Origin of the sequence: Marinomonas sp. MED121, from assembly GCF_000153025.1 — a bacterium.
Taxonomy (GTDB): Bacteria; Pseudomonadota; Gammaproteobacteria; order Pseudomonadales; family Marinomonadaceae; genus Marinomonas.
In genome coordinates this window covers 678,636-736,306 of sequence record NZ_CH672430.1, presented here as the reverse complement: position 1 = coordinate 736,306, position 57,671 = coordinate 678,636, and the positions used below count along the sequence as shown (strand labels likewise).

The following is a 57,671-nucleotide window of genomic DNA, read 5'->3' as shown; positions in this document are numbered from 1 at the left end:
TTCAGATGCCTTAGATGCAAGGGAGTTAGCTTGTTTAGCATTATCAGCATTTAATCTCACCGTACCCGTCAGCTCCTCCATACTAGATGCGGTTTCTTCTAAGCTTGCAGCTTGCTGTTCAGTTCGATTAGAAAGATCCGCATTACCTTGAGCAATTTCAGCCGAGGCTGTATTAATCGTATCTGCAGCCGTTCTGATTTCACCAATAATTCGAGCTAAACTTTCGGTTGTTTGGTTTGAGTAATTCTTAAGTTGATCAAAAGTCCCTTTATAGTCAGCATCAATTTTTTGAGTTAAATCACCTTCTGAAAGAGCCAATAACACTCTAGAAACATCATTTAGCCCAACATCCGCGGTTTCTAAGAGCTTATTCAACCCTTCTGCCATTGATAACATGAAATCAGACTTGTTATCAGTGCTCGCTCGTTCAGAGAAATTCCCGTCTACAGCAGCAGAAACCAACATAGCAATCTCTTCTTCAGCTTCAACTTCTAGTGTACGGTCAAGCCACTCAACAACAGAGCCTAGACGTGTACCTTCTTCAGAAACAATGGGGTTAGCTATTAAACGATAATGCCTTCTACCTACTTTTATTTGTGAGGTATAACTAGTTTGTAGTTTTTCCAATAAGTTTTGTTGATGTGCAGGGTTAGCATGGAAAATATCTATGTTACTACCTAACACTGTGGCGACATTAAAATGAGGTAATACTGCTCGCAAGTCAGATTCAGACTCTTGGAGCATACTAATAACACTGTCATTCATATAACATATGTTTCTATCCGCATCCGCGATCATGATATTAGTCGTGGTACAGTTTAGAGATGCCATTGTTCTGGCGGTTTCTTCTTGGGTGATCAGTGCTTGAGTAATATCATCCCACTCAATGCAAGCACCAATTCTAGCTCCTTCTTGATCTAATACCGGGTTTGCATTTAGGTTAAAGGTTCTAGCACCTATATTACTTTGCACTTCCAAATTGCTTGTCATAGCATTGAAAACTGAAACAAACTCTCCCGTATTCTCAGGGCTTGCTAACTTAGCTAGAGACAAACCAGTAAGAGTATTAACATCAAACTCTGGTTCCCACTTTCTAATATCTTCCTGAGAATCTTTAAATAAATCTATAGTTGTCTGATTAACATAGAACAGCTTATTTTCCGAATCAGTCATCATGAAAGCAGTAGCACTATTATCAATTGCTTGCTTAATAGCAAAGTTACTTTTAGCTTCTTTTTCAGCGACTTTTAACTGCTCAGCCATACTAGCTAATGAGCCGTACAACATACCGAATTCATCTTTTCTTGTTAAATCTAAGTGATGATCAAATATGCTTTTTGCAATATTTTTTGAAGTGTTTACAGCGTCATCAACACCTTGAATAACAGACCTTACGATTGCAACGCCTAATACAAAGCTCAGTAAAATAAGCACACCGATAAACAATGATGCCTCATAAAGGATCCATTTTGCTTCTACCACCTTTTCACCAAGCCTTTTTTCTAAAACACTATTCGCATGATCAGAAAAAAGCTGAAAATCAGCAACTATACGACTAGCCTCATCAAAGTATTGAGCAGAGGAATAAGTGAATATCTGCTTCTGAAAAATTTCATGCTCAATCAACTCTGAAAATTCAATAAACTCTCTATTAAGCACTAAAATCTCATCTTTAAGAGCATGAACTTCTTCATCTTCTGATGACTCAATTGATACATCAATATTATGTTTTAAAGCACTAAATGTTTCTGTAACACTATCAATAGCAACATGAATCATACCTATTTGTTCAAAATCAACGCTTCCAGCAGACAGAGCTCCAGCACCTAAACCTCGAAGCCTTGCTATCCCTTCCAATACTTTTGGAAGATCATCATTGGATGCAATAACTAAATGGTATGTTTCTGGTGTAGGGTCATATCTAAGATAAAAGTACTCCGAAATACTTGGTATTATTTTTGAACTGATTTCAGAAATTAACTTAGTATGAACAGAAAAAGACTCTTTTTTTGAAATGGCACCATCTCTCACTTCAGACTTTAAATTTGCAAACCTTTCTGCTAAAGATAAAATCCTGTCATTGACAGGGTCTCCAGGCATAACATCTCTAAAATAAGGTGCAAGTGATGACATGTGATTAATGACATTTTCAGCTCTCGAGTCTATATCTCGTTTACTAGCTGTAGGATCAGTTAAATAAATTGTACTTGCACCTCTATGCTCTTGAATGTAACTTTCCAGCACCATTACTTTTCTTATTGGTTCAATACCTGCTTGTTCTCTTTCTAGAAAATCAATCAACCCAAGTTCAGTATTAATTAAAAAGCCAGTAGGCAACATAATTGCAACTAGGGCTAACAAACCCAAAGACAGCATTTTTACCGATAACTTAAAATTATTAAGCCAGCTCATTCGTATTCTCCCTAACATCTTGATCACGATTACTTTCGTATAAGCCAAGTTCATCACTTGAGATTAATGCTTCAATATTTACTAAAATAACCATTTGGTCTTCTAATCTTGCTAATCCATGTAAATATTCACTATCAAAAGCAACACCAAACTCAGGTGCAGGTTTAATATCATTCATTGATAAATTAATGACATCTGACACACCATCAACAACAATACCAACTACTCGGTTAGCAATATTGAGCATAATTACTATGGTAAAATCGTCATAAGTTACTTCACCCACTTCAAACTTAATTCTTAGATCTATAATAGGTACAATATCACCACGAAGATTTAGCACCCCTTTTATAAATGGTGGAGCGTTTGCAATTTTGGTCACGGCCTCATAGCCACGAATTTCTTTAACTGTCATTATGTCTAGAGCGTAATGCTCATCACCTAGAATAAATGTAAGAAACTCTTGCCCATCAATAATAATATTATCTTTTTCATCTGAAGCTTGGCTCATATTGCTTCCGCCTGTTGCACATACTCTTGAGAAGTGACCGAGTTAGAAAGCGACTCAACATCAAGGATCATCGCGACGCTACCATCTCCCATAATTGTTGCTCCAGCAACTCCAGGAACTCGCCTGTAATGCCTTTCTAAACTTTTAATAACAACTTGTTGTTGACCAACAAGATCATCAACAAGTAGGCCAAAACGTTTTTTTGCACTTTCCACCAACACAACAATACCTTTTGAAGGATCTTCAATTGCATTTTGAACTGACAAGCACTGCCCTAAAGGAATAATGGGCCAATACTCTCCACGAACCCAAAGCAGAGGTTCATTTTTAATTAAGCGAATTTGATTTTGATCTGGCTGAATTGATTCAATGATATTAATTAAAGGTACGACGAAAATTTCCCCTGCAACATCGACTGTCATTCCATCAACAATTGCCAAGGTTAAAGGTAAATGAATATGAAAAGATGTACCGACTCCAGCATGAGACTCAATTTCAATTCGACCTCCTAAAGATTCGATATTTCGCCTTACAACGTCCATACCGACACCACGACCAGATACATCTGTCACCTCAGCAGCAGTAGAAAAGCCTGGAGCAAAAATTAGATTCCAAACATCTGTGTCTTGGATATTTTTTTGAAGGGGAATATTGTTTTCTTCTGCCTTATTTAAAATTCGTTCGCGATTAAGCCCAGCACCATCATCAATGATACTGATTAGAATAGACCCACCTTTTTGTTGAGCTTGCAGCGTTATATTTCCTTTTTCAGTTTTACCTGATACTTTTCTATCTGCAGGTAATTCAATACCGTGATCAATACTGTTACGAACTAAATGTGTAAGGGGGTCTGCTAGTTTCTCAATCAAACTTTTATCGATCTCAGTGCTAGCACCCTCAAGTGTAAGCTCAACATTTTTATTTAATTTGCTTGATAAATCCCTAACTAACCGAGGGAACCGATTAAATACAAATGAAATTGGCAGCATTCTGATAGACATAACTGCTTCTTGTATTTCTCTTGTATTTCGTTCTAGCTCAACTAAAGCAATTAACATTTTTTCGCTAACTTGCTCATCAACTTCTTCTTCAATCATAGTTAACATAGATTGAGTGATAACTAGCTCTCCAACAAGATTAACCAAAGTATCAACCTTAGAAGTTTCTACTCTGATGGTTGAAGATTCCGTATTTGCTTCAGGGGGTTTTGCGGCTCTTTTAGATTTAGGCTTTGCAGATTTAATTTCTACTAATTTTTTACTCTCAGTCTCTTGTTTTGATTTTTCTAGTTCACCATTTTGTTTAGGGTTAGCCACTTCTTCTTGTTTCTCTTTAGCAAGAAGCTGCTCATTATTAGTCGTTTCAGCCTCACCTTCTGACGTATCAAAAAAGCCAAACGCTTCTTCATCTTGCTTACTATCAGGTTTTTCATTATCTTCAAAAAAACCAAATCCAGCGTCTTGATCAACGCTTTCTTTTGACCCCTTTTCATCATTGAAAAAGCCGTAAGCTTCAACTTCTTCTTTAATAATAGGTGATTCAAAAAAGCCAAAATCCCCCTCATCAACAGGCTCTTCTTGATTATCATCAGACGTTGATTTGACAGCATCCTCTAAACGCCTTGTACTCGACCCAACCAACTCCCAATCAATTTCTAAATCATTACGATAAGAATCAAGAATAGACTTTAAAACATCAATCATTTCTAACAGGAGATCAACAATAGAAACCGTCAATGTAATGGTTTCTTTGCGTGCTCGATCAAGCAAATTTTCCATAACATGAGTTAAACCAGTTAATGCTTTGAAACCAAAAATATCACTACCACCTTTGATAGAATGAGCGGCTCTAAAGACACTATTCAATGCCTCTGGATCTGGATTATCTAAGTCCAAATCCATTAAAAAGTGCTCCATTTCATCCAGATGTTCTTGGCTTTCTTCAAAGAAAACATCATTAAACTGACTCATATCAATAGTCATAAAACATCCCTGTTTATTTTAAAACTTTAGCAACAACCTGTAATAACTGCTTGGGATCAAAAGGCTTTACCATCCAACCTGTGGCTCCAACCGCCTTACCTTGCGCCTTCATTGCATCACCAGCCTCTGTTGTTAACATAATTAGTGGAGTGCGTTTATAAGCATCCAAAGCACGTAATGATTTAATCAAAGTCAAACCATCCATTCTTGGCATATTTTGATCAGTGAGAACAAAATCAAAGCGTTTTGTTTTACATAAGTCTAATGCTTCTTTCCCATCCTTAGCAGAAGTGACACTGTAGCTTGCAGATTTTAGTGTCGCTTCTATCATTTGCCTGACTGAGGCAGAATCATCAACAATTAATAAATTATTGCTCATACATATCTCACTCCATCGAAATAAAAATACATCTAATTTATAACTAGCTCATATAATTAAGATTAGATTCAGATTTAATATATTTCCACGATAAATTCATAATTTATTTAAATTTTATTAAAATCGACCACACAGATAGAAATATCATCATGAACGGATTCATTACCTCTAAATTCATTATTCTCTTCCATAACATCCTCCACCAAAGATTTAACTTCAGAATGTCTAATTTTATTAAAAACTCTATCTTCTCCAAACTCTTCTCCAGAGCAATTGCATTGCTCTGTCAGTCCATCACTATACATAAAAAGCAGCCCTTTCTTAGGAAGCTCTATAATTTCTAATTCCGAGTTAAAATCTTTTTCATCTAATATACCCAATGCCATATTTTCAGATGCTATCTCAGCGACTTTTTCCATTTTTTCAGAATAAATTAGAACTGTTGGCATTGCACCGTTCCAAACTTTAAGTTCTCTTCTATATAAATCAATTTCTATCAAAATTGCTGAAATAAACCTGTCAGGCGGAATATAATCCCCAAGCTTTGAGTTAAGCTCTTCTAATACCATTTCAGCTGATTGTCCCTTACTTATCATAGACTTAAAGATAGATGCTAAGGGAAAAACACTGATTGCAGCTGCTAACCCATGACCAGTTGCATCAGCTAATAAAATATAATGAGAACCAGAAGGGCCTTGAGAATGAAGCTGAATATCCCCACTAAAACTGTCTGCAGATAAAGTATAAGAGTTTAAAAAGTCTGGTCGATTTTCTTCGCCTATCATATGTTTGTAAACATAATAAGCAATGCTCTCTTCAACTTTATGCTGATGCATAAGTTCACCCAAAAGTTTTGACTCTTCTTTTGATTTTTCTCTTAAAGTATTATCATCCAGTATTTTTTTAACCTTATTCCAAAATAAGCTTAAATTTAAAGGTTTTAAAAAATAGTCTGACACACCTATTCTGAAATACTTTTCAATAAAAATATCATCATCTTTATCGCTTATAATAATAACGGGGTAAAATGAGGAATTCTCTAACACAAACTTGAATAATGAATCATCACTCAACATATCATCATTAACAATAATCAAAGCATATTCTTTTGTTTTCAATTTCAGTTGTGACTCAGAGAAAGTATTAAAAATATCAATTTCGAAATTTTTATTAGAAAAAATTTCAGATAACATAGAATCGACAACATAATCATTACTAACGAGTAATAACTTAACGATTAAATTGTTCATTTTTTATTACTCATTCAAAGGCGTATAATTTTTGAAAGTTAGCCATTTTAAGAATTTCAGCTGTCTTTCCTGAAACATTTTTAACAGATACTCTCTTATTACATGCCTGAGCTTTTCTATAGAGTAGCACCATCATACCTAAAGCCGAGCTATCTAAATAATTAACTCGGCTAAAATCCAATACAATTTCCGCAACATCGGTATTTAAAATTGAATCATCATATCGCCTAGTAAATTCTTTATGAAAACTAAAATCAAATTTATCAGGTAGTGAAATTATATTTACATTATCCATAAAAGACTCACTTATTAATCATTAAAATAAATCAATTTCACCACTTTCAATATCTGTGGATGAAACAGGGTTTCTCGCAGTATCTTGTCTTGCTTTTATTTTTTCTGAATAAAGCTGTAAATCATTTTTTACAGACTCAAAATCATTAAAGTTTAAACCATCTAGTTCTTTAGATAAGAAAGCTAATGTCTCATTCGTGAATATAATATTTTGACTATTAATATCATCAAACTGAAGTGCCCTAATTGCATTATGGATAGATTCCTCCAAACGAGAAGATATTCCATCTAATCGTTCAGTAACCTCTTCATCTGATTCAGCTTTTTCAATAATTTTTTTAAGCGCATCCTGCATGTAACGCTTTGAATCCATAATGTAGGTAACATCTTGGGAAGCAAGTACCCTCACCCCTTCAGACAAATCTTCAATACGTGTACAAATACTATTTATTTTTGATTGAATGGATTCACTAAACCCCGAAGAACGGTTTGATAATGCTCTAACTTCATCAGCAACAACTGCAAAACCTCTTCCAGCTTCCCCCGCCCTCGCCGCTTCAATAGCTGCATTCAAAGCTAATAAGTTTGTCTGAGACGAAATTTGATCAATATCTTTTAGAGCAGAAACAACAAGGGGCAATTCCTCCGCTATGGTGTTTACTTTTTGGAGTAATTCCATCGAAGAGGCTGACATTTCAACGGTTGTATTAATAAATTTGGAAAGGGTTTTACCAGTATTATCGGCAAATAGCTTCATTGCACTACTATACTGTTCATCTTCATTTTCTTCACTTTTACCGACTTTTATTAATGTTTCTATACATTCATTCTCTTCTTCCATTAAGCGATTAAAGTCTGCAAAAGATTCAGTCAGTAACTCAACGGCTCCTTTTTGAGTTTCAAAAATGTTATCTAAATTGGTTTGACACTCTTGTAGTACTGGATGAATCTCCTGCACCAATCCAAGCATAGAATCTTCAGTACCGGTCATTGGTGCAACGTCATAATCAATCGTTTTTTCTAACTCTGTAGGTTCAGGGGAACTTGTGTGATCTGGCTTTATGAATAGCTTCATTGTAATTGATGAGATGAACACACTAGCAACAACGGCTATATATGCATATCCAAATGAGGCTAGAATACCTCCGACTACCAGTGCTAAAATCACACCAAATAGTACCTTTGCCCTATCCATGGAACCTCCTTTGAATTTCAAAACTTCAGTCTCAAAATCATGTTAAGAAATTGATTTTATTAAGTTTTAAAATAAGTCCATATTATTAATACAACAATAAATTAAACACTTTTTGAATATCTATATTGAGGCAGTATAGAATGCATTTTTAATATATCCATTCAACTAATTATTTATAAAGATAGACATCTAAACCAAGTAATTAAGCTTATGAATAATAGCCAATGAACAATTCACCCCAGCTGTAAATTAAGCGTAGCAGCTAAGACTCAAAGTAAAAGTGTGAAGGTTTAAAAAGTGTTACTTTTTGTCATATAAAGAGTTTATATAGTATTGATCTGAAAGGTACTTATTAAATAGGCAGTCTCAAATTATCCTTCAAGTATCTAAAAGATATAAATTAATAAACGCTTTGAGAATAATGACGAGAGCAGAAATGCTTGATAGTAATATTAATACCGTTTTACTGGGTACAAGCGAAGAAAGGCCAGAGTATCGAGAGCATAAAAAGCCAACCAAGACCCCAGGGAGCATTTTAATACTCAATACATAAGCATTTAAGCTGATTGAACCAGACGTCATTAGCAACAAAATTGAAATAGGGGTCCCTAGCAGAAAAAAACCAATCAGCGCCCGTCTTGCTTGTTCAGGTGGTTGATTTTGATACATAAGCGCTATAGCGGGTCCACCAATGGATGTGATAGTGCCAGCAAAGCCCGAAATAAAACCAGCGCAAAATAAATTAACCCTATTTACTGGAATGGATATTTTTGCAAGCGAAACCAATGAAGCACATAAAAGGCTCAAACCAAGCATCAAGCTCAATAGCCAACTTGGAAGATAAACGAGTACGAGCACAGCAGCCCAAGAGCCAGGAAATCGAGCAATGATTGCGGGTAAAATTAGAGCCAATGATAAACCTTGTTTCTCACTAATATACAAAAGTAGAGATAGCAGGAAGCCTAAAATCAATATAGGCCCAGGCAAAAAGTCAGGATCAATAATAAAAAGAATAGGAGCACTAATTAAAGCAAAACCTATCCCGACACGTGCTTGAACGAGAACACCCAAGGTCACAACAAGCAGAGAAAAAAAGTCGATCGAAGTATAAGCAAAAGAAGCAAGAGAGAGCATCTAGCCCTCTCTCTTAATAAAACTCATGCAATAAGAACTAAGCACCAGCACCTTGTCTTGACTCATCAGAGTTCTCAACTAAAACCGCGGCTCCAATTTGATTTATTTCTTGCCAAAGCAATTTATCTATTTCAATGCCGTTATCAATGGATTTTTCTTTTTCTTTAGCAATCTCTTTCGCACTCATATGGAATCGAGTTTTATGGTCATTAGAGTTTTGCAAAGAAGAGGTTAAATCAACTCGAGAGCTACAAATAATGGTTAAGGCTTGCTTGTCTTGCTCGTTGCTCTCAAGGTTAGTCACCGCTTGACTAAAAGAAGGATAACGCGCGCCCGCATTTATCGCTGCCGTATATTCAGTCACTACATTAGAGCCATTACGCCAGTAAGCCACCACACTGATCCCACGACGACCACAATCAGTCAGTGCTTTTAGTATGAACTTACGATTATGACAATTATGTACACTGATAGTCGCAATACCACACTCAAGCGCCTTTGCATGGGCTAGATCAACCGCAGAAGCAATACAGTTCAGCGCACTACGGCCATGGCTATCAATGGTAGCAGAGGTGCTGTCTTCATAAATTACGGTACTCATATCCTTACATTTATCTTCTTTAATATAAGGCAAGGTTCTTTGCAGTTCTTGCAGACCATTTAAACCATGTTTTTCTAACCATAGGATCATGTTGGCAGCATCTTCGTAATTACCAACAAAATAGTTAGCTGCTTCAAAGCAACGTCGTAAAGCCGCTTTCAACTCATTCATAGAAACATGCATTAGACAGTCTCCTCTGCTTTTGGCGCCAATGGCATAAACCAATCATCATTAAAACTAGTACCAATATCTTCTAATAAGGGCGCGCCTTGAAACATGGTATTTCGCACCCAAAGTTTGGACCTAGGATCAAATTTGCTCACCCCAAAGAAGGCAAGTTTAGCTCTTAGCAAATGCATAGGAAGTACATTTTTATCAAGCAAATTAGCCTGAATATCACCGTAAACACAGCGGTTCATGCTTTGAATGCGTCTAACAATACCTCTCAATTTTGGCTTAGTAACCATGAAACGCGCGGTTGAATGTTCTGGGAATTCATTAATATATTCACTCAATTGGTCATAGCATTTACGTACGGCATAACCCACACCTAATGCCATTTGTTTATCTTTCCCTTTTTCGGTCGCAGCTTGACCTAACCTTGGTTCCATCTTCTCTTCTGAGCGATACCAAAAAATATCTCTTGAACCACTTTCACTGAAATCAATTTTTAACGCCCAAGCGTAACGTGTTTCTATCACTTGTTTCAGGGTTTGTACTGGCATAACAGGGTCTAAATCTAAAAATTCTTCAGAACCATGATAACCTTCTAAGTCATCCACTAGCTCTGGATGAAGCTCAAGTAGAAGAGACACAAATAACTCTTGCCCTTGCAGAGAACAAGCACTTTCGCTCCAGAGGATTAAGCTATTCCAGCTATCAAGTCCTGCCTCTAAACGCAGTTTGAGCAGCTCAAGATCAGCCAAAACCGCCACATTGTTTTTACTTTGCCATTCATCTTCTGTTTCGGTTTCAGACATATGGCTTTGTACACGTCTGATTAAACGCTCAAGTTTCTCTTTTGCATTGTCATCATAAAGCCCTAGCAGTCTCACTCTTGCTAAGGCAAGTTCACGCATTTCAACCCATTGATTAATCAATAGAGGATGGTTCATGAGATAAGGCGCCATACCTAATCCCGTTGAGTTGCCGATACCAAAATATCGCTTAATTTCAGGTTTCATCGGGTTATAAGTTGCTGGCGAACGTCTTTCAGCAATATGTCCCGCTTGGAAAAGGCTAAAGTTTCTCAACATAAAACAGACAAACATTTCTGCCGAGAAAGGTCGCGCAAAATCAGGCCAACGAGTCGAGACCTTTTCCCAATCCGCCATGCCTAATTTACCACTGCCGTACACAGCAGTCGTACGGTAGAGATACCCCACTTTGGCTATCTTATTAATGTCTGGCTGTCCGCCATTTGCTAATTGATCAACAACGTATTCAAAGTTACGCGCGCTTCGATTAGCACGTGATAAGACAAAAACACGGGAATCAACTCGACCCGCTTCTTGTTTAGGGACATTTTGGCGTAAACCTTCAACGTAAACCTCATCCACTTGACCAGCAACCAGTGCCATTGTGAGATCCCATTTTGAAGCGATTACCCTATCATTTCGTTCATCTGGAGAAAGATAATCAGAAAAGATGACAAAGCTAAACAGGTCATGAGGTGTTTGAATTTCATAAATCGCCGTTCCATAGCCTTCATCATTTAAAGACATGGTCGTCATATTTATCTGCCAACGCTCGCGCATCACATGGCGAACCAATATACGCATAAAACTTAATCGGCTTTGATGCATAGCTCCCAATCGTTCCAAATCCATAACCTGGTCGATAGGCCTAAGTGGCAAGGCATTATTTCCTCTTAACGAGGAGTCAATCGCGGCGGGCGTGGTCATGACAAACACTCTCTTATTTTAGTCATTGAAAATTGTCTTCCTAGTGAATAGACATTCATGTTCACTTGATGGTCTCATCATTGATCATGCGCCCTCTCCCATCAAATCAAAAAGCTATATCATTAGATAAGCTTTTCTAATCAAAACACCTCCAGCCATTACTTTTACTAGCTTTCCTCCATTTATAAAAAAGTGAGCTCTTTTCAATTCTTTGACCAATATCAAACAAGTCTAGCCAATTAGTGCTTTGCCTTACTCAAAATAAAATCAACAAGGGCACTCGCAGCAGGTGATAAAGACTTATTATTAAGCTGTACTAAACCAATTTTACGCACCACAAAAGGTGTATCTAGCGGAATAAAGCACAAAGTCGAGCTCTCTTTCGGGAAAGCATATCGAGGTAAAGTGGTAATCCCAACACCCGCTTCAAGCATGGCAATTAAAGAAATCATATTAGAAATATAGAACTGGGAGCGGCCAAGTAAAGGGCTTGCTTCACTATCTTCTAGTAAGCGTGAAGTACCATTACTAATAAATCTATGCTCTAAAAGCGTTCTCCAATGAATCCCTTTAAGCTCAGCTAAAGGGTGATCTTTAGGGCATACGACACCTATTTGATCTTCCCAAATTCCATGAAAGGTTTTATCTGGGTGCTCTTCCTCATGAAATAAACTGGCAATACCAAAATCTACCTGCTGGTTTTCCACCATTTTAAGAACAGCATCAGAGTTATCGTCAAAAAAACTCACATTCAATTCAGTCGCATCTGCCACAAATTCAAGTAATAACTCAGGTAACACTTGGCTTGCTATAGAAGGAACAGAAGCTAATCGGATATGCCCCGCTTTATGGTCAGCCATTAGCATCATATCTTGTGCAATTCGATCATGATGAGCAATAAGTTCTTTTGCCTTAGGTAAAAACAATTCACCAAATGGTGTCAACTCAGCTTTGGCAGACTTGGTTTTACGCTTTTCAAAAACCGATTCCCCTAATTTACTTTCCAAATCTTTTATCGATAAAGAAATCGCAGGCTGGGTTCTATGGGCCCGCTCAGCCGCAACATGAAAGCCTTTAAGCTCAGCAACCCAAACAAAATGGCGTAACTGAGTAATTTTAAGTTCTGGCATCATAATAAAAAAACCTTATCACTTAATATTAATTATTAATTTTTATTATTAAAGCATGGGGACTAATATGATGCCAATACCACATAGGAGTAGATCATGTCCGATTCAGTTTTTCGTAATTACATCGCCGGCGAATGGGTTGATGGAAACAAAAGTAATATAGATAACATTAGCCCAGCTGATACCAAAGATAACATTGGTACTTATGCTCAAGCAGATAAAGCGCAAACACTTGCAGCGATTGAAGCGGCTAAGCAAGGTCAAGCTGAATGGGAAAAAAGCGGTTTAGAACAAAGATACTCTGTCTTGATGGCTATTGGTGATGAGCTAATTGCACGTAAAGACGAGCTAGGTGAATTGCTAGCCCGTGAAGAAGGTAAAACATTAGCAGAAGGCACTGGTGAGACTTACCGTTCAGGTCAGTTCTTTCACTATTATGCTGCTGAAGTACTTCGTCAAATGGGCGAAACAGCTGACTCAGTTCGTCCAGGTGTTGAAATCGAAACTCGCCGCGAACCAGTTGGGGTGGTAGGTATCATCACACCTTGGAACTTCCCAACGGCAACAGGTGCTTGGAAAATTGCACCAGCACTTGCATATGGTAACTCAGTTGTTTGGAAACCTGCTAACCAAGTACCAGCAAGCGCTTGGGCTTTGACTGAAATCATTTCTCGCCAAGGTCTTCCTGCCGGCACAGTAAACCTAGTAATGGGTCCTGGTGCTGAAGTAGGCGATACGCTGATTCACTCAAAAGATATCAATGCACTGACTTTCACCGGTTCTTTAGAAACTGGCCGTAAAGTCGCTGTTGCAACGGCTGCAAACCTAATCAAATGCCAACTAGAAATGGGCAGTAAAAATGCACTGATCGTTCTAGACGATGCAGACATTGATAATGCGGTTGAATGCGCTGTTGGCGGTGCTTACGGTGGTACAGGTCAAAAATGTACAGCCTCTTCACGTCTAATCGTAACAGAAGGTATCCACGACGAATTCGTTGCAAAAATGATTGAACGCATGAAGAAATTGGTTGTGGGTCACCCGCTTAAAGAAGGTGTTCACATTGGTGCGGTTGCGGATGCACGTCAAATGGAACAAAACCTATCTTACCTTGAGCTTGCTAAGAAAGAAGGCGGCGAATTGGCATACGGTGGTGAAGTACTGACAGAAGAAGCAGATGGTTACTACATGCAACCAGCGCTTTTCACTAACACAACAAACCAGATGACAATCAACCGTGAAGAAGCTTTCGCGCCAATCGCTTGCATCATCAAGGTGGCTGATTACGCAGAAGCACTAGACACACTAAATGATACAAACTTTGGTCTAACAGGTGGTATTTGCACAACTTCTCTTAAATACGCTAACGACTTCAAACGCAATGCTAAAACGGGTTGCGCCATGATCAACTTGCCAACCGCAGGTACGGATTACCACGTGCCATTTGGCGGACGTAAAGATTCAAGCTTTGGTCCACGTGAGCAAGGAACTTACGCAAAAGAGTTCTACACCGTGGTTAAAACCACTTATATGCGCGCATAACAAAGGGCTGAATCATGCATCAGGATCTTATCGTCATAGATGGTTTGCAATACTCAAATTGGGACAGAAACATCTTCTTACAGCTTAAAGAAGGTGGTGTCACCATGGTACATGCGACCATTGTTTACCATGAACAAATTCGCGAAACCCTATTGCGTATTGGTGAATGGAATACTCATTTTGAGCGTAACCCTGACCTAATTATGCCGGTTCGCTGTGCTGATGATATTCGAATCGCTAAACAAACAGGCCGTGTCGGCATTATGTTTGGTGCTCAGAATTGCTCACCGATTGAAGACGACATTGCCATGATCGAGATAATGCGCGAGCTAAATCTTATGATCATGCAACTCACTTATAACAACCAAAGTCTGCTGGCTTGCGGTTGTTATGAGGCAGTCGATAGCGGTGTTACCCGCTTTGGTAAACAAGCAATCAAGGAAATGAACCGGGTTGGCATGATAGTCGACATGAGTCATAGCGGCGAACGCAGCACCCTTGATGCGATAGAAATATCAGAGCGCCCAATTGTGATTTCTCACGCTAATCCACTGAGCTTTCATGACGCAAAACGCAACAAGTCAGATCTAGTTCTTAAAAACCTTGCCGAATCAGGTGGGTTATTAGGCTTCAGTTTATATCCATTCCACCTTAAGAATGGCTCAGACTGCCGACTTGATGAATTCTGCGACATGATAGCTAACACAGCGGATTTAATGGGCATTGACAATATTGGTATAGGGACTGATTTATGCCAGCAACAGCCACTTTCTATTCTTGAATGGATGCGAAATGGTCGCTGGTCAAAAACGAAGGATTACGGAGAAGGGTCTAAATCCAATGCGGATTGGCCTGAACCACTCACTTGGTTTAGGGATAGCCGAGATTTCCCAAATCTCACTAAAGGCCTGATTGATCGAGGCTTTAACCAAACTGAGGTAGCAAAAATAATGGGCCAAAACTGGTTACGATTCTTCGACGAAGGATTAACACCCCAAGGCTCATAAAGGTAACCCAAGTTATCGAACATCACATGCTGTGTTCGATAACACCGGATAATTCCAATAAATATAAAAAATAAATATCCTTCAGGAGACTACCATGAGTAGAGTTTCTCACGACGGCTTACAGCCAAATCAAGCTAGCAAGGGCACTGGTTTATTAGCAGGGGTCGACCTACCCGTGTTTTTCATCAGTGGCGGTGGTTTAGCACTCTTCGTAATTGCAGCACTATATGACATCACTATGGTATCGGCTTGGGTAAATTCAGCCTTTGCTGTTTCCACCAAATTATTTGGTGCTTACTGGCAAGTATTGTTGTTGTTGACCTTCATTATCGGCTTATTTCTAGCCATTGGCCGTTCTGGTGCAGTGGTACTTGGCGGTATCAAAACCCCTGAGATTTCCACCTTTAAGTGGATCTCAATCATCATGTGTACCCTACTTGCCGGTGGCGGTGTATTTTGGGCAGCCGCAGAGCCTATGGCTCACTTTACCTCTGCACCACCATTATTTGGTGAAGCAGAAGGTGCGCAAGCGGCTTACAACGCATTAGCACAAAGCTTTATGCACTGGGGTTTTCTCGCATGGGCAATCTTGGGTAGCTTAACCGGTATCGTTTTCATGTACCTACACTATGAAAAAGGTTTACCGCTTAAGCCAAGAACTTTGCTTTACCCTGTGTTTGGTGACAAGGTAATGACAGGACCATTCGGCGCTATCGTTGATGCAAGTTGTGTACTTGCTGTAGTCGCCGGAACCGTTGGCCCAATCGGTTTCCTAGGCCTACAGGTTAGCTTTGGTTTAGAAAAACTATTTGGTATTCCTGATACCTACACCACTCAGCTTGTTATCCTACTTTCTTTGATTGGTATCTATACCCTTTCAGCGGTAAGTGGTGTGACTAAAGGCATTCAGATTCTAAGTCGTGCCAACGTGATTCTTGCTGTTGTTCTGATCGCTTTCATTCTCTTGTTTGGACCCACTGCTTTCATCATTGATAGTTACCTACATTCTTTTGGTATCTACCTTGATAAGTTCATCCCAATGGCAACCTTCCGTGCAAGTCCTGGTTGGTTAGACTGGTGGACAGTATTCTTCTGGGGCTGGTTCCTAGGTTACGGTCCGCTTATGGCCATGTTTGTTGCACGTATTTCACGTGGTCGTACTATTCGTCAAATGGTGCTATTGATCTCAGTGGTTGCGCCAATCATCACAACATTCTGGTTCACCATCGTTGGTGGTAGTGGTTTAGCCTTTGAAATTGCAAACCCAGGTGTTATCTCTGAACCTTTTACAGGTTTCAACCTACCAGCAGCACTATTGGCTATCACAGAACAGTTGCCGATGGGCTTCATGATCTCTGTCTTGTTCCTGATTTTGACGACTATCTTTGTAGCAACAACAGGTGACTCTATGACCTATGCCGTATCCATGGTTATGACAGGTACGGACCAACCACAGAGTTCTATCCGTGTGTTTTGGGGCATCATGATGGGTGTTGTTGCAGCGCTACTTATCTCGATTGGTTCTGGTGGTATTTCTGCCTTGCAATCTTTCATTGTGATTACAGCCGTACCGGTTTCTTTGGTACTACTACCGTCACTTTGGACTGCACCACAAATTGCGAAGAAGATGGCAGACGAACAAGGTTTATAGCCTATTAGCTAATTATGAGAGCCTAGCCTTGCCCTTTGGGTAGGGCAATAACAAGCACAGCAATGAATAGAAGGGAGCCTCGGCTCCCTTTCTAGGTGCAAACTCTGCAGTTTTCAGAGTTCACTATTTATTGAAAACACATAGGACACACCAAGACCATGGCTCAGCCAATCAAAACCCCCGTTAAAACAGACCTTTTCGCATCAAAAGCACCACTTGAATGGGCAGTCATTGCTAACGGGCAACTATCGACAGCTCAAATTCCAATAGATCAAGAAGGTAAAGTCGTTGAAGGCGGTATCGAAGCTCAAGCACGCCAAACAATGGACAACCTAAAGCACACGATAGAAGCAGCTGAATTGACGATGGACCATGTCACTCAAGTACTTATCTATGTTACCGATAGATCTCAACTTCCAGTATTTAACAAGGTTTATGCGGAGTACTTTACAGCACCTTACCCAAACCGTGCAGCCATGATAGTGGCAGGTTTAGCAAGAGAAGAGATGTTATGTGAAGTGGTGGCCTACGCGGTGACATCTCAGTCATAAAAACACTGATATTGAAACACATTCTAATTTAAACGCGTTCTTTTAATGGCAAGTCCAACTCCCTCGATTTTCAATGGATTCTACACTCCCTATCCCCATTGATAAATTAACTGGACTTGCTTTTTTTTTACCTCCCATAAACCAAATACGTCAGTAACTAAAAGTTATACGACACACCTATTGTCAAACACTCAAGAGATAGGCATGCTGCCTCATTTTTGCTGATATAACGTATAAGTTGATATTTTCAGGACAGTATTTTGCAGGTAGCAAGCGCCCACACTAAGCCCCGTTCGCTGATTTTGATTAGCCTAATCTTGACGGCCTGTAGCGCCGTAACCCATGGCTTTAGCATGTTTTTGTATTCTGCCCTTTTACCCGAAGTAAGAGACTTATTTCAGCTTAGCTATAGCACGGCGTCTTTCATCTCAGCCCTACTTTTTATTGCCTATATGCTGACCTCATTGATCAGTGGCGTACTCCTGACAAAACTAGGCGGCTATAAACTCTTCTTATTCACCATAGGGATTAGCCCTGTCTTACTCGCATTAGCCGTACTCTCTCCTTGGGCATTAGGCTTCGCCATTTGCCTTGCTTTTGTATCAGGTTGTGCTGTTGCTAACTGGAACGCCATTGTTGCCCTATCAAGCGATATCATTCCGCTTAAGTTTCGAAACCGTATTTTAGGATTAGCCTCATCTGGCGCGGCTTTTGCCATTACTTTAAACGGCATTTTAATCGCCTTATTTTTACCTGAGTTGAGCCTGCAAGTTTTTTGGTTTGTATGCGCTGCTATCACAGCCGCCATTGCGCTTTTATCCTTTATCTACCTGCCTAAACCAAAAGAAGAAGCCCAAGAGCAAAGCTATCAAAAGCCAAGTATCAACCCAAAAACCATTCTTAAATCTCACCCTGTTGCCCTACAAGCCGTGCTTTTAAGTGCCTTTATTGGCTTTATTTCAGGGCCTTTTTTAACCTTTTTATCACCTTTTATTGTGGATGTACTCAAAGGGGATTCAAGTCAGACTGGGTCGATTTGGACCATGATAGGCGTGGCAGGCATAGTCGGTGGCATTATCATAGGCGCACTTGCAGATAAGTTTGGCATTATCCAAGTGATTAAACTCACCTTACTAAGCTTTGCGGCCTGCATACTTCTCTTATTGTGGGACGCCAAACTTTGGATACTCTGGGCTTGTGCCAGCATTTTTGCTTTCTTGTACTTTCCTGTCTGGGGGTTAATCGCCAGCCACATTAGCAATTATGTCGATAGTAAACAGAGCGCCCTTATCGTCAGCTTAGGCATGGTAGGATACGGCTGCGGTAACGCTTTCGCCAGCAGCCTTTGTGGCATATTACTCGATATCAGCACTCAATATGACAACATCAGCGGCTTCACACTCGTCTACTCTTGGGTACTCGCCTCCGCCTGTCTTGCTGCACTTTGGTGCCAGAGCATGCAAAAACAAAAGCTTAAGAGTCAATAAAAGCAACTTGATCACATCACTTGGCTTAGTCCAACTCACTTAGCTCTAAGGCACTTTCCCAGCTACGGATAAAGCGGCTTTGTTTGGCATGATCTCGGCCAACAAGGAGCTGCTGGTCTAATTCAATAATGCGGGTGGGGTGTGAGCGTTTAGCACTGATATCTGTCGCTTGGCTCGCGTCTCCAATGGGGAATAGCAGGTTCTTATCCAGCATTAGATTTTGCGCTTTTTCTGAAAGCAGAAAATCAATAAAAATACCTGCATCTTCTGCGTTAGGGGCAAGTTTAGGGATGAGGGCTGAACGCATCATAAGTAGGGTGTAATCACTGGGCATTATCATAGTAAGTCTTGGATCACCCAAAGCACGTTTATGGGCATATGAGCCCACAAGGTTATAACCTAACAGCAAATCTCCTGCTGCCACATCATCAATCATGGCACTGGTACAACAATACGTTTGCACTTGATGACTGCCAAAGGCTTCAATTAAGCGCCCCCATGTCGCATCGGCTTGGCGCGCATCTTGGCTTGCTAATAAATAGCCGACACCACTTGTACGAATATCATAGGTGCCAATTTTGCCCTGAAAAGCTTGGCTATACTGACGCATAATTTTTAATAGATCTAAACGGTTATCAGGTAACTCATCGCCAGGAAATAGCGTTTGGTTTACCAGCATTACGACAGGTTCTAAAGAAAATGCAAAGATTTGGCTGCGCCATTTGGCCATATCAGGTAGCGCTTGTGTCATGCTTGATTGATATGTTTTAGCCAGCCCCTCGTTCACGAGTTTCAGTTGAAGGTCCATAGCACTACTCACGATCAAGCTCGCTTTGGGTCTGTCTTTTTCCGCAATCACCTTATGGTATAACTCAAGTGAGTTCACATCATGATAAGCTAATTTGGTACTGGGGTGATTTTCAACAAATGCCTTTAACAAGGGCTCGAAGGCATCTAGATCCACGGTGGAATAGATGTTTAAAGTACGCTGTTCTTGAAAAAAGTTAGCGCCTTCATTTAGGTTATTATCATATTGATAAACAACAGGATTCGCTTGTATCCCCCATGAATACCAACAAATAATACCTAAAATTAATCGCACTAAGTTCTTCATAGCTCGGTCTCATTATTAATAAACAAAGGGAAGTCCACACTGATAGTGGCACCACTTGGTTGAGTGTCGCTTATCTTGATATGGGCTCTATGCCTATCTGTGATTTCTTTTACCATAGCAAGGCCAACACCCGTACCTGATATTTCATAATTAGCCCGATAAAAACGTTCAAAAACACGATTTTTCTTGTCATCTGCAATACCGTCACCATAATCAATCACACTCAATATCACTGAACGACCATCTTGTCTGATGTGTATTTCTACCATTTTGGCTTTATCATCAGTAACGGCTTTAATTGCACTATAACGCACTGCATTATCTACTAGGTTATTCAGCATTTGCTGCAATGAAAACGCCTCCCCAAGAATGAAAACTTCCGTTTCTGTTGATTCAAATGACAGATGAATACCTTGCCTTAATGCTGATACCGCCTGCGCCATGCAAGACTGTTTAATCAGTTCAACCAGATCCAATGGCACGAGTCGCTGGGTTTGAAGACGATGAGAAACGACCGCTTGATTCAGTAAAATGGTCACCGTCTCACTCAAGGTTTCACTTTGTTGCACTATTTGCTCTAAAGCTTCTTGCTGTCTTTCTGGGGTGGTTTGATCTCGTGCATTTTCAGCCAATGCTTTAAGACTTGCCAAGGGTGTACGCAATTGATGGGCTGATTCGGCCGTATAATTTTCTAGTTGCTCTAAGTTTTTATGTAAACGAGCCATAAAGTGGTTAAGCGCCACTTTAAGTTGATAGGTTTCTTTTGGGGTATCTAACTTAATGGGGGTAAGGTCCCCTGGCTGGCGCTCTTCCAATAACTCTTCAATACGATGTAAGGGATTTAAGACTAAATGACTGCCTAAAATAATCAGTAAAACCGCCACAATCGCAATCAGCAAAATCACTTGAACCGCTCGGGTGGTAATCGATGAAGCCATGGCATCTCTTGAAAGGCGAGTTTGGGCTAATAGGATTGTCACAGTGCCTTGAATATTAGCCTTGGTAACGGCTCTTTCTAACCAGACAATTCGTATAGGCTCACCCGAAAAATTTTGATTATAAAAATGAGGTTTTCCCAATTCAGCTTGTGCAGGTGGTGAGCTCATCAGCCTTTTATTGCCTGTGATATAGCCTTCTGAAGAACTTTCAACGCGATAAAAAATTCTATCTTCATTGGCTTGGGCTAAAGTAGAAAACGCCGACCAAGGGATATCAATAGAAAGCCTGCCCTCTTCTACTAAGATGTTTTCATCCATTTGCCAGAGCGCACTTAACAAGAGCCTATCATAGGATAAATCAGCTAAGCGTTGGCTGTAATTAAAAACAAGATTAATTGCAATCAAGGCAATGACAGCAATAATGCCCGAGCCTGCAAGAATAAATCGCTTTCTCAGCGAAGGTGCTTTATTTAACTCTAGGGCTTCAATGTCAGCCAAATTAGCTGATCTCTGCCACATACCCAAGCCCCCTCAGTGTGCTAATAGTGAGCGAGCTATCCACCAACTTCTTCCGTAAACGGCCCACATAAAGCTCAATCGCATTGGGTCCAGGGGTTTCATCAAAGTTAAACAAGTGTTCAGTGATCTCATCTTTACTCAAGACTCGCCCAAGATGGCCCAGAAATATTTCCAGTAAGCGAAACTCACGATTAGTAATTGATTGAATCTCACCTTTTACCATAACCTGTCGAGCATCACGATTAATCGTCAGATTACCATGCTCAGTCACGTTAGCAGCATAACCATGATGACGTCTTAACAGTGCCCGACAACGTGCCTCTAACTCTCTAAAGTTAAAAGGTTTAGTTAAATAATCGTCTGCCCCCGCATCTAACAAAATCACCCTATCGTCCATTTGATCTCTTGCGGTGAGAATCAAGACTGGGGTTTCATTGGCTCTGGCCCTTAGTTGTTTGAGAATTTGTAAACCAGACATACCAGGAAGGTTAAGGTCCAAAATAATGAGATCCAAAGTTTGATATTTCAGTATCTCATTTGCTTGCTCACCATTTGTCACTAAGTCAGCACCATGGCCTAAGCTGGCAAGTCGATCACAAATGGCTTGCCCTAAGACTTGAGTATCTTCAACAACCAATACACGCATAAACTTACTCTCTTGCTAGTCTTATTTTTATAATTAGCTGATTTCTATTACTATTTTCTAACTTTCAATCGACGTTTTAATCCTTTTTAAACGCAAAAATTCGGAGCAGATAAGCTGCTCCGAATTTATTTCTACGCTATTGCTTAACTAAATCAAATCTTTATTCTGTCGCTGTTTTTGATTTAGCCATTTTAGCTCTCACAATTGGCCCTATAATTACTGGCAATAACAAACCCATAATTGCAACTGTCCAAAGTCCTATACTCAAACCACTGTTAAACAATACACCCCAATCACCATCGGATAATACTAAGGCATGACGAAGGCTTTTCTCCATTTCAGGTCCAAGCAACATGCCCAAGATGACAGGAACAAGCGGTACATCAACCTTACGTAAAATGTAGCCGATTACACCGAATCCAACCATAAAATACAGATCCAATGCACTGTGGCTGACAGAATAAATCCCCACAGATGCCACTAAAGTCACTATTGGCATAAGATATTTTGGCGGCACGCTAAGTAGCTTAACAAAGATACCTATCATAGGAATATTCAGTAAAAGCAACACTAGGTTACCGACAAATAAAGCGGCAATGACACCCCAAACAAGGTCCGCATTTTGGGTAAACAACATAGGACCAGGTGTCACGTTTAGTGAGATAAGCATGGCAAGCAATACTGCTGTCGTACCACTGCCTGGCACACCCAATGTCAACATAGGTACTAATGCACCCGATGCCGCACCGTTATTACCTGCTTCAGGCGCAGCGATACCTCTAGCATCACCCTGACCAAAAGTACCTTTATCACCTACTACTTTCTTTTCTAGGGTATAACTAATAAAGCTACCTAAAGAAGCACCCGCACCCGGTAGAACACCCGAGACAAAACCAAGTAATGCACCGCGAAAAGAAGTCGGTAATACAGCGATAATATCACCCATGGTTAATTTAAGTTTATTAACCGTCACCTTCTTAAGCCCTTCACCTGCATGCTTTTCAATGAAAAAGAGTAATTCACTGATAGCGAACAAACCTACAATCGCAATAATGAAGTCAACACCTTCAAACAACTCTAAGATGTTATAGGTATAACGCTGTACACCACTTGAGATATCAATACCGACAGACGCTATCATCAAACCTAACGCAGCAGCCATTAGGGTCTTAAACTGGTTTTTACCGGTAATACCACCCAAAGTCGCAAAGGCTAATGCAAATAAAGCAAAATACTCAGAAGGACCAAATTTTAAGGCGAAATTTGCCAGGATTGGCGCAAGAATCACAAGACCAATGGTGGCAATAAAGCTACCAATAAAAGAGGCAATTGCAGAGATAGCCAGCGCTTCAGCGGCTTTACCTTTTAGTGCCATTGGATAACCATCAATACAGGTCATCATGGCAGGCTCATCCCCAGGAATATTTAGCAAGATGGAGGAGATACGACCACCATACATGGCACCAGCATACACTGAGGTTAACAAGATCAAAGAAGAGGTTGGCGATAATCCAAGGCTAAATGCCAGCGGAATAAGAATCGCAACACCATTAGCAGGCCCAAGACCAGGCAAAGCACCAATTAATGTTCCTAAAATAGCACCAATAATGGCGAACATAATGCTTTCTGGGGTTAAAGCAACAGCAAAACCCTGCATTAAAAAACTTAAGGTTTCCATAATTAAAACTCCAATAAACCAAGAGGCAGTGCTAGCTCCAACACATTATTAAAAATCAAGAAAATTGATACGGAGCTACTCACACCAATAATTAGGCTCATCTTTATGCTTGCTCCCATGCGCCAAGCTAAATAACTCACAATGGCAACTGCAGCTGGAATAAAGCCAAGTGGCTCAATAGCCCAAGCAAATATCATGATAGCGACAACGACACTGATTAGCTCAAGCAACATAGGCAAAACAGGCCAAGCTTCATCAGGGTCAGGCTTTAGCATCATGTAAATGGCACTGGCTCCAAGAAAGAAGGAAAGGATAATAGGAAAGGTTTCAGGGCCAACACTTTCTTCACCACCAAATGGTTCAGGAAACTGAGCGGCTTCCCATCCATAAACTACGGCTAGAATTAGCATCAACATGCCAAATACACGATCGTTTAAGCGCATGATTGTGCTCCAAAAATAAATTGATCAAGGGTAACGAGTTAAATAAGGATTAGCTTATTTAAAATATAGCGGATAGTTTCAAATCTAATAAAAAAGGCTGGGTAGTGTTAACTACCCAACCAAAGACCTCGAGGAGGTTATTTAATTAGACCGATATCCTGAGAAAGAATGCGAATATCCAGTGTTTGGTTTTTCACAAACTGGGTAAATTCTGCACCGGTTTTGTGGAATGGCATCAAACCATTTTTAGCCATAATATCTTTCCACTCTTGGGTTTGATAAAGCTCATCAATAGTATTTACCCACCAGTCATAAGAATCATTACCGGCATCACCAGGTACATAGAATCCACGCCAGTTAGGAGCGACTGAGCTAACGCCTTGCTCTAGCGCGGTCGGGATATTGTTTAAAGGAGCAGGTAAGCGTTCTTCTGATAAAACAGCAACAACACGAATATCACCCGAATCTAAAAAGCCTTTCACTTCTGAAATATCACCCGTGAAAGCATCGATGTGACCACCTACTACTTGAACGAGCGCTTCACTACCACCGTTAAAAGACAAGTATTTAATCTTAGGTAACTTGGTTACGTTTGCTTCTTTTGCAGTAATCAGAACTTTTAAATGATCCCAACCACCTGACGCACTACCACCTGCAAATTTAACGGAGTTAGGATCTTTACGAAGATCATCCATCATCTGATTTAGATTTTGATATTTAGAATCAGTTGCAACCGCAATAATGCCGTAATCAGCACCTAAGGTACCGACCCATTTAACTTGATCAGAGTTCATACCAGGGAACTGACCTTGCGCTAAACGTGTCGTTGTTGCAGTACTTGCAGCGACGATCAGGCCATCATCTTTTGAGCGCTTACTGACAGTGTGAGCAAAAGCAACACCACCGCCCGCACCACTCATATTAACCGTTTGCACATTACCTTTGATGTAACTTAAGTCCACCAAGGCTTTACCCACACTACGACATGTAAAGTCCCAACCACCACCTGGGTTTGCAGGTGCAATACATTCAGCAGTACGAGCTGGCTCATAAGCTTGAGCACTTGATACAAGCGCCATTAACCCTGTTGCCATAACAGATTTTAGGGCGATAGTTTTGAATGAGTTGTTGATTTTCATATTCTAATTCCAATTGTTATTTTTGTATTATGAATTTTTTTTGGGCCTTTCCTTTTGCTCAAAGAAACTCGACTAATTAAATCTAGCACACCAAACTGTCGCCAACCTGTCAGCAAAGTCGAAAGTCAATTTTTGCCTATTTTTCACCCAAGTATCCGCCTTTTAAATACCCTTATTCTTCAGTATTAATAGCCTATCCCGCAAAAAATCGATTACTTCAAACACCAGTAATAACATGGCTTTCCTCTGTCATAACCTACTAAAAAACGCCCCATCGCACCCTTAGCTCGACAAGCACGCCAATCAGATCAAATATATTTTTTAAGTCGAGAAACGGTTAACGTGATTCTTTTAAGATGATCCGTTTAAGATGATTTATTACAAATGGTTTAACAAGAGAGCTTTAACAAGAAGGCTTTAATAAGAGAGTTTAACAAGAGCTTGAAAAGGAGAGCTATCAAGAGACTGATAATAATGAAAGCCGTTAAATAGACTGTCAGAACTCTTATTTTAAGACGGGACTCTTATTTTAAGACGGGATTCTTATTTTAAGACGGGACTCTTATTTCAAGACAGGATACTTTAAACAAAAAAAGGCGATCTAACTAACTTAGATCGCCTTTTTAAAATTTTGTGTAATAGTAAATTTTCTTTAGACAGCGTATGCCAAGCTATCCATCATGCGCATTTCATCTTGGGTTTGCTTAACAATACGTTTCGCACATTGGCCACAAGATCCACATTCAGACGCAACACCCATAGACTTACGAATATCACGCAGACTAGCGCCCGCTTCAACCGCGCTTTGAATTTCTTTTTGGGTAATCCCTTTGCAAATACAAACGTACATAAGAAACAATCTCATTACTATTCAATCTGAAATAGAGTTTAGTAGTAATGAGAACGATTTACAACAATATTTGATAAATATTCTCATTTATATTTGCAAATTATTTATACCTATCCCTTCCATACATTTTAATTATCACTTAGACGTTAAGAAATAGCAGTTACGAAAACTGCTTTGGGCGCTTCTGTAAATAAGTTTCCAATTGTGCCATGCCTGTTGGTAAATCTACCTTAACACCAAGATCTCGCATACTACTCCCAAAGGCATGCAAGGCTCTAAAGAGATTATGTTCTCGACACTGCTCTCCCATTTGACCAATCCTAACAACAGGCTGGCCAAAAGAACCCGCGATTTCAACACGATACTTATGTGAAATATGATGACAAATATCCGTCGCAGTTAGCCCCTCTGGGATACAAATACCAATGACAGAGTTAAGGCGAGAATGCTCAGGCACAAACAATTCAAGCCCCATGGACTGAATCCCTTCTTGTAGGGCTTTGGAACATTTAAGGTGGCGATTAAATCTTGCTTCTAAGGTTTCTTCACACACAAGTTTAAGCGCTTCATGCAAGGCCATAATGCCAGAGACAGGCGCGGTATAATGATAACCGTCTTTGTGCCAAAAATTGGTCGCAAGTTTTGCATCTAAACACCATTGCACAACTTGGCTCTCTCTTTCCTGAATACGTTGCCAAGCTCTCTCAGAGAAGGCTAACAAAGACACTCCAGGGATAGAGGACAAACCTTTTTGGCCACCAGTAATCACAGCATCAATTTGCCATTCGTCCATTTTCAACGGCATAGTACTTAAGGTGCATACTGCATCAACAACCACTAAACAGTGATATTCTTTGGCAATTCGGGCAATCTCTTTTAAGTGGATATTACACACTGTATTAGAGGTTTCACCTTGAACCAGAGTGATTACTTTTGGAGCATGCAACAAGATTGCTTCTCTAATTAAACTGGGATCAGCTGCAGACTTCACATCGATCTCAAGTTCAATCACTTTCGCGCCAACACGTGCTGCCATTTGCGCCATGCGATTACTGAAAAAACCATTGCTAATACTCAAGACAGTATCACCAGCTTCAATCAAGTTTGCCGCCGCCATTTCCATTGCAGCAGAACCAGGACCTGCTACCCCCATCACCCAAGGTGAGCGAGTTTGAAACACATATTGCGCCATCACTTTAACCTGCTCTATCACCTTTGCCATAGCGCCACCCAAATGATTTACCACCAAGGAATTTGCCCTGGCAACACGGGCGGGAATCGGCACAGGGCCAGCTCCCATCATTAATAGCGGTTCTTGGGGTAAGATATCATCAAGGGACATTAAACTAGGAGGGACAATCTTGAGCGAGTCGAGACTCATAATAAAACCTAAATACAAACTAAAGTGAAAAAAGAAGAGAGCCAGTTTAAAATTTTGTTTTTTTTAATTTAACGAAATTTTATTCGGCAATAATAGCGTATTCGACGTTATAATAAGAGATATCAACACCAATACAGTGCTTTATTCTTCAGTTAGTAGTTTTATAGGACTATCTCACCCTATTTTGACCAAATTGCCAGCATGACTTACTTCAATATCAGGCATTTAAAACACCTTATAAAACAGTATTTTATTATTAAGTTGAAAATTGGACTTTGTACTAGGGAGTCCCTTGGGTTTTATGGGATAATGTCACCATTAAACTCGATTAGGATTGAACAATGATAACCTGTGGTATTGAAATCAAAGGCAGCGATGCCATTTTATGTTTGCTGTCTAAAAAGGATGGCTTGTTTCAAATTGCAGACTGTCGCCAGACACGCGTCTCTTTAGTTAAATCAGAATTGAGTGAAAACCTGAAAAGCTTTCAATTCACCCTGAAAAAGCTGTTTGAAGACTATAAAGTAGAAGCAGTTACCATTCGTGAACGCCCAACAAAAGGTAAATTTGCAGGCGGCTCAGTCGGTTTTAAAATGGAGTCTGCAATTCAGTTAATAGACACGGTAACCGTTAACTTAATCACCAGTGCTGAAATGAAAGCTAGAATCAAATATTCACCTATGCCTATTCCCTTTTCAGCAACGGGATTAAAAGCGTTTCAAGAAGGTGCTTTTAGTACCGCATATGCCTCTCTTTGCCCAGAAGCACCAAAAGAAGACTAATCTAATTGAGCTTGATGAGACTGAGCGTAATTAAACAGCCATCAAGCTCAAGCTTGCTTCCCTTTTTGCAATAAGACCAACATCACGCCTCCTAGTACCATCAAGGTTGCAACAATAAAATTCAACTCAATGGCCTCACCTAAAAAAGCGACACCCATGGCGGTTGCAATCACAGGCACAAGCAACTGACTCACCGACGCCAAGGTCGCATTTAATACTTTTACGACCTGATACCAGATGGCATACCCGACACCTGATGTTAGTGCCCCCGAAGTCAGCGCAAGGTAAATACCTTTATTCTCAATAAAGAATGAGTCTGTACCAGATAACAGCAAACTCAAAAACAAGAGCACAAGCGCAAAAGGTAAAGACCAAATAAAGTTACGCGCGGTTTTAGTTAAAGCAGAGTCCTTCTCTGGATTCACCTGCTTCGCTTCTAGACTATATACTCCCCAAGCAACACCCGCGGCTGTCATTAATATAAAGCCGACTAAGCTAGGTGAAGATAAAGTGGGTAAAAGCAGATAAATAAAACCACTAAAGCTAATCAATATACCCACCCACTGCACTAAGCTAGGTCTATCACCTTTGATAATATTCAGACCAATCATACTAATTTGCACTGCTGCAAATAATATTAGCGCCCCTATGCCTGTTTCTAGAGATAAATAGGCATAAGAGAAACCCGCCGCATAAATGAATAGCCAGAAAGGCCCTGAAAGGTTTTTTAAACGTGACATTCCCGTTAGTGCTTGATGGTTTAGCTTAAACAAGGCTCGAACCGGCTTAGCTTCAAATACCCAATATAAAAATAATAAGGTGATAGCACCTGACATCAAACGTATTAAGGTAAAACTTAACGCATCAATTTGCTGTCCAGCGAGCGCCCAACGACATAAGAGAGAGTTACCAGCGAAGGCAATTAAGGCCAAACTAGAAAGAAAAAACAGACGCAAGTTAAGCTTCATTTAATCGCCTTTTCATTAAACCAACAAAATTGAAATTCTCTGACAAGTGTTTCATATCCCAGTTCAATTTAATTTAGAATTCCTTCATGTTTGGTCTATTTTGAATTAGGTCAATCACAATAAGTTTTAATTTTTCTAACAATATCATTCGTATTTTTCACGCTTTTAGGCCGAAAAAAGCCATGTCTAAGGCATTATTTAATTTATTAACAATTTAGTAACTTTATAACACAATAGAGTTAAGACATTGATTTAAAATGAGATTACCGCTTCAATCACCATACGAAATTATGACTATATCCTTAGTTGATATACCTAATCTCCCCCTTAACTTTCATTTTTATGTACTATATGTCGGCGAATTTTTCGAACAGTTTTTTTTAGCGCAGTAATACGCTTACTCGCTAAAAAGGGAGCCAAAAGCTTCCTTACATTCATTTTACAATACTGCTTGTAAACGTTAGGGGAAAAAACATGTCAGATAATCAAACTATTTATTACACTTTGACGGATGAAGCACCGGCTCTTGCGACAGCGTCACTACTACCTATTCTTCGTTCTTTTACTAAAGAAGCGGGCATTGAGATAGAGCTTACCGATATCTCTTTAGCAGGTCGTATCATTTCTAGCTTTCCTGAAAAGCTAAACGATGGACAAAAAATCGTTGATGGCCTTAAATTTCTAGGCGAACTAACACTAAAAGAAGACGCTAACATTGTTAAGCTTCCTAACATTAGTGCTTCTCTACCTCAGCTAACGACCTGTATTGCAGAACTTCAAAGCCAAGGATTTGATGTTCCTAACTACCCTGAAGTTGCTAACTCTGATGAAGACAAAGATGTACAAGCACGTTACGCAAAAATCCTAGGCAGTGCGGTAAACCCGGTACTACGCCAAGGTAACTCTGACCGCCGTGCACCTTCTGCTGTTAAAGCCTCTGCTCGTAAAAACCCTCACTCTATGGGTGTATGGAGCAAATCCTCTCAAACTCACGCTGATTACATGCGCGATGGTGATTTCTTCTCTAGTGAGCAATCTATCACTAGCCAAGCGGCACAAGATGTTCGCCTTGAGTTCGTTTCTGGTGCAGGTGAAGTAAGCGTTAAAAAAGTACTGCCTCTGCAAGCAGGTGAAGTACTAGATAGCATGAACATGAGTAGCAAAAAGCTACGTGCTTTCTTTGAAGAGTCTCTAAATGACGCCAAAGAAAACAACATCATGTGGTCATTACACGTTAAAGCAACCATGATGAAGGTGTCTCACCCTATCGTATTCGGTCATGCGGTAACGGTTTTCTACAAAGAATTATTTGATAAATACGGTGAGCTTTTTGAAGAGCTTGGCGTTAACCCTAACAATGGTTTAGGCAGTGTTACCGACAAGATCAAATCACTTCCTCACTCTCAGCAAGAAGAAATTCTAGAAACAATCCACTCTTGCTATGAGCACAGACCAGAACTGGCTATGGTTGACTCTGTTCGTGGTATTACTAACCTTCACGTACCAAGTGATGTCATCGTTGATGCGTCTATGCCAGCAATGATACGTAGCTCAGGTATGATGTGGGGTCGTGACGGCAAGTTGAAAGACACTAAAGCCGTTATGCCTGAATCAACTTATGCGCGTATTTACCAAGAAACAATCAACTTCTGTAAAACAAATGGCGCGTTTGACCCAACCACTATGGGTACAGTACCAAACGTTGGCCTAATGGCTCAAAAAGCAGAAGAATACGGTTCTCACGATAAAACGTTTGAAATTGCAGAAGACGGCGTAATGCGTGTTGTTGATGCAAACGGCACAGTGTTAATGCAACACAATGTTGAGAAAGGTGATATCTGGCGTGCATGCCAAACGAAAGATGCGCCTATCCGTGACTGGGTGAAATTAGGTGTTACTCGTGCTCGTCAATCAAATACACCTGCTGTGTTCTGGTTAGACGAAGAACGTCCACATGATAACGAACTTCGTAAGAAGGTTGAACTTTACCTAAAAGATCACGACCTTGAAGGCTTAGATATTCGTATCATGTCTTACAACGAAGCCATTCGTTTCTCTATGGAGCGCATCAAGCGTGGCCTAGACACTATCTCAGTAACAGGTAACGTTCTACGTGATTACCTTACTGATTTATTCCCAATTCTTGAGCTAGGCACTTCTGCGAAAATGCTATCTGTTGTGCCTATGCTAGCTGGCGGCGGTATGTATGAAACTGGCGCGGGTGGTTCTGCTCCTAAGCACGTACAGCAGCTCGTTCAAGAAAACCACTTACGTTGGGATTCTCTAGGTGAGTTCTTGGCTGTGGCAGTTTCTCTAGAAGAGCTTGGCATTAAGAATGACAACGCTAAATCTAAAGTATTGGCAGCAACACTAGACCAAGCGACTGAGCGTCTATTGGATACTAACAAGTCACCATCTCGTAAAGCTGGCGAATTGGATAACCGTGGCAGCCACTTCTACCTAGCAATGTACTGGGCTGAAGCACTTGCAACACAAACTGATGATGCTGAACTTGCCACTAAGTTTGCAGCACTTGCCAAAACACTAAAATCAAATGAAGCGAAGATTGTTGCTGAGTTAAATGTTGTTCAAGGTAAGTCAGCAGGCCTTGAAGGCTACTACCACATGGACCTAGCTGAAGTCGCTAAAGTAATGCGCCCAAGTGCAACACTTAACGAAGCTCTTGCAGCACTTTAATCGCAACCCGTAATTAAAGCGTGAGTCCTTGTTATCTGAAAACCTTTAAATAAGGCTTTCAGATAACTCAAAAAGCCTAGGTTCTTATGTCCCTAGGCTTTTTTTTGTACTTTAAAGTCACCATAAACCATGATTTACACCCGTATGATTTACTCTAAAATGAGCAACTCTTTCATGGTTTAAACGCAGGTAGCAGTATGAGTAACCTTCTTTTTCCAACACCAGAACCAAGTACAATCGCCATTCAAAACAGTGATCAGGTCTTCCCTGTCAGACGCATTTATTGCATTGGTCGAAATTATGCCGACCATGCTATCGAAATGGGCCATGACCCAGATAAAGAACCTCCCTTTTTCTTTCAAAAGAACACAGACAACATTAATACTTCAGGCCAATTCCCCTACCCAAGTATGAGTCAAGATGTGCATTTTGAAATGGAGCTCGTCATAGCACTTCATCAAGGTGGAAAAAACATCCCCTTAGAAAACGCCCTTGATCATGTTTATGGCTATGCTTTAGGCCTAGATATGACACGCCGTGATTTACAAGGACAAATGAAAAAAATGGGCAGGCCTTGGGAAATCGGCAAAGCCTTTGAGCACTCCGCCCCAATCAGCAACATCTATCCTATAAATCAGGTAGGCCATTTAACACACGGCAATATTCAACTTAAGGTGAATGGTGAAAAGCGCCAGCAAGGGGATCTAAATCAAATGATTTGGAAAACGCCAGAGATGATTAGCTACTTATCCAAATATTACGAATTAGCACCTGGAGATCTCATTATGTCAGGCACACCTGCAGGTGTCGGAGCGATTCAAGTAGGGGATCAATTAGAAGGAGAAATTGAAGGGTTAGGAAAACTAGAGGTTTTAGTTGTTTAAGGAACCTGCGATTAAGTCACACCTCGCCATAAATCTAAGAGCTTTTATCCACACGCTGAGACGGTAAGACTTAGTCGCAGCGCCCCTAATCAAGTAATTAATTTCAAAAATAAAAGGTGCCATAAAAGCACCTTTTAAACATTTAGCTCTAGCCATCGTAAGGTTTAAACCTAGCGCTATTAAATCAAACCATCTAAGCCAGATTCAATACTTAAAACATCTTCAATTTCATCCAACATTTCTAGCCTTAAACCAGCAAGTTGCATCACTTTTTTGGGCATAAACACAATAACTTCATCTATTTCTCTTTGATGAAAAATGGCTGAATTAATATAATTAGCAAGATTCAAAATGGCACTTAAAGGCGAAGGCTCTTCAAAGTTATAAGGTCGTTTATATTGCTTAATTGCCATCCCTAACTCTTCTGGTAGTTTCCACATATCTAATAACGCCTTACCAGCATCTTGAGAGGTAAAGCCTAAACGCTCAATCTCAGCAGCGATTCGACTGGTGTTAGACTCTTGGACTAATGTTTGAATCGCTTTTGCTCTATTGGGCGCTGCCAAATGCAATAACAAGCGCCCTATGTTGTAAATCACCCCCGTTGTGAAGGCGACATCCGCTTGCACGGCTTCAGATCGTTGAGCCAGCCATTGAGCAATGGTCGCCACCATAAAGCAATCGCTCCAAAACTCCCTCATATTCAGCCCTTCAACAGCAGATACCGAATTCGCCATGCCTGAGGCAATCACTAAAGTATTGAGCTTTTTCATTCCCAATATCACCACAGCTTCATCTAGGGTAGAAACTTTACGCGTTAAACCAAAATGGGCTGAGTTTACCAAGCGCAAAATCTTTAATGAGAGAGTTTGGTCTTTCGCGACCTTAGCTGCAATCTGATCATAATCAGCCTCAGGATCACTTAAAGCTTGTATTAATTCACGCACTACTTCAGGTACATTTGGTAGTTTGTCGGTTTGTTTTAATAAATCACTAATTTCCATAAGAGCACCTTAAAACATCTAGGATTTATAAAGAAAATGCCTTTTAAGGGGTATGAGTTATCAAAGTAATAAGTTGTTCGCCACACAAGTAGTGCGTATTCACTCGTTAATGATTTGAATAAAAAGACATCAGTCAATTCAGATTAGTTAGTGATATAAAAAAGTTAAAGGTAAATCCTCAAAATTGAAAAATGCAGGACACTTTATGACTCAATCAGGCAACGCCCATTAACCTTAAGCCAGCCGTGGTTATGCTAGCAGATAAAATAACCAACAAAAATGAGGCTCTTTTATAGGCTAAAAAAGCGGCGACCAAAAAGCCCAGTAATCTGGCATAACCTGCAAACTCTCCCGCTTCAAATAAGGCGGCACCAATAGCAAGACTGAATAATAAGATACTGCTTAGTTCATCAGTTAGCCCTTGATAAGACTGAAGTTGACCAAATCTTGCGCGCATAAAAGGGCCCGCTAAACGGAGGGAATAAGTCCCTACGACTAATAGCCCTATGCCTAGTATTATTTCAACATTATCCATTCGCTTTTCTCCGTTTGACAAAGATCCCTAATAAAGCCACTAATGCAGGTATACCCAGAGGCAGAAAAGGCGTACTAGCAACACTAAGACAAGCCCCCGAGAGCGCACTTACCCACTTTTTATAGGTGTCGAATTTTGGTAAAACTAAAGCGATTAAAATAGCGGGAAACATAGCGTCTAAGCCCAACACTTTGGGGTCTTCAATGTAGCTCCCAATCAAGCCACCAAACAAAACACCTAAAGGCCAAACACACAAAATGCCTAAACCAGATAACCAATATGCCTTTTTATTGAGCGCATCGCTTTTCTGACTAATTCCAAATACAAGCGTTTCATCACTCATTAAATGAGTACCTAAATAACGTCGCCAGCCTTGACCTAATTGAGTGTCAAGACTGAAGCCAAACGCAAGTAATCTTGAATTCACTAACAAACCTGCGATGGCAGCAGTCATGGCACTCCCCCCTGCTGCCACAATGCCAATAAATAAAAATTCCGATGCGCCTGCTAACACCAAAATGGAAAGGCTTAAAGGTACCCACAATTCAAACCCTAAAGAAACAGCAAGAGCACCATAAGAAACACCGACTACAGCATCAGCCAAACAAACAAGACCCACTTGAAATAACAGGGCTCGATACTTTAAATAAGCATTAGATTGCATGATAAAAACTTCCTAAATGAACGTTTGATCAATATAATGAACCTAACATTTAATCAAGTCAAATCGTACGATCGTATTTTTTAACGAACGAAAGGCACATCATGACACACGAAAATACATTGCCAATTGAAATTGTTGCCAAGGCATTAAAAAGAGAAAGACGAAAATTAGGGGTATCTATGGCTGAGATTGCCCGTCAAGCAGGCATCGCCAAGTCAACCTTATCCCAATTAGAATCTGGCATAGGTAATCCAAGCCTAGAAACCCTTTGGGCTTTAAGCATCGCCTTACAAGTGCCTTTTAGTAAGTTAATCGAAGTCAGTAGTAGCCAGGTTCAATTAATTAGAAAAGGGGATGGGGTTAAAGTCTCTTCAGAACATGCGGATTACACCAGCTTGTTACTGTCAGCCTGCCCGGCTTCTGCAAGACGGGATATCTACCAAATCATGGTACAACCAGGACAAGCAAGGCAATCAGCCCCCCACATGGAAGGGGTGATTGAACATATTATTGTCACTAAAGGCAGTGCCTTAATTGGTCCAAACACACAAGCAGAGACCCTTTATCCCGGTGACTATATTAGCTACTCTGCTGATCAAGAACATATTTTTGATGCGCTAGAAGCGGATACCGAAGCCATTATTATCATGGAGCAAAGCTAACAATTGAGAGAAATAAAACACTACTGACAAATCTTGTCAGTAGTGTTTTGTTATACTGCTTTTTTATCGCTAAAAAAGCTGTTTTCCTTACCCAAATTAAAACGCTATCTTGGCGCGATGAAATGAGCTGGCTAAATGCTGAAAAAGTTCCTGCCTCAATTTTAAGGACCTCATCCTTATTGAGCATGAGTAAAAGGAGTGAAGGTGTTACCCACAAACCGATTATTTAGCATTATTCAGATTCTTAGAAATGCGAGATTTCCTGTCAAAGCTCAGCAGCTGGCGGATAAGTTTGAAGTCTCTGTGCGCACTATTTATCGAGATATTGCAGAACTTCAAAACCAATTGGTACCGATTCAAGGCGAAGCGGGTGTGGGTTACATTTTAAAACCTGGCTATGAAATGCCTCCCTTAATGCTGACTGCTAATGAGCTAGAAGCCGTCGCACTCGGCGCCCATTGGGTCAGTCAAAGAGGAGATAAATACCTTAGTCAATCGGCAAACTCCTTATTAGAAAAAATCAAAGATGTTGTCCCAGAACATTTACAAAGTGTGATTCTGGATACTAATTTGGTCTCGGCAAACTACGCCCAAGCGGTTGAAGATAGCATTAATATGGACGATGTAAGAGAAGCTATTCGCCAACAAAGTAAGTTATTTATCGCCTATAAAGATGTCAAAGAAAACATCAGCCATAGGATCATTTGGCCCATTATGGTGGCTTATTTTGACAGTGTTCGCCTAGTGGTTGCCTGGTGCGAAAGCCGTCAAGATTTTCGCCATTTTCGTACCGACAGAATCAATAAAGTGGAAGTCTTAGATGAAAGCTACCCTAAGCCACGACAAACACTCAAACTTGAATGGCAAAAAAAGCAAAACATTACACTCCCTAGCACTCGCTCTAATCTTATCTAAAGTAGCTTAGTTAAAGCGCTATTTCGGTACTAAACTTGTTTCGCGTCATGGATATTAAGGTTCTAAATTTACGCATATTCGTCTCCCCATAAAGCACCCGACTCGAAAAGTCTTTAAACATTTTCATATTGGCAACATTGACTATCAGCACAAAATCCACCTCACCTGTCACTTGATAACACTGAGTCACTTCAGGACTTGCCTGAATACGCTTAATAAAAAGCTCATTCATATCACGCCTGTCTCTTTCCATCTCGACCTCAACAATAATCACAATCCCCTCCCCTATAAGATGAGGATTGAGAATCGCGACACTCTTTTCAATCACACCTTTCTCATAGAGGGCTTTTACCCGCTTTAAACAAGCAGGGGGCGATAAGCTAATCATGTCCGCCAGTGCAGTATTGGTGATTTTATTGTCTTTTTGCAAAACTCGTAAAATACGCTTATCTATTTCGTCTAACTCAATCATTAGTTAATTTACAGCCTATAAAACTACTAAATTAAGAATAATATTAATCTAAAGACAAGATATAAGAAACATTATACTTTCAGACTTGTTTAAAATTATCACTTGTAAACACACACTGATAACCCTGAGAAATTCGATAATGAAAACTTTTTTTAGAGAATTGGCAGAAGAGATTTGGGATGTTTCTTATACCCTATTTAAGCTTATGATTCCCACCATCATAGCGGTCAAAATTTTCGAAAGCCTCGGCTTTTTAGATTATTTCGCTTTAGTGCTCGGCCCTATTATGCAATGGGTCGGTTTACCAGAATCTATGGGGATCGTCTGGGCAACCACCATACTCACCAATATCTATGCGGGTATGCTGGTTTTCTTCTACGCTCAACAAGCAGAAACCATGACAGTAGCTCAAGTGACGGTACTCTGTATTCTTATGCTTTTTGCACACGGCCTACCTGTTGAAGCACGTATTGCACAACAAGCAGGTATACGCCTTAGGTTTACTCTATTACTAAGAGTTGGCGGCGGATTAGTTCTGGCTTGGATACTAAACAAGCTCTATCTTGAATTTGATTATCTACAAGAGGTCAATCAACTGGCTTGGCAACCCGAACCCACGGATCCGAGTTTAATCTCATGGATAAAGGGGCAAGTTGAAAGTTTAATCATGATTCAAGTGATTATTGCAGGCCTGCTATTTGCTTTAAAAATATTAAAAATGGTGGGCATAGAAAAGTTAATGGGCTATATGCTTTCTCCGCTTCTGCGCATGTTAGGCATAAGTCGCCAAGCAACCACAATTACAATTGTTGGCTTTACCTTAGGCATAAGTTTTGGCGGTGGTCTTTTAATTAATGAAGCTCGCCAAGGACATGTCTCAAGACGAGATATTTTCGCTTCAATGAGCCTACTCGCCCTCTGTCATAGCATGATAGAAGATACCATCCTCATGCTCTTATTAGGCGCGGACTTCGCGGGTATTTTTTGGGCTAGAATCATATTCTCATTTATTGTGATTGCCATTCTTACTCGGGTGATGGATTTGCTCCCTGCTAGAGTATGGGACAAACACCTAACCAATAAACACATTCAACCTGGCTAATTGCATTTATCGTAAAGGGGCCAAGTATTTTGGTCCCTTTTCATTTTTTAAAGCGACTATTTTACCTCTTCTAATAAAGAATCTAACGCCTCAAACAACCAAGTCATCACAGGGCCAATCGCCTTATCTCGGCGGTTCACCACACCTATCTCCACCATCAAAGGAGAAGGAATACATTCACTCGAAAGCACCACCAGCTCCTCTAATACCCAATCAGATTTTGCCACATGCTCAGGAATCAGAGCCCAACCGACACCTCTCATTACCATCATAGAAATATAATAATAACTGTCTATCTGCCAATGGTTTGCAGACAATGGCGGCTCTTGGGTTTGGCCCTTCCTATCACAGATGATTATTTGTCTATATTGCGCTAATTGATCAATGGTAGGGGCTTCAAATTTAGCAAGTGGATGCTCTGCACTCACCACCAAACTATGCCGAAAATGTCCGATCGACATAAATTCAAGTGAGTCAGCTAAGGTACTGATGTAAAACATGATCCCGATATCAGCAATGCCTTGCTCAACCCATAACGCAATGTCTTCTTGTGAACCATTTATGATGGTCAACTTTAGTAATGGAAATTGATCGGCTAATCGCTCAAACATGACCTCAAAAGCGGTATTAGGAACCGCCTCATCCAAGGCAACTTTAAGGGTTAATTCCTCACCAATTGTCACTGTCCTCGCCCTCGCTTCAAGGCGCTGACATTGAGCAAGCACGGCTTGCGCTTCGATAAACATTTGCTCACCATCTTTGGTCAAAATAGGTAATTTTGCGCTCCGATCAAACAACTCAAAGCCGAGATCGGCTTCCAGATTGGCTATGGCAGTACTAATACGAGATTGCACCTTTCCCATTTTTCGTGCCGCCGCCGAAAAAGAGCCTAACTTAACCGAATAAACAAACGCGGTTAATTCATCTAATGTCCAATTCATAAATGCCATCCGATTGATACAATCCCACTATCTCTAAAACAGATACCAACTAACTTACACCGATCTTATTATAAGGATATCCTCATGTGAATATTTTCTCTGATACAGACAGTTATTCCCATGAGCAGATCACACATCAAACAACCACAGGCCAAATACATACGCAGCACTTTTTGGCGTTATAGCTTACCCGCCATCACAGCCATGCTAGTAAACGGCCTTTATCAGGTGGTTGATGGGATTTTCATCGGTAAGGTCATTGGTTATAGCGGTCTGGCGGCAATTAACATGGCCTGGCCAATTATCTTTTTTTTGGTGGGCTTTGGCATCATGGTCGGGATAGGCGCAGGCAGCCTCTTATCGATCCATCAAGGTGAATCAGAACTAAACCAAGCCCCTCAAAGTAAATCCAACTTTAGCGCAAAGCTTTTAATCACCAGCTTTTATGTGATACTGGCGCTCGGTCTTGTTTCGTCCTTTGCATTAAGCTTATTTGGTGAGCGTTTATTAGCGCTCCAATCAGGAACACCAGAAGGCATTATTCTGGCCAAAGCGTATCTCGATTGGTTTAGTATCGGCGGCGTACTTAGCATTTTGGCCGCCGCCCTCCCTTTGCTGATTCGAAATGATAATAGCCCTATGATTGCCACCGCTTTAATGGGGCTGGGCGCCTTGCTCAATATTGTATTTGATTATCTCTTTATTGATTATTTTAACCTAGGCTTAGCTGGCGCAGCGATGGCGACACTCATTGCACAATGTATTGTCTGTCTCTTGGGCCTTTGTTACTTTTTCAGCCGCTATTCAACAAAGCCTTTTCAATTAGCAAGTGAATCCAAGATAAAGACTCAAAGTAAATCTAAAGATTTCTCTCTTATTTTTGATGTTTCTTTGGCTAAAAAGATAATCGCATTAGGGGCTTCGAGCCTCATCATTTATGTATATACCAGTGTGATGGTGGGCCTTCATAACGCCTTATTTATGGAATATGGCAATGCACTTACCGTTGGGGCTTATGCCATTGTAGGCTACCTAATGGTACTGTATTACTTTGTTGCAGAAGGTATTGCTGATGGATCTCAGCCGCCCATTAGTTACTTCTTTGGAGGCAAAAGGCAAAGTGATATTCAAGCCCTAGTCATGCTTTCCATTAAGGTCACTCTAGTGGCAGGACTTGGTTGGACGCTGTTATTAAACCTCTTCCCTCACGAACTCATTCAACTCTTTAATCATGATGACCAAGCCCTCACCCAAGCCACTATTCAAGGTATTCAGCTACACCTTTTTGCCTTGGCACTTGATGGCTTTATTATGCTGGCTTCTATCTATTTCACCAGTGTCAATCAAGCTGCTAAATCCCTATCAATTGCATTGGCAAATATGTTTATACAACTGCCTTTCTTATATATTTTACCCAAATGGCTAGGGCTAGAAGGCGTATGGCTTGCCATGCCAATCTCAAATATTGTGCTCTTTATGATCGTTGCCCCCATGTTATATCTGGATCTAAGAAAACCCCCTCATGTCAGCAAGATCCAGCCATCTAGAGCTTAAGAAGCTAGAGACTCAGAGAGCAATGTTTAATTAGCTACCTCAAGAACCTTCAGCATCCCTTTTTGAAAAAGTACAAAAAAAAAACCAGCTACCCAAAGGGTAGCTGGTCAAAGGTACCATTTAAGCTGACAGACTTAATGGTATTCTCAAAACAGCCTAAACTATGATGGCTTTTGCTTTCCCACAGACAAAAATGCCGATTCATTGGCAACAAATTCGGCTATCGCCTTAAGCACAGGTTGAGCCTTTAATATCTTTCGATGTCCATAGCCTTGAGTTGTCATTAAATAGGCATTCAAAAGAACGTTATTAAGCCTATGCGATTCACTTGGCAGCACCTCTTTATCTGACTCATCATGAATTAACAAGGTGGGGATATCACATTCTTTGAGCAGGTTAGTTGAATCAAGTTGATGAAACGGAACACCCACATAGTGTGCTATTCGGCCGATGAAGTGGTCACTGGTTCGCTTATTAAAGCCTATGATGTGAGTGAAGTGCCTAATTGAGTTTTCAATGGAAGAGGGACCCGAGATTAAAACCATTTTACTTGGAGACAAACCATTCCCGACAGCAATAGACACCGCTGAGGCGCCCATTGAGTGACCTATAATCACGTTAAATTCACCCAGCTTTTGTTCAGCGAGTAACAAGGTTTGGGCAAATTGATGAGCATTTGATGTCCTACCTGGAGAGCGTCCATGGCCAGGCATATCCAATGCAATAAGATGATAGCCTTGCGCCAGTAGAACCTCTGCAAAACCATATAAATGAGTTGCCCGACTTTCCCAGCCATGCACTAAAAGAATTTGTCCCTTAATTTCCTCGGCATCACTGCGCCAGCGAATAGCACTTACCTCATCACTCAGGCTAAATCTTTCCCCTTTTAGTTCAGCCTTTAGCTCCCAATCTTTCATTTCAGAGCGTTTTGGCTGCAAAAAGGCATCAGCCATTTTGTGAGCGGTTCGAGTCGATGCAAAAAAGCTATTTAACTGATTTTTTAATCGAAAAAAAGCAAATGCTATGTTCATTTTAACCCCTATCTCTCGATCTTTTAATATTTTTATACCTGACGTAAGGTAGGTTTTTAGATAAATTTTTTTGCCTAATAATGACCACTAGGCATCAAATAAGAATTAATCACTTTTACCGCACTTTCAAAAGACTGCTTAGAATCATAAATACGACACACCAATAATGACCCCTGAATACAAGAAACTATCCACTGGGTTAACTCATCAAGACTTTGCCCCTGATCATTAAAGTCACCTGTCTCAACCCCAGCTGCGATGACGCTTTTTAAACCTTTCGATTGAGCCATCAACAACCTTTTAACCTGCTCTTGCACTGGCTCAGACAACTTATCCCATTCGCCAGCAAAAGCACCACCTGGGCATAGCTTCTCACTGGGAATCACATAAAGGCGATAAATATTAAAATAATAAGCAAGACGTTGTTTTGGTGTTTTCCCCTCCCCACGCTCAAAGCTTTCGCGCAACTCAATTGTTGCTCGCTCTAACAGGGCAAGGGTGAGGTCATCCTTTGACTCGAAATGGTAATACATACTGCCTTTTTTAATGCCAGTACGTTTAGCCAATTCTTGAAAACTAACGCCACTAATAGATTGGCGCTGAACCAAGTCTTGGGCAGCATCAAGTATGGATGTTCTTGTATCTTTAGTTAAACTCATAAACCTACCTTACGTCAGGTAAGTGTGTTTTTCAAGTTATCCACTAAAGATCTTTAATTAGGAAGGTAATGAAGCCAGTTATTTTGATCTTCAATTAACCAATCAAAACCATGCTTTTGCATGATTTTATCATAGGTACCATTTGAGCGGATCTGTTTAAGACCATGATTAAAAGCCGACATTTTTTGTTCAGCATTCGGGGCGTTTTTCGTAATCACAATGTATTGCATACGATATTCTAAAGGCGGGTCTAACCAAACGAATATGTCTTCTTGGCCTGGAAAGTAGTGATGAATTAAATAGTCTGCCACCATTTTATCAATCACAATAAAATCTACCTCTTTATCAAACAAGGCTTTGAGGTTATATAAATCAGATTTTGCAGGAACTTTAACTAATCCAGATTCATTAATTTCATCGGGATTTTCATAGCCTTTTACAACCCCTAAGGTTTTTGAACTGGCTTTGAGGTACTTCATATTCCAGTAAGCGGGTAGCTCAGTATCTCTGTGCTTAAACAAGCCCACAACATTTGGCAAAATAGGGTCAGAGAAATAAGCCCATTGAGACCTTTCACTATTATACCAAAGCGTAAACATACCATCATGTTCTTTCCCCTCTTTAGCCTTAGCAATTGCATTTGAAAAGGGAAGAAAACTGACGTTTAATTCAAAATCTGATTGCTTAAAAGCCGCCCGAATTAAATCCGTCATCACCCCACCAAGGGGCATTTTTTCACCAAAATAAGGGGGGTAATGAATGCTGGTTAATGCAACAGGGTTTTTATCTGCCGCAAATGTGACACCACTTAAAAGAAAAAAGAGTAACCCCAGTATTAACTGCCTCAAATTTGTCATTCTATGCCTTTTAAGCCCACTTATTTTAGATGCATTCAGTTTCTACTAAGTATAAAAGTCTCTCCTATGAGAGCAAGCAAGTTAAGGCTTTTTTACAATAAAAAAGGGTTAGCTTTAGCTAACCCTTAACAAAATAGATACTTTCATGAATAACGGCATTATTAATACATAAGTACTTTTTGCACGAATTGTTTTTTTATTTCTTTTTCATAAAACACATTTAACGGTGTGGTTGAGTACTGACGCATATTTTGAGATACCAAAGCCGCGCTATCATCAGCATCAGGATGTTGCGGTGCCACACCAAATTTTGCATTTAGTTTGGTTTGAGTATCAGCACTGGTTAACCAGTCTAAAAACACTAAAGCGGCAGCTGGGTTTTTAGCATTTTTAGCGATAGTGACAAAGTTGGCTCCACCAGACATACCAAACACTGGGATATAGAATTTCAGCCTATCCGTAATAGCGCCACGTTTTTGTAAACCTGCTAAATGGTCTTCCCAAGCAGGCGCCAACACCAACTCGCCATCATTGATACGGGTAATACTGTCCGCATTTGAACCTGTAATGGTGATTTCATCTTTATATTGATTGAACCAGTTCCAAGTATTTTTCCATTGAGGGCTATCTTGATCTAAGGTTTCACCTTCAAATTTTATAGAAAAATTGCGTAATGCCGCTTCAATAAAACGACCACCCGAACCACCACCATTAGGATCATTCACGCCAAACTCTTTTGGGTGTGAGTTAATATAGTGAGAAAGTTGCTCAAACGTTTGTGGCAATTCCGCTTCATCTATACGACTTGGGTCATAAGCAATACCAGACTGATTTCCCCAAAACGTCACCGCATAGCCCTTTGAATCAAATCCTTCACTGACGGTTTTAAGCTGCGCATAATCAGGTAATTTATTTAAAGGCATCAAGGTTTTCTCTAGATTTAAAAGCTGCACATTTGCCGCACCAATCGCCACCAGATCCATCTTACCTTGCTTTTGTTTACTCTCAGCAATGAGCTTATTACGATTACCATCTAACGTACCTTCAGGGATACGCACCTTGATGCCATACTCTGATTCAAACTCTTTCACAAATTCACGCCAACCTGGCTGTAAGTACCAAACAGCGAAATTGACCTTGCCTTCTTTTTTGGCTTGAGTCTGGATTTCGGTCCAACTCATTTTCGTCACATCATAGGCAAATGCCGATGTTGCTATCACTGCCGCTAAAGATAACAAGGATGTTTTCAGCACTTTCTTAACCAACATAATTAACCTCTTATACAAAATAGTGTTTTAAATATCACCTAAAAAGATCAAAGCATCCCTTGCTTACTCTCATTCCTTAAACGCATTTGGTTCAGCTGTGTTTGGCGCCTCCTTTTAGGCTTTGCCAGTTGATTGTGATAAATAGTTCCCCTTGAGTAGACGCTCAATCACCAGCATCAAGATAACGTTTGGAATCACTAAAAACAGTGACACAACAGCCGCATCAGGTCGCACAAAGGAGTAGCCTAAAAAGGAGTACAAGATAGTGGGCACAGTAATAAAATCAGGCGCCCCCAAAACATAAGACATGTTGAATTCTTCAATACTGATCACTAAACAAAAAATCAAAGAGGCCAATATACTTGGCTTCAACATAGGTAAAAAAGCATGCCTAAAAGTGGTTATTCTAGAAGCCCCCATATCCGCACAGGCATCAATCACATCTTGCGGCACGGCTTTAAATCCAGCACTCATGATTCGAATTGCATAAGGCAATGCCAATACGGTATGTGCCACCACTATGCTGAAATAAGGCTCAGAAAAGCCTAAATCTAACAACAAAGAACTAAAGAAAATCGCCAAAATCATGGTCGGCATGACCATAGGTAAAAGCGTAATTAATTCAGCCACCTGCTTGCCCCTGAATTCAAGACGTCCAAAAGCGTAAGCCGTTGGTGCGGCCAAGGTGACAGTTAAAAGCGCTACCGCTGGTGCTAGGCTATAGCTGTTAAACATGGCTTCTGGTAGAGAAGTCGTTTGCCAAACTTCAATCCAACGATTAAAAGACAACACCCTTGGAAAAATATCGGGGAAGCTCCATGGATGAGAAGGGTCAACAAGTGACCATAAAACCGCCATGAAGAAAGGCACCACCAGCCAAATAAAATTAACTAAGGCAAAAAAACTCAGGGAGATAATCAGTATCAATTTATTATTATTTTTCATGGGATCTCTCCAAAAAACTCGCGCTAATAACAGGTCGTGTTCGATTCGCAAATGGACGAGTCATTAACGTAATTAAGATCGCAGACAAACCAGATAACACCATGATGACTAAACCTATTACGGCTGCTTTTTCCCACTCGTAATAAGCGGTTGCTGTGTAATGCATAAGTACAGACAAAGAGTAAACATTTCTAGAACCAGCAATGGAGGCAAAAGCAAAGTCGCCAAGCGCACCAATAAAGATAAGAATGAGCGCAGCCTGTAATGCGGGTATCGTCAGAGGAAATACTACCTGAGAGAAATTCGCCCAAGCAGAAGCCCCAAGATCGGCACTCGCATCAAGCACATCAGAACGAATACTATTAATAGAAGAAGACAAGAGAATCAGTGCGAACGGCGTATTTTTCCAGACTTGAAGCATCACCACGCTCCAGCCAAATTTATCATTGGTAATGCGCAGCGGCTTATCAATCACCCCTAAAGCCAATAAACTTTCGTTTAATATCCCATGAAATGAGATCACATTGATCAATAAAAAAGCAGCCACTAGCCCAGGTACAAACATGGGCGCACGTAATAAGCCAATAATGGCGGTTTTACCTGGAATCGGCTTTCTTAACCACATAGCAATGGGGTAAGCCAGTATCACGGCTCCCAAGCTACCTAGCACCGACGTTCTTAAAGAATATTCAATCGAACGAAATAAAATAGGATCAGACAAGGTATCAGACCAATAGTCCAAACTTGCGCCCAATTCAGTGTGTAAACCAACGCTTTGAATCATGATGGTATAAAGTGCACTGCCCATTAAAAAGACGATGCTGCCAAGTCCCGGCAAAAGTAATAACCAGAGTTTCATTCGTCCACCTCTTCCAAGAAGCGGATCGCATTTTTTGGTATTACAAAGCTTTCACTTTTTCCCACCTGGGTATGTAAAAGTTTATCAAGCTGAATGCGAACACTTTCCCCATCGTTCATCGCAAGGGTACGTCCAAAAAGGTCTGTCACATTTCCCAAGAAAGCTAAATTTTCAACCTTAATATTAAAGGTATTTTCGACTTCACCTTGGGCCCGATAGGCTGATTCAGGTCGCCAGCAAATATAAACATAATCAGATACTGGCGGTTCCTCTGATTCAACAATCAGATCTCCAAGCTCACAGCTCACCTGATAATGATGAGCCTGTTCTAGCTTGGTTACCTTGGCTTTATGAATGTTGGCGGCGCCAATAAAATCAGCAACAAAACGATTTTTTGGACGGTAATAAATGCTTTCTGGCGAGCCTTCTTGCTCAATTCGTCCCGCATTTAAAACAATAATTTTATCACTCATGGCCAGTGCTTCTGCCTGATCATGGGTCACATATACTGTGGTGAGTTTATGCTTTTTTTGTAGCGATTTAATTTCGAAACGAACACTTTCACGTAATTTTGCATCAAGGTTAGATAGAGGCTCATCAAACAAAATCACGTCAGGTCGCATTACCATCGCCCGTGCCAATGCCACCCTTTGTTGTTGACCACCAGAAAGTTGGCTGGGTAATTTATCTTTATGAGGAACCAGCCCCACTTGCAGCAATGCTTCTGCTAGATAATCTTTTTGTAAATTGGCCGCTAATTTTTTTTGCGCTAAACCAAAACAAATATTATGAGACACACTTAGATGTGGAAACAAAGCATAAGATTGAAAGCACATGGCCGTGCTTCTATTCTCCGGTCTTAGATGATCCACTCTTTCATTATTGATCCAAATTTCCCCTGAATCCGGCTTATGAAACCCCCCAATCATTTTAAGCAAAGTCGTTTTACCACAACCACTTGGACCTAAAAGTGTGACGAATTCACCCTCCTTAGCCTCAAAACTAATATCATCAGTGGCTAGATAATCTTCGAAGTGTTTTTTTAAATTTTTTATTTGCAACATAAAAACTGAGCACCGATTTAGTTTTTTTAAGAAGTTTAACATTAATTTATTTTTTACTTATCTTGTACCCCTAGTGTTTGTTTTTTTTATAAAAAAACAAACAAAAACACCTAAAACACTGTTTATAAAGACATTATTTTTTCATTTACTCACTCAATTAAAATTTGATTGAAACTTTACACTCGTTAGATTAAAGTTTTATTAATCTTTTTTAAAAAACTTAAGGCGTTTAAATGTCATTCAACTTTCATCTTGCTGGTAGCGGTAAAGTTCTTATCAATAGTCATAGGGGATACAGTCAGCTTTATCCAGAAAACACGCTTCACGCATTTGAAGGCGCCTTACAAGAAGAGACCTACTCACTCGAAATTGATGTTGCAATGACCCTTGATAAAGAGATTGTGGTCATTCATGACCACAGTGTAGACAGAACCTCTAATGGCAAAGGTTTCGTGGAAGAAATGACATTAGCACAACTTAAAGCTCTCGATTTTGGAGCCTGGTTTGACCCTAAGTTCAAGGGCACCCGTATCCTGACCTTGCAAGAGCTTACGCTTTGGGCGCTCGATAAAGGTGTTGGCTTAGTTGTTGAAATCAAGCAGAGACAGCAAAAAGATACCTTTCTCACTGTGCTAAAAGACTTACTTGATAGTATTCCAAATGCCTATGGCATTATTCAATTACTGGCCTTCGACCATAAGTTAATGCAAAGAGCAAAACACCTCATGCCTAAGGTCAGCACGCAAGTCGTGACCATAGCCAGCTACACCAACCATTTAGCGGCAATTCAAGCGTCAGGGGCAGATTTTGTTTGTATTGAGTACCCCCATGCAGCCCTTGAAGACTTAAGAGAGTTCAAAAAAGGCGGCCTTGGCATACGACTCTATTTTCAACCCAATAGTAAAGGCCTTCATCCAATAGAAGACTTAAGGTTGAAATATGGGGACGATGTGAAAGGCAATATTACTCATTGGTTGCAAGAAGGTTTGTTAGACATGATCAGTCATGACGATATCAAGATGCTAAAAGAAATTGCCTATGATGCCGGCCTAGAACCAGTATAAATAAGCTCAATATTCTGCTAACGTTCCAGCAATTTTGTCAGTTTAAAGTGTGAATTAAGATATGTTATCCCCAATTAAACCACTCCAATTCCAGCTAACGGAAAGTCAAAGAAAAGTACTGAGTACTATTCGGGAGCAAGGCACTATTGCCCGAGTGAAAATTGCAACGCTAACTGGCTTTCGCACGGGGACAGTAACGACTATTTGCAAAGAGCTTTTATCACTTCAATTAATTCAAGAGACTGAGAAGGTTAAACTTGCTAGAGGACAGCCAGCGAAGCCCTTATCATTAAGTCCCTATGCCGCCTTTTCCTTTGGGGTTGCCTTTCATATAGCCCGTATAGAATTAGCACTCTCTAACTTTACCGGCAATATTATTGAACGCATTAGCCTTGATTATGATGAATCTCAACCAGCAGATACCACGATTAGAGCCATCGCACTTGCGACAGACAAGCTGATTAATAAGCACAGATTACACAATGCACGCATTCTAGGCATGGGCGTTTCTCTTCCTGGGCCAAACCTAAATGATGGCAAGCATGTCAGAACCATACCGCAAATGAAGCACTGGCAAGATGTGGATCTAGCTGAAGCCTTTGCAGCCCATATGGATTGGCCTGTTTGGATAGATAATGACTGTAAAGTAGCGGCCGTTGGAGAGTACTATTCTGGTCAATGGCCAAATTGTAAGGACCTTATTCTCATTGAAATAGGCCACGGCATAGGTGGTGCTGCCATAATTGATGGCAAATTACATGCAGGTAAAAACAACAATGCAGGGGAAATCGGTGTTTTCTTTAAGCAATCAAACAAACCAAAACCCTGTATTCGCAAGCTAATAGAAGAGCTTCAAGATGCCGGACTTGATGTTACTACCCTTGAAGATATTCCAGATGTGGAACATGAAATTGTTAAAAACTGGATTATAAAATCTGCAAAAACCTTAATGCCACCTCTTCTTCTTACCTTGGCATGGTTTGGACCAGATTGCATTGTCATCGGGGGATCGTCACCGACGCGCATTAGTCAGGCACTCATTAAACAGATGAAACTAGAAGCAGAATGGGACAAAAGCTTTGATTACCCTATGGCAGAGCTTGCTCCTTCACGGGTTGGTGAGCAGCTATCTTCCTATGGAGCCAGTATGTACCCCATCTTTCAAACCCTTTTGCTTTAGCACTTAACAAATAGGTCTGCTGCTAAAAACAGGCCTTTTTTCCTTAATAAAAAAATCATTACTTTATACAAGGTAGGACCTTGTTTGCTCAAAATTTGCCACAGCCCTTGCCAGCTCTTTAGAAATGGAAAATAGTATGACCGACATAAGTCCACCAACCACGATAAATAACCAAGCTGATGAGTCAGCAAAAGATGCCGCTTTTGACATAAACAAGCATAGTCATAGACGCTATAACCCTTTAGAGAATAAATGGGTTTTAGTTTCCCCCCACAGATCTAAACGTCCTTGGCAAGGCCAACAAGAGGCAACAGCCACTGAAAATAAACAAAGATATCATCAAGATTGCTTTTTATGTCCTGGTAATAAACGTATCAATGGTGAGCAAAATCCAGCTTATGACAGCACCTTTGTTTTTGATAATGACTTTTCGGCATTAATTAAAACCGGTCCAGATGCACCACCAACTGAGCAACAAGCACCTCTTTTCCAACACCAAAGCGCCAAGGGGTTGAGCCGGGTAATTTGCTATTCACCAGATCACAGTCAAGCCATGCCGGAACTATCTTTAAACGCTATTGAGCGCATTATTGTTACTTGGCAAACTCAAGTCACTTCCTTAAGCCAAAGCTACCCTTGGATTCAAGTATTTGAAAATAAAGGGGCGATAATGGGTTGCTCTCAACCCCATCCTCACGGTCAGATTTGGGCAAATAGCTTTATTCCGCAAGAAGTGGCCAATAAGGATACCCAGCTAAAAAACTACTCTCTAACGCATGGATCCAACTTATTATTGGATTATGTTGAGCAAGAACTCATTCAACAAGAAAGAATCATTTTCGAAACTCAGTATTGGGTTGCACTTGTCCCCTATTGGGCTAGCTGGCCATTTGAAACATTACTGCTGCCCAAGCTTGCCATCACAAGGTTTGAGCAACTAAGCTCGCCGCTCATTAAAGATCTTGCTCTAGCCTTAAAAAAACTCACCCAGCGTTATGATGATCTCTTCAAATGCAGCTTCCCTTACTCTATGGGCTGGCATTATGCCCCCTACGACAAAGACTCTGACGATCTAACCCATTGGCAATTACATGCTTGCTTTTATCCTCCTTTGCTCCGCTCCGCCAATATCAAAAAATTTATGGTGGGTTATGAAATGCTGGCAGAAAATCAAAGAGATCTAACCCCAGAACAAGCGGCCCATAGATTAAGAGATTGTCACGATTTTGACGACACTCATGATGTAAATACAGCAGGTGACGCATGAAAAATATATTAGTAACAGGCGGAATGGGGTTTATTGGTAGCCACACAGTGATTGCTTTAATTGAAGCAGGCTTTAATGTCATCATTTTAGATAATTTATGCAACTCAGAAATCACCACGCTAAAACAGATAGAAAAAATATCAGGTCATTACCCTGAATTTTATTTCGCTAATTTAATGCATAAAGCCAGTATTGAGGCCGTTTTTATGCAACAAGAGATTCATGGCGTAATCCATTTCGCTGCACTCAAAGCCGTTGGTGAATCCGTCGACAAGCCCCTGAGTTATTATCAAAACAACCTAGTTGGCACCCTAAATCTTTGCCAAGTGATGCAAGAGTTTAATGTGTTTAACCTTGTCTTTAGCTCTTCAGCAACGGTTTACGGAGACAAAAACCCTATCCCCTATAAGGAAGACATGCCCCTTAGTGCCACCAGCCCTTATGGACAAAGCAAGGTCATGATTGAGCAAATGCTGCAAGACCTACATTTATCCGAACCCCGCTGGAACATTTCATTATTAAGGTATTTCAACCCTATCGGCGCTCATTCAAGCGGGCTACTTGGGGAGAATCCAAAGGGCATACCTAATAACTTAATGCCCTATATTGCTCAAGTAGCTACAGGGCAAAGACAAGCATTAGGCATTTTCGGTAATGACTACAACACCCCTGACGGCACAGGCATTCGAGATTATATCCATGTGATGGATTTAGCTAATGGGCACTTGAAAGCATTGGCGCAGCTAGCAAGTCAAAACAGTGCAAATCAAACCAATAGGAATAAAACGAGTGTCGAGGCGTATAATTTAGGTGCAGGGCATGGATATAGTGTACTGGAGGTTGTCAAAGCATTTGAAAACGCAACAGGGGTACATATCCCTTTCAAAAAATTAGCAAGACGTGCAGGCGATATTGCTGCCTTTTATGCAGATACTCACAAGGCAAACAAAGTACTGGATTGGCAAGTAGAAAGAGGACTAACCCAAATGTGTTCGGACACTTGGCGCTGGCAGCTTAATTTATCGAAGCGAGCGAATTCTTAGTAATTTACGTAAATAGGAGGGAAAGCATTAAGGATAGGCTAACTTATCAAGCTAGCCTAAATGCTAATTTACTCGCTAAATGGCCTTTTATCTAAAAGGCCTACTACCTAAAAGGCTTAGCACCTAAAAGGTATAGCTCCTAAAAGGTATACCCCATGCCGACCATAACCACATATGGGTCAATTTCGGCATCAAAGGTACCCACAGTTGTTTCAACCTCTGTATCTATGTCCATATACCAAAAAGAGGCATTCACAAACCAATCTTCTGTCACTTCAACATCAAGTCCAACTTGTACCGCTAAGCCAAAAGAGTCATCTAGCTCAACATTAGTACCATCTAAGGTGCCAAAGCCCTCTTCTTCAAAGAAGGTGGTGTAGTTAAGCCCTGCACCCACATAAGGTCGATATTGACTATCGGATTCACCAAAATAATATTGCCCCATAAAAGTAGGTGGTAAATGAGTGACTTCGGCAATCTTACCCAGTCCATCGGTTCTCACATTGTGGGTAAAAGGGGTCGCAGCTAACAACTCCATGCCCCAATTATCTGTCAACATATAAGTCAGGGTTAAACCCAGTTGAGTATTGTCAGATAGCTCTAATTCACCTGTATTTAATACATTATCACTAGACTCATTTGGCATTACTGAAGCTAATCCCCCTCGTACAAAAAAATCCCCCTCTTCATGAGCAGCAACAAAGGGAGAGGTTAATGCCAACATGAGACTAATAGGTACTAACTTTTTCATATTTTCTATCCTTATTGATTGGTTGATCTTTACAGGAGGGAAAATATCAGCTTAAAAAAGTAATCACTTAACCTAGATCAAAGGATAAGAAGCCATAGTAGAGCTAATACTAAAAAGACTAACTAGGTCATCTTTTTGTGAATTATCTTCCTATTTTCTCATTGCCTTCATATTTACCGTAAGCCAAGGTAAAAACTTCAAAAATCCAGCATTAAAAAATCAGTTTTTAGTAACTAAATTGTTCAAGAATCAAACTAACAAAATGACAAATGCACCAAAAAAGTAAATATTACACATTTCTCGCACCAATATTACAATCGGTGCCAATTGCTGACACTTTTAAGCCCAGTTATACGCACTTATGAGTAAAACCTGACATTCGATTGACTATAAAACGTACGAGTGGAAGCATAAGTGAGCAACATAAAGTGCTTAAAAAGCAAAAAAACTTATGGCAAAACGATTAATCACAATCGCAAAAACCATAAATAATAAGAGCAAATGGAGATTGTAATGAAATTGAAAAAGTTAGCTTATTTAGTACCTGCTTTGATGTATATGACAACTGCGCAAGCCGCTGACATAGTGCAACTAAAAGCAGACCAGAATCAGTCAATTATTGGCCAGTCTATTGTCGGTCAATCATTAACTAATTTACCGCAAGCCCTTAATTTAGATAGTAAAAACTCTTTTAAGAGCCATGATGTAAAAGCGGTTCAAAAAGCACGTTTACGTCAACAGTTCAACGGAATTGAAGTGTATGGACACTCCTTGTCGGCTAAACGCGACGCATCTGGCAAAATAAGCGAAGTAGTAGGTAACTATATTGCTAACATTGGCAATGACGTGACTTCAGTAAGCGCTGATTTAAGCGAAAAAGAAGCCATTGCAATCGCGTTACGTAAGGATGGTCTAACTAAACCAGAAAGAAGCAGCGCTGATTTAATTATTTGGCTTGATGAAAGCCAAACTGCTCACCTAGTTTACAAAGTAGACATCTTTACTGGCGGTGATACTCCAGCTCGTCCTATTAGCTTCATCGATGCTAATTCAGGCAAAGTTTACAAATCTTGGAATGCATTAAATCATGGCATAATCGGTCAATCTGCACCGTCAAACAATGACAAAATCATTGGCCAGTCTACTGAAAGCAACGAAATCATCGGCCAATCAGTAGAAGCTATTGCCAGCCAAAATGCGACAGGTATTGGCGGTAACGCAAAAACAGGCGTTTATTACTATGGTACCGACTATGGTCACCTACAAGTTGACTCTGATTGTCGTATGGAAACAGACAATGTTGCCACTTATGACCTGAATAACAGAACATCTGGCGGCAGCATTTATGAGTTCACTTGCCCTGATAACAACGAGAAAGCGGCTAACGGCGCTTACTCTCCACTAAACGATGCTCACTATTTTGGTAATGTTGTTTATGACATGTTCCAAGACTACATGGGCACAGCACCTTTAACATTCCAACTAAAAATGAAAGTGCATTACGGCAACAACTACGAAAATGCATTCTGGGATGGCTCTGCAATGACCTTTGGTGATGGTTATTCAACCTTCTACCCTCTGGTAAGCCTTGATGTTTCTGCCCACGAAGTGTCACACGGCTTCACAGAGCAAAACTCTGGTCTTGAATATGCAAACCAAAGTGGTGGTATTAACGAAGCTTTCTCTGATATGGCAGGTGAAGCGGCTGAGTACTACATGAAAGGTACCAACGATTGGCAAGTCGGGGCTGACATCTTCAAGTCAAACGGCGCACTTCGTTATATGGACACACCAAGCAATGACGGTAAGTCGATTGATCATGCTGATGATTACTATAGTGGCCTAGATGTGCATTATAGCTCTGGTGTTTACAACCGTGCCTTCTATCTACTAGCCACCACTAATGGCTGGAACACAAAAACAGCGTTCCAAACATTTGCTTTGGCTAACCAGCTATATTGGGGTGTTAACACCGACTATGACGAAGGTGCTTGTGGTGTCATGAAAGCCGCTGAGGACTATGGCTTTGATACAACAGATGTTGCTGCCGCTTTCACAACAGTGGGTGTTGATTCAAGCTGTGGTACAACACCACCAGGTGAAGATGATGTTCTTGAAGATGGTAAAGCAATTACAGGTCTAGCGGCAGATCAAGGTGAACAACTAAAATATGTTTACACTGTGCCATCTAACACTAGCTCTGTAACGATTGCTATCTCAGGCTCTTACTTCAATGGTGACGCTGACCTTTATGTAAATAACGGTAGCGAAGCAACAACAAGTAACTGGGATTGCCGTCCTTACAAATCTGGTAATAACGAGTCTTGCACCATGTCAGTAAGTTCTGGTGATGAACTATCTGTCATGATTAACGCTTACTCTGACTTTACTAACGTTACTTTAACAGGTGACAAAAACTAAGCTAAGTTAGCGAAGTTATATCCCCGAGAAAACCCTTGTCATATGGCAGGGGTTTTCTTATTTCTGAGACATTTATCCTCGATTTGCAGATGACTTTTACCCTGAAAAGTTCACTAGACTAAAAATACACTGGGCTAAATCACTCAAGTCAGGATATATCACAAGTTTTAGTATTCAGTATCTCTCACAAGCTTTAAAATCATCTCATTCAAAGCCATGGGCTTCATCCATATTTTAAGAGTTTGAACGAGATAAACATGACACAGCCAAATCACTTAGACCTAGACGCTGAATTTCAACTGGCAGAACCTTGTGCTATTGAAGCCATTAAAACTTGGACCACACCTTTATTTATTGCAAAGCAGCCTGACCATGAATTCTTAAAAGAAGAATTGGTTAATTACATTTATCAATGTAAAGCGCAACAAGCTGAAAAAATAGACAGCCGAGTTGCTCCAATTGCTAAACATAAATTGTTCGAAAGCCCACTCAACTTTTTAGAAGCGCAAACACCAGAGGTAATGGAGCTTAAACGGATTTTTGAAGAGCTGCTCGCTGAAGTGGCATTTGAAGTAAATAAAGAAGCTTGGCCAGAAGAGGTCGAAGTAGACGCAAATATTATTGAGTCTTGGTATCACGTGACACAAAACGGTGGCTACCATGATGCTCACTCGCACCCTAATTGCTCTTGGTGCGGTATTTATTATTTAGACCCAGGCGAAAGCACCTTAGGTGATCGTAACGGTGTTAATCGTTTTTATGACCCCAGAGTCAATGCTGAGCACTACTCAGATGCTGGTACCGCCTACTTAAGTGGGCAAGGAGTGTGGGACTTTGAGCCCAAAGAAGGACAAATAATTTTTTTCCCCTCTTATCTGAAACATGCAGCTCTTACCTACTTTGGCCAACAGGACCGTATTGTCATCGCCTTTAACGCCATTATAGATATTTATTAAGCCCCTAAAATGAAGTGGGAAGGCCTTTTCTCACTTCATTTAATCACACTGCCTTAAAACTGCCATCTAACTGCAACACTCTCAAATTAGTCTGTTTCACACTTAAATAGAAACACGTTCAACTTTTAACTCATAGCAACAACATAGGCAGGGCAGTACCATGTATACCATGAGCAAAGAACTACAGAACAAAGAGTTACCAGTATCAGAAGCACTAGACAATGAGGTTACGACGCTAGAACCGACATTTAACAAACTGGTTGATACTGCAATCAGTCGTCGTCGTTTTTTTGGTGCAAGTGCAACCGCAGGCTTAGGTGGTTTCTTTGCTTTTTCAAGTGTAGGTAATGCGGTCGCATCAAGCATGGGCAAGCACACCATGGCTAAATCACCTTTAATTGGGTTTGATGCGATTGGCACTTCAACAGCTGACACTATCGTATTGCCAGAAGGTTACCAATGGCAGAGCCTAGTATCTTGGGGTGATCCACTATTTCCTAACGCGCCAAAATTTGATCCAAGCGGTAATGCAAATGCCGCAAGCCAAGCTATGCAGTTTGGCGATAATACGGATGGCATGAGCTTATTCCCACTTAGCGAGAATCGCGCAATTTTAGCGATCAACAACGAATACACAAATTACAAATACCTATACGCTGATGGTGGCAAAAACCTGACTAAAGATGATGTGTTAAAAGCACAGCATGCTCATGGTGTTTCTATCATGGAAGTGGAACGTGACCACAAAAACATCTGGCGCGTCATTCAAAATTCAGACTTCAACCGCCGTATTCATGTTCAAACAGAAATGCAGTTAACGGGCCCTGCTGCAGGTCATGATTTGATGAAAACCCGCATAGATGCGAGTGGTACACAAGTATTTGGTACTATGAACAACTGCTCTAACGGTGCAACACCTTGGGGTACCTACCTTACCTGTGAAGAAAACTTCAACGGTTACTTTGGTGCCGATGCCAATGTAGAACGTACTGAAGAGCAAAAAATGTATGGCATCAAAAATGATGAAAAACGCTACCAGTGGTATAAGCAAGATGACCGTTTTGACTTTGGTAGAAACCCAAATGAACCACATAAGTTTGGTTGGATTGTAGAAATTGACCCTAAAGATCCTAAGTCACTGCCACTTAAACGTACTGCTATGGGCCGTTTCAAACATGAAAACGTGGCGATTCATGTCAACCATGATGGTTCAGTCGTTGCTTACATGGGCGATGATGAGCGTGGTGCGCACATCTACAAATTTGTATCTGAGCATAAATACAATCCTAACAACCCAGATGCCAACCGCAACTTACTAGTTGACGGCACACTCTATGTCGCTAAATTCTCTATGACTCAGGACAAAGGTGCTGGCGAATGGGTTGAGC

At 40.5% G+C, this 57,671-nt stretch carries 52 protein-coding genes (2 of these 52 cut by a window edge); 19 read left to right on the top strand and 33 right to left on the bottom strand.

What is annotated here, in order from left to right:
• From MED121_RS24730 to MED121_RS11160, 11 genes are all read right to left on the bottom strand, one after another.
• A protein-coding gene (locus MED121_RS24730) for a methyl-accepting chemotaxis protein (RefSeq protein WP_009833812.1) crosses the window boundary here: on the bottom strand, positions 1-2,412 show its 5' portion. 684 nt of this gene lie to the left of the window's left edge; 2,412 of the gene's 3,096 nt are visible here — the first part of the coding sequence; the start codon lies at positions 2,410-2,412; its stop codon lies beyond the left edge, outside the window.
• Positions 2,399-2,923, bottom strand: coding sequence for a chemotaxis protein CheW (locus MED121_RS11205; protein WP_009833811.1), 525 nt, complete (start codon positions 2,921-2,923; stop codon positions 2,399-2,401). The genes MED121_RS24730 and MED121_RS11205 overlap by 14 nt, the downstream gene beginning before the upstream one ends.
• On the bottom strand, positions 2,920-4,905 hold the full coding sequence (locus MED121_RS11200) for a chemotaxis protein CheW (protein ID WP_009833810.1): 1,986 nt from the start codon (positions 4,903-4,905) through the stop codon (positions 2,920-2,922). The genes MED121_RS11205 and MED121_RS11200 overlap by 4 nt, the downstream gene beginning before the upstream one ends.
• Before the next feature lie 13 nt (positions 4,906-4,918).
• Entirely contained in the window at positions 4,919-5,284 is a 366-nt protein-coding gene (locus MED121_RS11195) for a response regulator (protein WP_009833809.1), read from the bottom strand.
• Between the two features lie 107 nt (positions 5,285-5,391).
• Complete coding sequence (locus tag MED121_RS11190; RefSeq protein WP_009833808.1) at positions 5,392-6,534, bottom strand: fused response regulator/phosphatase; 1,143 nt, start codon at positions 6,532-6,534, stop codon at positions 5,392-5,394.
• Between the two features lie 10 nt (positions 6,535-6,544).
• Complete coding sequence (locus MED121_RS11185) at positions 6,545-6,829, bottom strand: STAS domain-containing protein (RefSeq protein ID WP_009833807.1); 285 nt, start codon at positions 6,827-6,829, stop codon at positions 6,545-6,547.
• 21 nt (positions 6,830-6,850) lie between these two features.
• Positions 6,851-8,023 (bottom strand): methyl-accepting chemotaxis protein, encoded by a 1,173-nt coding sequence (locus MED121_RS11180; RefSeq protein ID WP_009833806.1) that lies wholly within the window; start codon positions 8,021-8,023, stop codon positions 6,851-6,853.
• Between the two features lie 378 nt (positions 8,024-8,401).
• Entirely contained in the window at positions 8,402-9,157 is a 756-nt protein-coding gene (locus tag MED121_RS11175; RefSeq protein WP_009833805.1) for a TSUP family transporter, read from the bottom strand.
• Positions 9,158-9,194: 37 nt separating this feature from the next.
• Positions 9,195-9,941 (bottom strand): DUF3726 domain-containing protein, encoded by a 747-nt coding sequence (locus tag MED121_RS11170; RefSeq protein WP_009833804.1) that lies wholly within the window; start codon positions 9,939-9,941, stop codon positions 9,195-9,197.
• The gene (locus MED121_RS11165; RefSeq protein WP_009833803.1) at positions 9,941-11,662 is read right to left on the bottom strand and encodes a hypothetical protein; all 1,722 of its coding nucleotides are present in this window, start codon (positions 11,660-11,662) and stop codon (positions 9,941-9,943) included. The genes MED121_RS11170 and MED121_RS11165 overlap by 1 nt, the downstream gene beginning before the upstream one ends.
• Before the next feature lie 239 nt (positions 11,663-11,901).
• Positions 11,902-12,795 carry a LysR family transcriptional regulator gene (locus tag MED121_RS11160; protein ID WP_009833802.1) on the bottom strand — a complete coding sequence of 298 codons (894 nt, stop codon included), beginning with the start codon at positions 12,793-12,795 and terminating at the stop codon, positions 11,902-11,904.
• A gap of 93 nt (positions 12,796-12,888) precedes the next feature.
• On the opposite strand from MED121_RS11160, the gene MED121_RS11155 reads away from it, so the two are divergent.
• From MED121_RS11155 to MED121_RS11135, 5 genes are all read left to right on the top strand, one after another.
• Complete coding sequence (locus MED121_RS11155; RefSeq protein WP_009833801.1) at positions 12,889-14,334, top strand: aldehyde dehydrogenase family protein; 1,446 nt, start codon at positions 12,889-12,891, stop codon at positions 14,332-14,334.
• A 14-nt stretch (positions 14,335-14,348) separates the two neighbouring features.
• Positions 14,349-15,341, top strand: a complete 993-nt coding sequence (locus MED121_RS11150; RefSeq protein WP_009833800.1) for a dipeptidase — start codon at positions 14,349-14,351, stop codon at positions 15,339-15,341.
• A 94-nt stretch (positions 15,342-15,435) separates the two neighbouring features.
• Positions 15,436-16,992: a BCCT family transporter gene (locus MED121_RS11145; RefSeq protein ID WP_009833799.1), complete on the top strand. Its 1,557-nt coding sequence runs from the start codon at positions 15,436-15,438 to the stop codon at positions 16,990-16,992.
• A gap of 170 nt (positions 16,993-17,162) precedes the next feature.
• Positions 17,163-17,543: a RidA family protein gene (locus MED121_RS11140; RefSeq protein ID WP_036180273.1), complete on the top strand. Its 381-nt coding sequence runs from the start codon at positions 17,163-17,165 to the stop codon at positions 17,541-17,543.
• A gap of 260 nt (positions 17,544-17,803) precedes the next feature.
• On the top strand, positions 17,804-19,030 hold the full coding sequence (locus tag MED121_RS11135; RefSeq protein WP_131470985.1) for an MFS transporter: 1,227 nt from the start codon (positions 17,804-17,806) through the stop codon (positions 19,028-19,030).
• 25 nt (positions 19,031-19,055) lie between these two features.
• Here MED121_RS11135 and MED121_RS11130 read toward each other — a convergent pair whose 3' ends face one another.
• The 8 genes from MED121_RS11130 to MED121_RS11095 form a co-directional block, all read right to left on the bottom strand.
• Entirely contained in the window at positions 19,056-20,144 is a 1,089-nt protein-coding gene (locus MED121_RS11130) for an ABC transporter substrate-binding protein (protein WP_009833796.1), read from the bottom strand.
• Positions 20,141-21,601 carry a sensor histidine kinase gene (locus MED121_RS11125; protein WP_009833795.1) on the bottom strand — a complete coding sequence of 487 codons (1,461 nt, stop codon included), beginning with the start codon at positions 21,599-21,601 and terminating at the stop codon, positions 20,141-20,143. The genes MED121_RS11130 and MED121_RS11125 overlap by 4 nt, the downstream gene beginning before the upstream one ends.
• A complete protein-coding gene (locus MED121_RS11120; RefSeq protein WP_009833794.1) occupies positions 21,582-22,247 on the bottom strand; it encodes a response regulator transcription factor in 666 nt (221 codons plus the stop codon). Before MED121_RS11120 ends, MED121_RS11125 begins: the two co-directional genes overlap by 20 nt.
• 160 nt (positions 22,248-22,407) lie before the next feature.
• Positions 22,408-23,925 (bottom strand): tripartite tricarboxylate transporter permease, encoded by a 1,518-nt coding sequence (locus MED121_RS11115; protein ID WP_009833793.1) that lies wholly within the window; start codon positions 23,923-23,925, stop codon positions 22,408-22,410.
• Positions 23,926-23,927: 2 nt separating this feature from the next.
• Entirely contained in the window at positions 23,928-24,368 is a 441-nt protein-coding gene (locus MED121_RS11110) for a tripartite tricarboxylate transporter TctB family protein (protein ID WP_009833792.1), read from the bottom strand.
• A 137-nt stretch (positions 24,369-24,505) separates the two neighbouring features.
• Positions 24,506-25,507, bottom strand: coding sequence for a tripartite tricarboxylate transporter substrate-binding protein (locus MED121_RS11105; protein ID WP_009833791.1), 1,002 nt, complete (start codon positions 25,505-25,507; stop codon positions 24,506-24,508).
• Positions 25,508-26,159: 652 nt separating this feature from the next.
• Positions 26,160-26,357, bottom strand: coding sequence for a (2Fe-2S)-binding protein (locus tag MED121_RS11100; protein ID WP_009833790.1), 198 nt, complete (start codon positions 26,355-26,357; stop codon positions 26,160-26,162).
• A gap of 160 nt (positions 26,358-26,517) precedes the next feature.
• On the bottom strand, positions 26,518-27,738 hold the full coding sequence (locus MED121_RS11095) for an alanine--glyoxylate aminotransferase family protein (RefSeq protein WP_036179980.1): 1,221 nt from the start codon (positions 27,736-27,738) through the stop codon (positions 26,518-26,520).
• A gap of 341 nt (positions 27,739-28,079) precedes the next feature.
• Between MED121_RS11095 and MED121_RS11090 the strand changes: the two genes are divergently transcribed.
• Positions 28,080-28,520 carry a DUF3010 family protein gene (locus MED121_RS11090; protein WP_009833788.1) on the top strand — a complete coding sequence of 147 codons (441 nt, stop codon included), beginning with the start codon at positions 28,080-28,082 and terminating at the stop codon, positions 28,518-28,520.
• 47 nt (positions 28,521-28,567) lie between these two features.
• Here MED121_RS11090 and MED121_RS11085 read toward each other — a convergent pair whose 3' ends face one another.
• Complete coding sequence (locus tag MED121_RS11085) at positions 28,568-29,488, bottom strand: DMT family transporter (RefSeq protein WP_009833787.1); 921 nt, start codon at positions 29,486-29,488, stop codon at positions 28,568-28,570.
• 474 nt (positions 29,489-29,962) lie between these two features.
• On the opposite strand from MED121_RS11085, the gene MED121_RS11080 reads away from it, so the two are divergent.
• Positions 29,963-32,185, top strand: a complete 2,223-nt coding sequence (locus tag MED121_RS11080) for an NADP-dependent isocitrate dehydrogenase (protein ID WP_009833786.1) — start codon at positions 29,963-29,965, stop codon at positions 32,183-32,185.
• Between the two features lie 197 nt (positions 32,186-32,382).
• Positions 32,383-33,069 (top strand): fumarylacetoacetate hydrolase family protein, encoded by a 687-nt coding sequence (locus MED121_RS11075; protein ID WP_009833785.1) that lies wholly within the window; start codon positions 32,383-32,385, stop codon positions 33,067-33,069.
• Positions 33,070-33,248: 179 nt separating this feature from the next.
• Here MED121_RS11075 and MED121_RS11070 read toward each other — a convergent pair whose 3' ends face one another.
• From MED121_RS11070 to MED121_RS11060, 3 genes are all read right to left on the bottom strand, one after another.
• Positions 33,249-34,073 (bottom strand): HDOD domain-containing protein, encoded by an 825-nt coding sequence (locus tag MED121_RS11070; RefSeq protein ID WP_009833783.1) that lies wholly within the window; start codon positions 34,071-34,073, stop codon positions 33,249-33,251.
• A 214-nt stretch (positions 34,074-34,287) separates the two neighbouring features.
• Positions 34,288-34,608 carry an AzlD domain-containing protein gene (locus tag MED121_RS11065; protein ID WP_009833782.1) on the bottom strand — a complete coding sequence of 107 codons (321 nt, stop codon included), beginning with the start codon at positions 34,606-34,608 and terminating at the stop codon, positions 34,288-34,290.
• On the bottom strand, positions 34,601-35,272 hold the full coding sequence (locus MED121_RS11060) for an AzlC family ABC transporter permease (RefSeq protein ID WP_009833781.1): 672 nt from the start codon (positions 35,270-35,272) through the stop codon (positions 34,601-34,603). Before MED121_RS11060 ends, MED121_RS11065 begins: the two co-directional genes overlap by 8 nt.
• Positions 35,273-35,373: 101 nt before the next feature.
• Here MED121_RS11060 and MED121_RS11055 point away from each other — a divergent pair, with 101 nt between their 5' ends.
• Both MED121_RS11055 and MED121_RS11050 read left to right on the top strand, forming a co-directional pair.
• Complete coding sequence (locus MED121_RS11055) at positions 35,374-35,934, top strand: XRE family transcriptional regulator (RefSeq protein WP_009833780.1); 561 nt, start codon at positions 35,374-35,376, stop codon at positions 35,932-35,934.
• 204 nt (positions 35,935-36,138) lie between these two features.
• Entirely contained in the window at positions 36,139-36,849 is a 711-nt protein-coding gene (locus MED121_RS11050; RefSeq protein ID WP_036179978.1) for a YafY family protein, read from the top strand.
• A gap of 10 nt (positions 36,850-36,859) precedes the next feature.
• Here MED121_RS11050 and MED121_RS11045 read toward each other — a convergent pair whose 3' ends face one another.
• Positions 36,860-37,321, bottom strand: coding sequence for an Lrp/AsnC family transcriptional regulator (locus MED121_RS11045; protein ID WP_009833777.1), 462 nt, complete (start codon positions 37,319-37,321; stop codon positions 36,860-36,862).
• 139 nt (positions 37,322-37,460) lie between these two features.
• On the opposite strand from MED121_RS11045, the gene MED121_RS11040 reads away from it, so the two are divergent.
• Positions 37,461-38,423: a hypothetical protein gene (locus tag MED121_RS11040; protein WP_009833776.1), complete on the top strand. Its 963-nt coding sequence runs from the start codon at positions 37,461-37,463 to the stop codon at positions 38,421-38,423.
• A gap of 56 nt (positions 38,424-38,479) precedes the next feature.
• Here MED121_RS11040 and MED121_RS11035 read toward each other — a convergent pair whose 3' ends face one another.
• A complete protein-coding gene (locus tag MED121_RS11035; protein ID WP_036179976.1) occupies positions 38,480-39,364 on the bottom strand; it encodes a LysR family transcriptional regulator in 885 nt (294 codons plus the stop codon).
• A gap of 120 nt (positions 39,365-39,484) precedes the next feature.
• On the opposite strand from MED121_RS11035, the gene MED121_RS11030 reads away from it, so the two are divergent.
• Positions 39,485-40,918, top strand: coding sequence for an MATE family efflux transporter (locus MED121_RS11030; RefSeq protein WP_009833774.1), 1,434 nt, complete (start codon positions 39,485-39,487; stop codon positions 40,916-40,918).
• Positions 40,919-41,079: 161 nt separating this feature from the next.
• On the opposite strand, the gene MED121_RS23705 is transcribed toward MED121_RS11030, so the two are convergent.
• From MED121_RS23705 to MED121_RS10995, 7 genes are all read right to left on the bottom strand, one after another.
• Positions 41,080-41,949 carry an alpha/beta hydrolase gene (locus MED121_RS23705; protein WP_009833773.1) on the bottom strand — a complete coding sequence of 290 codons (870 nt, stop codon included), beginning with the start codon at positions 41,947-41,949 and terminating at the stop codon, positions 41,080-41,082.
• A 74-nt stretch (positions 41,950-42,023) separates the two neighbouring features.
• Entirely contained in the window at positions 42,024-42,608 is a 585-nt protein-coding gene (locus tag MED121_RS11020) for a TetR/AcrR family transcriptional regulator (protein ID WP_009833772.1), read from the bottom strand.
• A 53-nt stretch (positions 42,609-42,661) separates the two neighbouring features.
• Positions 42,662-43,465, bottom strand: a complete 804-nt coding sequence (locus MED121_RS11015) for a transporter substrate-binding domain-containing protein (protein WP_009833771.1) — start codon at positions 43,463-43,465, stop codon at positions 42,662-42,664.
• Positions 43,466-43,626: 161 nt separating this feature from the next.
• Positions 43,627-44,733, bottom strand: a complete 1,107-nt coding sequence (locus MED121_RS11010) for an extracellular solute-binding protein (RefSeq protein ID WP_009833770.1) — start codon at positions 44,731-44,733, stop codon at positions 43,627-43,629.
• Between the two features lie 114 nt (positions 44,734-44,847).
• Positions 44,848-45,678, bottom strand: a complete 831-nt coding sequence (locus MED121_RS11005; RefSeq protein WP_009833769.1) for an ABC transporter permease — start codon at positions 45,676-45,678, stop codon at positions 44,848-44,850.
• Positions 45,668-46,537: an ABC transporter permease gene (locus MED121_RS11000; RefSeq protein WP_009833768.1), complete on the bottom strand. Its 870-nt coding sequence runs from the start codon at positions 46,535-46,537 to the stop codon at positions 45,668-45,670. Before MED121_RS11000 ends, MED121_RS11005 begins: the two co-directional genes overlap by 11 nt.
• Complete coding sequence (locus MED121_RS10995) at positions 46,534-47,601, bottom strand: ABC transporter ATP-binding protein (protein WP_009833767.1); 1,068 nt, start codon at positions 47,599-47,601, stop codon at positions 46,534-46,536. Before MED121_RS10995 ends, MED121_RS11000 begins: the two co-directional genes overlap by 4 nt.
• 233 nt (positions 47,602-47,834) lie before the next feature.
• On the opposite strand from MED121_RS10995, the gene MED121_RS10990 reads away from it, so the two are divergent.
• From MED121_RS10990 to galE, 4 genes are all read left to right on the top strand, one after another.
• Positions 47,835-48,665: a glycerophosphodiester phosphodiesterase family protein gene (locus MED121_RS10990; protein WP_009833766.1), complete on the top strand. Its 831-nt coding sequence runs from the start codon at positions 47,835-47,837 to the stop codon at positions 48,663-48,665.
• 61 nt (positions 48,666-48,726) lie between these two features.
• Positions 48,727-49,845 (top strand): ROK family transcriptional regulator, encoded by a 1,119-nt coding sequence (locus MED121_RS10985; protein ID WP_009833765.1) that lies wholly within the window; start codon positions 48,727-48,729, stop codon positions 49,843-49,845.
• Positions 49,846-49,981: 136 nt separating this feature from the next.
• Positions 49,982-51,112 carry a UDP-glucose--hexose-1-phosphate uridylyltransferase gene (locus MED121_RS10980; RefSeq protein ID WP_116371609.1) on the top strand — a complete coding sequence of 377 codons (1,131 nt, stop codon included), beginning with the start codon at positions 49,982-49,984 and terminating at the stop codon, positions 51,110-51,112.
• Entirely contained in the window at positions 51,109-52,155 is a 1,047-nt protein-coding gene (galE, locus tag MED121_RS10975; RefSeq protein WP_009833763.1) for a UDP-glucose 4-epimerase GalE, read from the top strand. The genes MED121_RS10980 and galE overlap by 4 nt, the downstream gene beginning before the upstream one ends.
• A 139-nt stretch (positions 52,156-52,294) precedes the next feature.
• Here the strand turns inward: galE and MED121_RS10970 are convergent, their stop codons facing one another.
• A complete protein-coding gene (locus MED121_RS10970; RefSeq protein ID WP_009833762.1) occupies positions 52,295-52,906 on the bottom strand; it encodes an OmpW family outer membrane protein in 612 nt (203 codons plus the stop codon).
• A 513-nt stretch (positions 52,907-53,419) separates the two neighbouring features.
• Between MED121_RS10970 and MED121_RS10965 the strand changes: the two genes are divergently transcribed.
• From MED121_RS10965 to MED121_RS10955, 3 genes are all read left to right on the top strand, one after another.
• Entirely contained in the window at positions 53,420-55,327 is a 1,908-nt protein-coding gene (locus MED121_RS10965; protein WP_116371608.1) for a M4 family metallopeptidase, read from the top strand.
• A 257-nt stretch (positions 55,328-55,584) separates the two neighbouring features.
• A complete protein-coding gene (locus tag MED121_RS10960; RefSeq protein ID WP_009833760.1) occupies positions 55,585-56,283 on the top strand; it encodes a putative 2OG-Fe(II) oxygenase in 699 nt (232 codons plus the stop codon).
• Between the two features lie 160 nt (positions 56,284-56,443).
• Positions 56,444-57,671, top strand: partial view of a PhoX family phosphatase gene (locus MED121_RS10955; RefSeq protein WP_009833759.1) — the 5' portion only. It continues 701 nt past the right edge of the window; 1,228 of the gene's 1,929 nt are visible here — the first part of the coding sequence; it begins with the start codon at positions 56,444-56,446; its stop codon lies off the right edge, out of view.

What these genes read in the sequence shown, in the direction of transcription:
- MED121_RS10970 (WP_009833762.1), bottom strand. Translation starts at nt 52,906, where the DNA reads ATGAAAAAGTTAGTACCTATTAGTCTCATGTTGGCATTAACCTCTCCC.
- MED121_RS23705 (WP_009833773.1), bottom strand. Translation starts at nt 41,949, where the DNA reads ATGAACATAGCATTTGCTTTTTTTCGATTAAAAAATCAGTTAAATAGC.
- MED121_RS11090 (WP_009833788.1), top strand. Translation starts at nt 28,080, where the DNA reads ATGATAACCTGTGGTATTGAAATCAAAGGCAGCGATGCCATTTTATGT.
- MED121_RS11005 (WP_009833769.1), bottom strand. Translation starts at nt 45,678, where the DNA reads ATGAAAAATAATAATAAATTGATACTGATTATCTCCCTGAGTTTTTTT.
- MED121_RS10980 (WP_116371609.1), top strand. Translation starts at nt 49,982, where the DNA reads ATGACCGACATAAGTCCACCAACCACGATAAATAACCAAGCTGATGAG.
- MED121_RS11170 (WP_009833804.1), bottom strand. Translation starts at nt 9,941, where the DNA reads ATGCATGTTTCTATGAATGAGTTGAAAGCGGCTTTACGACGTTGCTTT.
- MED121_RS11020 (WP_009833772.1), bottom strand. Translation starts at nt 42,608, where the DNA reads ATGAGTTTAACTAAAGATACAAGAACATCCATACTTGATGCTGCCCAA.
- MED121_RS11055 (WP_009833780.1), top strand. Translation starts at nt 35,374, where the DNA reads ATGACACACGAAAATACATTGCCAATTGAAATTGTTGCCAAGGCATTA.
- MED121_RS11200 (WP_009833810.1), bottom strand. Translation starts at nt 4,905, where the DNA reads ATGACTATTGATATGAGTCAGTTTAATGATGTTTTCTTTGAAGAAAGC.
- MED121_RS11035 (WP_036179976.1), bottom strand. Translation starts at nt 39,364, where the DNA reads ATGAATTGGACATTAGATGAATTAACCGCGTTTGTTTATTCGGTTAAG.
- MED121_RS11155 (WP_009833801.1), top strand. Translation starts at nt 12,889, where the DNA reads ATGTCCGATTCAGTTTTTCGTAATTACATCGCCGGCGAATGGGTTGAT.
- MED121_RS11115 (WP_009833793.1), bottom strand. Translation starts at nt 23,925, where the DNA reads ATGGAAACCTTAAGTTTTTTAATGCAGGGTTTTGCTGTTGCTTTAACC.
- MED121_RS10990 (WP_009833766.1), top strand. Translation starts at nt 47,835, where the DNA reads ATGTCATTCAACTTTCATCTTGCTGGTAGCGGTAAAGTTCTTATCAAT.
- MED121_RS11075 (WP_009833785.1), top strand. Translation starts at nt 32,383, where the DNA reads ATGAGTAACCTTCTTTTTCCAACACCAGAACCAAGTACAATCGCCATT.
- MED121_RS11045 (WP_009833777.1), bottom strand. Translation starts at nt 37,321, where the DNA reads ATGATTGAGTTAGACGAAATAGATAAGCGTATTTTACGAGTTTTGCAA.
- MED121_RS11195 (WP_009833809.1), bottom strand. Translation starts at nt 5,284, where the DNA reads ATGAGCAATAATTTATTAATTGTTGATGATTCTGCCTCAGTCAGGCAA.
- MED121_RS11125 (WP_009833795.1), bottom strand. Translation starts at nt 21,601, where the DNA reads ATGTGGCAGAGATCAGCTAATTTGGCTGACATTGAAGCCCTAGAGTTA.
- MED121_RS11015 (WP_009833771.1), bottom strand. Translation starts at nt 43,465, where the DNA reads ATGACAAATTTGAGGCAGTTAATACTGGGGTTACTCTTTTTTCTTTTA.
- MED121_RS11110 (WP_009833792.1), bottom strand. Translation starts at nt 24,368, where the DNA reads ATGCGCTTAAACGATCGTGTATTTGGCATGTTGATGCTAATTCTAGCC.
- MED121_RS11095 (WP_036179980.1), bottom strand. Translation starts at nt 27,738, where the DNA reads ATGAGTCTCGACTCGCTCAAGATTGTCCCTCCTAGTTTAATGTCCCTT.
- MED121_RS11150 (WP_009833800.1), top strand. Translation starts at nt 14,349, where the DNA reads ATGCATCAGGATCTTATCGTCATAGATGGTTTGCAATACTCAAATTGG.
- MED121_RS11085 (WP_009833787.1), bottom strand. Translation starts at nt 29,488, where the DNA reads ATGAAGCTTAACTTGCGTCTGTTTTTTCTTTCTAGTTTGGCCTTAATT.
- MED121_RS11040 (WP_009833776.1), top strand. Translation starts at nt 37,461, where the DNA reads ATGAAAACTTTTTTTAGAGAATTGGCAGAAGAGATTTGGGATGTTTCT.
- MED121_RS11160 (WP_009833802.1), bottom strand. Translation starts at nt 12,795, where the DNA reads ATGATGCCAGAACTTAAAATTACTCAGTTACGCCATTTTGTTTGGGTT.
- MED121_RS11060 (WP_009833781.1), bottom strand. Translation starts at nt 35,272, where the DNA reads ATGCAATCTAATGCTTATTTAAAGTATCGAGCCCTGTTATTTCAAGTG.
- galE (WP_009833763.1), top strand. Translation starts at nt 51,109, where the DNA reads ATGAAAAATATATTAGTAACAGGCGGAATGGGGTTTATTGGTAGCCAC.
- MED121_RS11065 (WP_009833782.1), bottom strand. Translation starts at nt 34,608, where the DNA reads ATGGATAATGTTGAAATAATACTAGGCATAGGGCTATTAGTCGTAGGG.
- MED121_RS11120 (WP_009833794.1), bottom strand. Translation starts at nt 22,247, where the DNA reads ATGCGTGTATTGGTTGTTGAAGATACTCAAGTCTTAGGGCAAGCCATT.
- MED121_RS11180 (WP_009833806.1), bottom strand. Translation starts at nt 8,023, where the DNA reads ATGGATAGGGCAAAGGTACTATTTGGTGTGATTTTAGCACTGGTAGTC.
- MED121_RS11185 (WP_009833807.1), bottom strand. Translation starts at nt 6,829, where the DNA reads ATGGATAATGTAAATATAATTTCACTACCTGATAAATTTGATTTTAGT.
- MED121_RS11130 (WP_009833796.1), bottom strand. Translation starts at nt 20,144, where the DNA reads ATGAAGAACTTAGTGCGATTAATTTTAGGTATTATTTGTTGGTATTCA.
- MED121_RS11105 (WP_009833791.1), bottom strand. Translation starts at nt 25,507, where the DNA reads ATGAAAATCAACAACTCATTCAAAACTATCGCCCTAAAATCTGTTATG.
- MED121_RS11205 (WP_009833811.1), bottom strand. Translation starts at nt 2,923, where the DNA reads ATGAGCCAAGCTTCAGATGAAAAAGATAATATTATTATTGATGGGCAA.
- MED121_RS11070 (WP_009833783.1), bottom strand. Translation starts at nt 34,073, where the DNA reads ATGGAAATTAGTGATTTATTAAAACAAACCGACAAACTACCAAATGTA.
- MED121_RS11010 (WP_009833770.1), bottom strand. Translation starts at nt 44,733, where the DNA reads ATGTTGGTTAAGAAAGTGCTGAAAACATCCTTGTTATCTTTAGCGGCA.
- MED121_RS11000 (WP_009833768.1), bottom strand. Translation starts at nt 46,537, where the DNA reads ATGAAACTCTGGTTATTACTTTTGCCGGGACTTGGCAGCATCGTCTTT.
- MED121_RS11030 (WP_009833774.1), top strand. Translation starts at nt 39,485, where the DNA reads ATGAGCAGATCACACATCAAACAACCACAGGCCAAATACATACGCAGC.
- MED121_RS11175 (WP_009833805.1), bottom strand. Translation starts at nt 9,157, where the DNA reads ATGCTCTCTCTTGCTTCTTTTGCTTATACTTCGATCGACTTTTTTTCT.
- MED121_RS11145 (WP_009833799.1), top strand. Translation starts at nt 15,436, where the DNA reads ATGAGTAGAGTTTCTCACGACGGCTTACAGCCAAATCAAGCTAGCAAG.
- MED121_RS10960 (WP_009833760.1), top strand. Translation starts at nt 55,585, where the DNA reads ATGACACAGCCAAATCACTTAGACCTAGACGCTGAATTTCAACTGGCA.
- MED121_RS10995 (WP_009833767.1), bottom strand. Translation starts at nt 47,601, where the DNA reads ATGTTGCAAATAAAAAATTTAAAAAAACACTTCGAAGATTATCTAGCC.
- MED121_RS11100 (WP_009833790.1), bottom strand. Translation starts at nt 26,357, where the DNA reads ATGTACGTTTGTATTTGCAAAGGGATTACCCAAAAAGAAATTCAAAGC.
- MED121_RS10985 (WP_009833765.1), top strand. Translation starts at nt 48,727, where the DNA reads ATGTTATCCCCAATTAAACCACTCCAATTCCAGCTAACGGAAAGTCAA.
- MED121_RS11165 (WP_009833803.1), bottom strand. Translation starts at nt 11,662, where the DNA reads ATGACCACGCCCGCCGCGATTGACTCCTCGTTAAGAGGAAATAATGCC.
- MED121_RS10965 (WP_116371608.1), top strand. Translation starts at nt 53,420, where the DNA reads ATGAAATTGAAAAAGTTAGCTTATTTAGTACCTGCTTTGATGTATATG.
- MED121_RS11080 (WP_009833786.1), top strand. Translation starts at nt 29,963, where the DNA reads ATGTCAGATAATCAAACTATTTATTACACTTTGACGGATGAAGCACCG.
- MED121_RS11190 (WP_009833808.1), bottom strand. Translation starts at nt 6,534, where the DNA reads ATGAACAATTTAATCGTTAAGTTATTACTCGTTAGTAATGATTATGTT.